At 69.5% G+C, this 47,437-nt stretch carries 47 protein-coding genes, 1 rRNA gene and 1 riboswitch; of the genes, 18 read left to right on the forward strand and 30 right to left on the reverse strand.

Annotated elements, in window-relative coordinates; genetic code table 11:
- The 3 genes from BMY74_RS43320 to BMY74_RS43330 all read right to left on the reverse strand — a co-directional run.
- Window positions 1–176, reverse strand: a 16S ribosomal RNA gene (locus BMY74_RS43320); the annotation flags it as partial.
- 388 nt (window positions 177–564) lie between these two features.
- A complete protein-coding gene (locus BMY74_RS43325) occupies window positions 565–1,911 on the reverse strand; it encodes a polysaccharide lyase 6 family protein (protein ID WP_089928144.1) in 1,347 nt (448 codons plus the stop codon).
- 43 nt (window positions 1,912–1,954) lie between these two features.
- Window positions 1,955–2,389, reverse strand: a complete 435-nt coding sequence (locus BMY74_RS43330; protein WP_089928147.1) for an NUDIX hydrolase — start codon at window positions 2,387–2,389, stop codon at window positions 1,955–1,957.
- 74 nt (window positions 2,390–2,463) lie between these two features.
- Between BMY74_RS43330 and BMY74_RS43335 the strand changes: the two genes are divergently transcribed.
- Both BMY74_RS43335 and BMY74_RS43340 read left to right on the forward strand, forming a co-directional pair.
- Complete coding sequence (locus BMY74_RS43335) at window positions 2,464–3,396, forward strand: SPFH domain-containing protein (RefSeq protein WP_089928150.1); 933 nt, start codon at window positions 2,464–2,466, stop codon at window positions 3,394–3,396.
- Window positions 3,396–3,608, forward strand: coding sequence for a type II toxin-antitoxin system antitoxin (locus BMY74_RS43340; protein ID WP_089928153.1), 213 nt, complete (start codon window positions 3,396–3,398; stop codon window positions 3,606–3,608). Before BMY74_RS43335 ends, BMY74_RS43340 begins: the two co-directional genes overlap by 1 nt.
- Here BMY74_RS43340 and BMY74_RS46560 read toward each other — a convergent pair.
- Window positions 3,605–3,826, reverse strand: coding sequence for a hypothetical protein (locus BMY74_RS46560; RefSeq protein WP_245786726.1), 222 nt, complete (start codon window positions 3,824–3,826; stop codon window positions 3,605–3,607). The genes BMY74_RS43340 and BMY74_RS46560 overlap by 4 nt on opposite strands.
- Before the next feature lie 144 nt (window positions 3,827–3,970).
- Window positions 3,971–4,351: a PIG-L deacetylase family protein gene (locus tag BMY74_RS46565; protein ID WP_245786727.1), complete on the reverse strand. Its 381-nt coding sequence runs from the start codon at window positions 4,349–4,351 to the stop codon at window positions 3,971–3,973.
- Between the two features lie 144 nt (window positions 4,352–4,495).
- On the opposite strand from BMY74_RS46565, the gene BMY74_RS43350 reads away from it, so the two are divergent.
- The 3 genes from BMY74_RS43350 to BMY74_RS43360 all read left to right on the forward strand — a co-directional run bounded on the left by BMY74_RS43350 (window position 4,496) and on the right by BMY74_RS43360 (window position 8,037).
- On the forward strand, window positions 4,496–6,760 hold the full coding sequence (locus tag BMY74_RS43350) for a glycoside hydrolase family 3 N-terminal domain-containing protein (protein WP_177230224.1): 2,265 nt from the start codon (window positions 4,496–4,498) through the stop codon (window positions 6,758–6,760).
- A gap of 125 nt (window positions 6,761–6,885) precedes the next feature.
- Window positions 6,886–7,152, forward strand: coding sequence for a 30S ribosomal protein S20 (rpsT, locus tag BMY74_RS43355; RefSeq protein WP_089928157.1), 267 nt, complete (start codon window positions 6,886–6,888; stop codon window positions 7,150–7,152).
- A gap of 93 nt (window positions 7,153–7,245) precedes the next feature.
- The gene (locus BMY74_RS43360; protein WP_089928161.1) at window positions 7,246–8,037 is read left to right on the forward strand and encodes a hypothetical protein; all 792 of its coding nucleotides are present in this window, start codon (window positions 7,246–7,248) and stop codon (window positions 8,035–8,037) included.
- 1 nt (window position 8,038) lies between these two features.
- Here the strand turns inward: BMY74_RS43360 and holA are convergent, their stop codons facing one another.
- On the reverse strand, window positions 8,039–9,007 hold the full coding sequence (gene holA, locus BMY74_RS43365) for a DNA polymerase III subunit delta (RefSeq protein WP_425434909.1): 969 nt from the start codon (window positions 9,005–9,007) through the stop codon (window positions 8,039–8,041).
- Window positions 9,008–9,094: 87 nt separating this feature from the next.
- Window positions 9,095–9,240: riboswitch (SAM riboswitch) on the forward strand.
- 11 nt (window positions 9,241–9,251) lie between these two features.
- Between holA and thrC the strand changes: the two genes are divergently transcribed.
- Window positions 9,252–10,508: a threonine synthase gene (gene thrC / locus BMY74_RS43370; RefSeq protein ID WP_089928169.1), complete on the forward strand. Its 1,257-nt coding sequence runs from the start codon at window positions 9,252–9,254 to the stop codon at window positions 10,506–10,508.
- A 9-nt stretch (window positions 10,509–10,517) separates the two neighbouring features.
- Here the strand turns inward: thrC and BMY74_RS43375 are convergent, their stop codons facing one another.
- The 10 genes from BMY74_RS43375 to BMY74_RS43420 form a co-directional block, all read right to left on the reverse strand.
- Window positions 10,518–13,322, reverse strand: a complete 2,805-nt coding sequence (locus tag BMY74_RS43375; RefSeq protein ID WP_089928172.1) for a DNA internalization-related competence protein ComEC/Rec2 — start codon at window positions 13,320–13,322, stop codon at window positions 10,518–10,520.
- 833 nt (window positions 13,323–14,155) lie between these two features.
- The gene (locus tag BMY74_RS43380) at window positions 14,156–14,863 is read right to left on the reverse strand and encodes a ComEA family DNA-binding protein (protein WP_089928176.1); all 708 of its coding nucleotides are present in this window, start codon (window positions 14,861–14,863) and stop codon (window positions 14,156–14,158) included.
- Window positions 14,864–14,950: 87 nt separating this feature from the next.
- Window positions 14,951–15,844, reverse strand: coding sequence for a DegV family protein (locus BMY74_RS43385; RefSeq protein WP_089928266.1), 894 nt, complete (start codon window positions 15,842–15,844; stop codon window positions 14,951–14,953).
- Window positions 15,845–15,864: 20 nt separating this feature from the next.
- A complete protein-coding gene (octT, locus tag BMY74_RS43390) occupies window positions 15,865–16,578 on the reverse strand; it encodes a diglucosylglycerate octanoyltransferase (protein ID WP_177230225.1) in 714 nt (237 codons plus the stop codon).
- Entirely contained in the window at window positions 16,575–17,180 is a 606-nt protein-coding gene (locus BMY74_RS43395) for a histidine phosphatase family protein (RefSeq protein WP_089928183.1), read from the reverse strand. The genes octT and BMY74_RS43395 overlap by 4 nt, the downstream gene beginning before the upstream one ends.
- Before the next feature lie 8 nt (window positions 17,181–17,188).
- Window positions 17,189–17,572, reverse strand: coding sequence for a ribosome silencing factor (rsfS, locus tag BMY74_RS43400; protein WP_053735595.1), 384 nt, complete (start codon window positions 17,570–17,572; stop codon window positions 17,189–17,191).
- A 141-nt stretch (window positions 17,573–17,713) separates the two neighbouring features.
- The gene (cspE, locus tag BMY74_RS43405) at window positions 17,714–17,917 is read right to left on the reverse strand and encodes a transcription antiterminator/RNA stability regulator CspE (RefSeq protein WP_030468099.1); all 204 of its coding nucleotides are present in this window, start codon (window positions 17,915–17,917) and stop codon (window positions 17,714–17,716) included.
- A gap of 85 nt (window positions 17,918–18,002) precedes the next feature.
- Entirely contained in the window at window positions 18,003–18,584 is a 582-nt protein-coding gene (gene nadD, locus BMY74_RS43410; RefSeq protein ID WP_089928187.1) for a nicotinate-nucleotide adenylyltransferase, read from the reverse strand.
- A gap of 182 nt (window positions 18,585–18,766) precedes the next feature.
- Window positions 18,767–19,936, reverse strand: coding sequence for a cytochrome P450 (locus BMY74_RS43415; protein ID WP_089928191.1), 1,170 nt, complete (start codon window positions 19,934–19,936; stop codon window positions 18,767–18,769).
- A 17-nt stretch (window positions 19,937–19,953) separates the two neighbouring features.
- A complete protein-coding gene (locus BMY74_RS43420) occupies window positions 19,954–21,252 on the reverse strand; it encodes a glutamate-5-semialdehyde dehydrogenase (RefSeq protein ID WP_218159965.1) in 1,299 nt (432 codons plus the stop codon).
- A gap of 198 nt (window positions 21,253–21,450) precedes the next feature.
- On the opposite strand from BMY74_RS43420, the gene BMY74_RS43425 reads away from it, so the two are divergent.
- Window positions 21,451–23,535, forward strand: coding sequence for a RecQ family ATP-dependent DNA helicase (locus BMY74_RS43425; RefSeq protein ID WP_089928269.1), 2,085 nt, complete (start codon window positions 21,451–21,453; stop codon window positions 23,533–23,535).
- 40 nt (window positions 23,536–23,575) lie between these two features.
- Window positions 23,576–24,760 (forward strand): cytochrome P450, encoded by a 1,185-nt coding sequence (locus tag BMY74_RS43430; protein WP_089928195.1) that lies wholly within the window; start codon window positions 23,576–23,578, stop codon window positions 24,758–24,760.
- On the opposite strand, the gene BMY74_RS43435 is transcribed toward BMY74_RS43430, so the two are convergent.
- Entirely contained in the window at window positions 24,738–25,148 is a 411-nt protein-coding gene (locus tag BMY74_RS43435) for an anthrone oxygenase family protein (protein WP_089928199.1), read from the reverse strand. The genes BMY74_RS43430 and BMY74_RS43435 overlap by 23 nt on opposite strands.
- Before the next feature lie 83 nt (window positions 25,149–25,231).
- On the opposite strand from BMY74_RS43435, the gene BMY74_RS43440 reads away from it, so the two are divergent.
- Entirely contained in the window at window positions 25,232–26,131 is a 900-nt protein-coding gene (locus BMY74_RS43440) for an AraC family transcriptional regulator (RefSeq protein WP_218159963.1), read from the forward strand.
- Here the strand turns inward: BMY74_RS43440 and BMY74_RS43445 are convergent.
- Window positions 26,113–26,496 carry a VOC family protein gene (locus BMY74_RS43445; RefSeq protein ID WP_089928204.1) on the reverse strand — a complete coding sequence of 128 codons (384 nt, stop codon included), beginning with the start codon at window positions 26,494–26,496 and terminating at the stop codon, window positions 26,113–26,115. The genes BMY74_RS43440 and BMY74_RS43445 overlap by 19 nt on opposite strands.
- 38 nt (window positions 26,497–26,534) lie before the next feature.
- Between BMY74_RS43445 and BMY74_RS43450 the strand changes: the two genes are divergently transcribed.
- Window positions 26,535–27,119 (forward strand): alpha/beta fold hydrolase, encoded by a 585-nt coding sequence (locus tag BMY74_RS43450; RefSeq protein ID WP_089928208.1) that lies wholly within the window; start codon window positions 26,535–26,537, stop codon window positions 27,117–27,119.
- 12 nt (window positions 27,120–27,131) lie between these two features.
- Window positions 27,132–28,397, forward strand: coding sequence for an MFS transporter (locus BMY74_RS43455; RefSeq protein WP_089928272.1), 1,266 nt, complete (start codon window positions 27,132–27,134; stop codon window positions 28,395–28,397).
- Here the strand turns inward: BMY74_RS43455 and BMY74_RS43460 are convergent.
- The 7 genes from BMY74_RS43460 to BMY74_RS43490 all read right to left on the reverse strand — a co-directional run bounded on the left by BMY74_RS43460 (window position 28,360) and on the right by BMY74_RS43490 (window position 36,346).
- The gene (locus BMY74_RS43460) at window positions 28,360–28,758 is read right to left on the reverse strand and encodes a VOC family protein (RefSeq protein WP_089928211.1); all 399 of its coding nucleotides are present in this window, start codon (window positions 28,756–28,758) and stop codon (window positions 28,360–28,362) included. The two genes, BMY74_RS43455 and BMY74_RS43460, sit on opposite strands and share 38 nt — an antisense overlap.
- A 9-nt stretch (window positions 28,759–28,767) precedes the next feature.
- On the reverse strand, window positions 28,768–29,895 hold the full coding sequence (proB, locus tag BMY74_RS43465) for a glutamate 5-kinase (RefSeq protein ID WP_089928214.1): 1,128 nt from the start codon (window positions 29,893–29,895) through the stop codon (window positions 28,768–28,770).
- A 4-nt stretch (window positions 29,896–29,899) separates the two neighbouring features.
- Window positions 29,900–31,357, reverse strand: a complete 1,458-nt coding sequence (gene obgE / locus BMY74_RS43470; RefSeq protein ID WP_089928217.1) for a GTPase ObgE — start codon at window positions 31,355–31,357, stop codon at window positions 29,900–29,902.
- Between the two features lie 123 nt (window positions 31,358–31,480).
- Window positions 31,481–31,738, reverse strand: coding sequence for a 50S ribosomal protein L27 (rpmA, locus tag BMY74_RS43475; RefSeq protein WP_053735607.1), 258 nt, complete (start codon window positions 31,736–31,738; stop codon window positions 31,481–31,483).
- Window positions 31,739–31,752: 14 nt separating this feature from the next.
- A complete protein-coding gene (gene rplU / locus BMY74_RS43480; RefSeq protein ID WP_065913850.1) occupies window positions 31,753–32,064 on the reverse strand; it encodes a 50S ribosomal protein L21 in 312 nt (103 codons plus the stop codon).
- Window positions 32,065–32,330: 266 nt separating this feature from the next.
- Entirely contained in the window at window positions 32,331–35,408 is a 3,078-nt protein-coding gene (locus BMY74_RS43485) for a translation initiation factor IF-2 N-terminal domain-containing protein (RefSeq protein ID WP_089928220.1), read from the reverse strand.
- A gap of 212 nt (window positions 35,409–35,620) precedes the next feature.
- On the reverse strand, window positions 35,621–36,346 hold the full coding sequence (locus BMY74_RS43490) for a TIGR03936 family radical SAM-associated protein (RefSeq protein ID WP_089928223.1): 726 nt from the start codon (window positions 36,344–36,346) through the stop codon (window positions 35,621–35,623).
- Between the two features lie 205 nt (window positions 36,347–36,551).
- Between BMY74_RS43490 and BMY74_RS43495 the strand changes: the two genes are divergently transcribed.
- Entirely contained in the window at window positions 36,552–37,979 is a 1,428-nt protein-coding gene (locus tag BMY74_RS43495; protein ID WP_245786729.1) for a S8 family peptidase, read from the forward strand.
- Window positions 37,980–38,211: 232 nt separating this feature from the next.
- Here BMY74_RS43495 and BMY74_RS43500 read toward each other — a convergent pair whose 3' ends face one another.
- From BMY74_RS43500 to BMY74_RS43515, 4 genes are read right to left on the reverse strand one after another with little or no spacing between them, the layout of a single operon-like run.
- Entirely contained in the window at window positions 38,212–40,173 is a 1,962-nt protein-coding gene (locus tag BMY74_RS43500) for a TIGR03960 family B12-binding radical SAM protein (protein ID WP_089928230.1), read from the reverse strand.
- A gap of 42 nt (window positions 40,174–40,215) precedes the next feature.
- Entirely contained in the window at window positions 40,216–41,061 is an 846-nt protein-coding gene (locus BMY74_RS43505; RefSeq protein WP_089928233.1) for an ABC transporter permease, read from the reverse strand.
- A complete protein-coding gene (locus BMY74_RS43510; RefSeq protein ID WP_089928236.1) occupies window positions 41,058–41,831 on the reverse strand; it encodes an ABC transporter permease in 774 nt (257 codons plus the stop codon). The genes BMY74_RS43505 and BMY74_RS43510 overlap by 4 nt, the downstream gene beginning before the upstream one ends.
- Window positions 41,831–42,745 (reverse strand): ABC transporter ATP-binding protein, encoded by a 915-nt coding sequence (locus BMY74_RS43515; protein ID WP_245786730.1) that lies wholly within the window; start codon window positions 42,743–42,745, stop codon window positions 41,831–41,833. The genes BMY74_RS43510 and BMY74_RS43515 overlap by 1 nt, the downstream gene beginning before the upstream one ends.
- Window positions 42,746–42,800: 55 nt before the next feature.
- Here BMY74_RS43515 and BMY74_RS43520 point away from each other — a divergent pair, with 55 nt between their 5' ends.
- A complete protein-coding gene (locus tag BMY74_RS43520; protein WP_089928245.1) occupies window positions 42,801–43,388 on the forward strand; it encodes a GNAT family N-acetyltransferase in 588 nt (195 codons plus the stop codon).
- A 648-nt stretch (window positions 43,389–44,036) separates the two neighbouring features.
- Here BMY74_RS43520 and ndk read toward each other — a convergent pair.
- Window positions 44,037–44,447, reverse strand: coding sequence for a nucleoside-diphosphate kinase (gene ndk, locus BMY74_RS43525; protein WP_089928249.1), 411 nt, complete (start codon window positions 44,445–44,447; stop codon window positions 44,037–44,039).
- A 127-nt stretch (window positions 44,448–44,574) separates the two neighbouring features.
- Between ndk and BMY74_RS43530 the strand changes: the two genes are divergently transcribed.
- The 5 genes from BMY74_RS43530 to BMY74_RS43550 form a co-directional block, all read left to right on the forward strand.
- Window positions 44,575–45,192: a hypothetical protein gene (locus tag BMY74_RS43530; RefSeq protein WP_245786731.1), complete on the forward strand. Its 618-nt coding sequence runs from the start codon at window positions 44,575–44,577 to the stop codon at window positions 45,190–45,192.
- Between the two features lie 291 nt (window positions 45,193–45,483).
- The gene (locus BMY74_RS43535) at window positions 45,484–46,218 is read left to right on the forward strand and encodes a hypothetical protein (protein WP_089928257.1); all 735 of its coding nucleotides are present in this window, start codon (window positions 45,484–45,486) and stop codon (window positions 46,216–46,218) included.
- Window positions 46,215–46,526: a roadblock/LC7 domain-containing protein gene (locus tag BMY74_RS43540; RefSeq protein ID WP_245786732.1), complete on the forward strand. Its 312-nt coding sequence runs from the start codon at window positions 46,215–46,217 to the stop codon at window positions 46,524–46,526. Before BMY74_RS43535 ends, BMY74_RS43540 begins: the two co-directional genes overlap by 4 nt.
- A 146-nt stretch (window positions 46,527–46,672) precedes the next feature.
- Window positions 46,673–47,044, forward strand: a complete 372-nt coding sequence (locus tag BMY74_RS43545; protein WP_177230226.1) for a hypothetical protein — start codon at window positions 46,673–46,675, stop codon at window positions 47,042–47,044.
- A gap of 168 nt (window positions 47,045–47,212) precedes the next feature.
- Window positions 47,213–47,437, forward strand: a 225-nt coding sequence (locus BMY74_RS43550; RefSeq protein ID WP_143091974.1) for a leucine zipper domain-containing protein, incomplete at its 3' end; no start/stop codon positions are given.

The following is a 47,437-nucleotide window of genomic DNA, read 5'->3' on the forward strand; positions in this document are numbered from 1 at the left end:
GTCGTATCCGGTATTAGACCTCGTTTCCAAGGCTTATCCCAGAGTACAGGGCAGGTTACCCACGTGTTACTCACCCGTTCGCCGCTCGTGTACCCCGAAGGGCCTTACCGCTCGACTTGCATGTGTTAAGCACGCCGCCAGCGTTCGTCCTGAGCCAGGATCAAACTCTCCAATAAGGATCGTTGTGATCGCTCCAGACGGAATATGTCTGGCAATCTGGTCTTGCATCTCAAAGGAATACCCCGACGAGGGGTATTCATATTACTGGCTGTGTTTCGGCACGCTGTTGAGTTCTCAAAGAACACGCGCTCACCGGTTCCAGTCTCCGTTTCCGGAGGCTTTCTCTCGGGGCTGTGTTTGAAGCTTATTTGGTGTTGCTTCCCGGTGTCAAATCGGCCTCTCGGAGGCTCTTTGTCTTCCGGTTTTTTGGCCAGGCCCGTTCCGGTCTGTATTTCCGGCCCGCTTCGCTCTGACATGGAGAACATTACACGGGCCTGTTTCGATCTCCAAATCGGGGGGTCCCGGTAGCCGCCACAGGGGCGGCTACCAGGACAAACACGTTCGTCAGGGTGCGGAGACCCCGACATCGGCCTTCGTCAGCGGCTTCCGCACGGCCGCCGAGTTGTACTCATCCGCTCCGACATCGGGCTTGCCGGAGCGCGCCTGCAGGTCGAAGTCGCGCGTCACATAGGAGTAGGTGCCCACCGACGCGTTGATGGCCGGGCTCGTGGAAGACAGCCGCGACAGTCCGTTGGCGTCCTTCACGAGCTTCGGGTCCACGGACCGGTAGCCGGACGACGGCATGCTGCCGCCGGTCCCTCCCCAGATCACGTTGCCCTCGTACTTCACGGTCGAGCCGGCGTGCATGGAGAGGACACCGCCCGACGAGCCGCGGACGACGTTGTTCGCGAACACGCAGTCCTTCGGCTTGAAGTCACCGCCGTCGCTCTCCACCACCGCGCCGGTGCCGATCAGCGTGTTGAAGGCGACGGTCACGCGGTCCGGCCGGTCGTGCAGCTTCGAGTCCGGGCCGCTGTCGGCCTCCTTGCCCGAACCGAACACGATCGCCCGGTCCCCGGAGTTCTGCACAAGGTTGTTGAAGATCTTGTGGTCGTTCCCGTGGAACCGGATGCCGCTGTTGAAGAGCAGGTTGCCCTCGACCGTGGTGCGGTTGCCGTGCCGCAGGACGATGTAGCCCTTGCTGTCGCGGATGGTGTTGAAGCGGACGATGTTGTCCGAGGACTTGACGGAGATGGCCTCGGCGTCGCCGTCCGCCTTCTCGAACAGGTTGTGCTCGACGATCGCGTTCGCCGACTTCGACTGCTTGTGGCTGTAGCCGAGCCGGATCGACTCGCCGCCGTTCGCGCCGGTGAACTGGTGGTTGTAGAAGTAGTTGTGGTGGATCCACGTCCGCTTGGCGATCTCGCTGCCCGGACCGGTGATCTGCAGGTAGACGCCCTCGTTGTTCCGGTTCTGGAACGTGTTGTGGTCGACCTGGACGTCGTCCGCGCTGACGGAGAGCGAGGCGCCGTCCTTGTTCCCGCTGTAGGTGTTGCGGGTGATGCGCGTGGCCTGCGCCTCGGGCGGGACGGACATCGAGCTCGTGCCGTCGAACACGAACCCCTCGATCGTCACGTCGCGGACGGCCCCGAGTTCGAGGCCGCCTCGCGTGAAGACCGTGCGGCCGGCGTGCGCGGCGGCGACGGTGATGCCGGACTTCGTGATCTTGACGGGCTGGTTGGTGGCGTGCACACCGTCCGCCAGGACGATGCGCTGACCAGGTCGTGCGGTGTCGAGTGCGGCCTGCAGGGAGGACACGCTGGAGACGCCGACGACAGCAGCGAAAGCAGGCACGTGAACGAAGGACGACAGCAGGGCGGCCGCGCCGACTGCGGCCAGTGATCGGATCATTCGCCAACTCCGGTGTTGGGTCGTCGGCGGCGGTACGGGGAAGCTACCGCAAAATCCCGGCTGGTGGCGAGGTCCGGTACAGGCCGAGAGCCGTGTCCAGTGACGGCACGCGCTCCAGCTGTCCGATGTCTGCCAGAGGGAACCACTGGGCGAGGTCGGTCGAGCCGCCCACCTCGTTGCGCAGCTCGCCGCCCACGATCCGCACCTCGTACATGATCCGAAGTGCGTGGTAGTCGCGGTCGGGCTCCTCGCGGAACTCGGAGTCGATGCCGAGCAGGCGGACCACCTCGGCGACGTAGCCGGTCTCCTCCTCGACCTCCCGGACGACCCCGTCGTACGGGTGCTCGCCGTGGTCGATGCCCCCTCCGGGGAGGATCCAACGTTTGCCCTTAGGGCCAAGCCAGCGCGCGAGCAGGATCTCGTCGTTCTCGTTGATGCACACCCCGTACGCGGCCACGCGCTGCTTCTTCGCCCTCATGCGACGCAGCGTAACTTGCGATCACCGCGAAAAAAGTGATATCACTTAGCTACTACTTCGCTAGGGGGTCCTGGATGAGTGCATCCATCGAAACGACGGTTCAGATGCCGGCGCCTGTCGTCCGCGAGAAGCGAGCGCGGGAACTGCCCGGTCTCCTCTTGTTCTTCGCTGGGTTGGCGGTGCTGGCTGTGAGCGTGTGGACGTTCATCGAGGGGATCAAGACGACCGACGCCGCCGACGGCGACCCGGCGGTCGGGCTGCTGCTCACCGGGGTGCTGTTGTTCCTGGCTGCCGCTGTGATCTGGAAGGGGCTCTTCACGGTCGCGCCCGGCGAGGTGCGCGTGCTGCAGTTCCTCGGCCGTTACGTGGGCACGGTGCGCACGGACGGTCTGCGGTGGGCGAACCCGCTCACCACGCGGGAGAAGATCTCGGTCCGCATCCGCAACCACGAGACCGCGACGCTGAAGGTCAACGACGCCGACGGCAACCCGATCGAGATCGCCGCGGTGGTCGTGTGGCAGGTCGAGGACACTGCGCGCGCACGGTTCGAGGTCGACGACTTCGTGCGGTTCGTCGGCATCCAGACCGAGACCGCCGTGCGGCACATCGCGAACAGCTACCCGTACGACAACCACGCCGAGACGGGTCTGTCGTTGCGGGAGAACGCGGACGAGATCACCGAGACGCTGGCGATCGAGATCGCGGCGCGCGTGCAGTCCGCCGGCGTGAGGGTGATCGAGTCGCGGCTCACGCACCTCGCGTACGCGCCCGAGATCGCCCACGCCATGTTGCAGCGGCAGCAGGCGGGCGCGGTCGTGGCGGCGCGGACGCGGATCGTCGAAGGCGCCGTCGGCATGGTCGAGCTCGCGCTGGAGCGGCTCGCCGACCACGAGGTCGTCGAGCTCGACGAGGAGCGCAAGGCCGCGATGGTGTCGAACCTGCTCGTGGTCCTGTGCGGTGACCGTTCCACTCAGCCCGTGGTGAACACCGGGTCGCTGTACACCTGATGGCGGATCGCAAAAGCGTTCTGCTCAGGCTCGATCCGGCCGTGCACGACGCGTTGAGCAGGTGGGCGAACGACGAGCTGCGCAGCACCAACGCGCAGATCGAGTTCCTGCTGCGGCGTGCGCTGGCGGACGCGGGCCGGCTGCCGGGCGAGGCGAAGAAGATGCCTCGCCGCGGCAGGCCGCCGAAGAAGCCCGACGGCGACGAGGCCTAGAACTCGGGCGGTGCCTGGAGGTCGTGGGCGCGGAAGAGCACGGCGTGCTCGACGCCCATGGCCTTGCCGCCCATCGCGGCGAACATCGGGATGAGGTCCGCGGGGGCCGGGTGGTCCGGCAGCGCGGCGAGGTAGGCGGCGTGCGCTTCGAGCGAGGCCACGCCCCGGCGCAACGGCTCCCCCGTGACGTCGACCCCGTGCGTGGCGTCGTCGCCCATCGCGACCTGCAGGTACCAGCGCGGCGAGTGCGGTTCGAGGCCCTCCTCGTCGACCTGCTCGGGGAAGATCCAGCGGTTGCCGGCGTCGCGGAGCGCGTCGAGGGTGGCGAGGCCTGCCGCGCGGTGGTCGGCCTGGTCGAAGCCTCACGGCGTCTCGATCTCGTACCCGCTGCCGAACACGACGTCGGGCTTGAACCGGCGGATCTCGCGGCAGATGTCGCGGCGCAGGTCGAGGCCGTGGACGAGAACGCCGTCCGGGTGTTCGAGAACGGTCAGGTGCTCGACGCCGACGACGTCGCACGCGGCCCGTTGCTCGGCGACCCGCAGCCGTGCGGTCTCCTCCGGCGGGTTCGGCATTCCTGCCTCACCCCGGGTCAGCAGGAGGTAGCCGACCTCGATGCCTTTGGCGGTCCAGCGGGCGACCGCCGCGGACGTGCCGTACTCCATGTCGTCGGGGTGCGCGACGACGCAGAGCACCCGTCTGAACGACTCCTCGGGTAGCGCGGGCACTGTCATGGCGGCCATTTTTCCTCCTTTCGGCGCAGGTGGCTGATCAGGCGTTTCACCAGCATGAAAACGCTTGCAACGAGTTCCTCCGTTCGGAGGTGTGCCGGTCGTGCTCCCCCGCGCGATCGTGTGCGGCGGGCGCACCGGGAACGTGGAGGAGTCTTGTCTTTGTTCTCCCGCAAACGCGCCGGTCTCGGCGTGCTGGGCGTCGCTGTGGTGATCGCGTCGATGACACCGGCCGGTGGTCTGGCGGCCGGCAAGGAGCTGTACCTCGACAGCCGGGCGTCGACGGAACGGCGGGTCGAGGACCTGCTGCGACGGATGACGCTCGAGGAGAAGGTCGGGCAGATGGCCCAGATCCGCGTCGGAAAGCTGCGCGGTGACTGCAACAACGTCAACGGGCCGTTGGTGGAGTCTTGCTTGAAGGCCGTTCTCTCGGACGCGCACGTGGGCTCGATCCTGTCCGGCGGCGGTGACTCACCGGTCGAGAACACGCCCAGGGCGTGGGCCGAGATGAACAACGCCATCCAGCGCCACGCGCTGGAGAAGAACCGGTTGAAGATCCCGATCATCTACGGGTCGGACGGCGTGCACGGGCACAACAACGTCATCTCGGCGACGATGTTCCCGCACCAGATCGGACTCGGCGCGACGTGGGATCCCGCGTTGCAGGAGAAGATCGGTGTGTCGGCGTCGAAGGCGTTGCGCGCCACCGGTGTCTTCTGGAACTTCGCGCCTGTTTCCGACATCGCGCGGGACACGCGGTGGGGCCGGTACTACGAGACCTACAGCGAGGACCCGTTCCTGGCGGGGCAGCTGGCGGCGGCGAACGTGCGCGGGCAGCAGTCCAAGGTGGACGACACCGCGCAGCTGACCGCCACCGCGAAGCACTTCGCCGGGTACTCGGCGCCCGCGAACGGGCACGACCGGGCGGCGGCGCAGATCCCGATCCGGCAGTTGCAGGACCTGGTGCTGCCGTCGTTCCAGGCGCAGTTCGACGCGGGCGTGCGCACGGTGATGATCAACTCCGGTTCCGTGAACGGCGTGCCCGTGCACGCGTCGAAGTACATGCTGCAGACGCAGTTGCGAGACCGCATGGGGTTCAAGGGCGTCGCGGTCTCGGACTGGCAGGACATGCGGTACCTGGTCGACCGGCACAAGGTCGCGCCCGACTACAAGACGGCGATCGCGATGAGCGTCAACGCCGGGGTGGACATGGCGATGGAACCGTCGAACGCGGCCGAGTTCACCTCGCTGCTGCTGGCGAACGTGCGGGACGGCTCGGTGTCGCGCGGGCGGATCGACCAGGCCGTGCGGCGGGTGCTGACGCTCAAGTTCGACCTCGGGCTGTTCGAGAAGCCGTACGTGGACCCGGCGAAGGCCGACGGCAACGTGGTGGGCGTGGACCGGGACCTCGCGCGCAAGGCCGCCGCCGAGGGCACCGTGCTGCTGAAGAACGACGGCGTGCTGCCGTTGTCGGTCGGCGCCAAGAAGATCGTCGTGACCGGGGAGACCGCCGACGACGTGCGCCGCCAGCTCGGTGGGTGGACCGTCGACTGGCAGGGCGTGCCGGACGACTCGCCGTTGCCGCCCACCGCGACCGTGCTGACGGGTGTGCGCGAGGCCGTTCCCGGTGCGTCCGTGGTGCACGCCCCGACCCAGGCCGCGGCGGTGTCCGAGGCGGCGGGCGCGGACGCGGTGGTCGTGGTGCTGGGTGAGAAGCCCGGCGCGGAGGGGCCCGCCGACACGGAGAACCCGGTGCTGACGCCGGAGCAGCAGGCGTGGGTGGACGCGGTGCAGGCGACCGGCAAGCCGGTGGTCGTGGTGCTGCTGACCGCGCGGCCGCAGGTGCTGGGGGCCGCTGCCGACGCGAACGCGCTGGTCGCGGGCTGGTTGCCGGGCAGCGAGGGCGGACGGGCGATCGCCGACGTGCTGTTCGGCGCGGTCAACCCGAGCGGCAGGCTGCCGATCTCGTGGCCCCGGACCTTGGGCGACCCGACGCTCACCTACGACCAGCTGCCGGGCGCGAACACCTCGGCCGGCGCGAAGTACGACCCGCTCTACGCGTTCGGGCACGGGCTGTCGTACACGTCGTTCACGACCTCGGGGCCGTCGGTGTCGGTGGACCGTTCGAACGGCGTGGTGAAGTTCACCGTGGCGAACACCGGCGCGCGTGCGGGCACGGCCGTGGTGCCGGTCTACGTCCGTCAGCCGGCCTCCCCGGTGCTGACCCCGGACGCCCGTCTGGTGGGCTTCACCCGCGTGGAACTCGCCGCGGGGCAGTCGAAGCAGGTCGAGGTGCCGTTCGCGCTCTCGCAGCTGGCCCTGACCGTCGGCGACGTGGACGGCGGCGGACGGCGTGAGGTCGCCCGCGGCGGCTACGAGGCCGTGGTGGGTGCCGACAAGGCCACCTTCACGGTGCGCTGAGCTGGCCTGATATCCTTCGTCGTCGTGAACGCGCGGCTCTCCGCCGTGGAGGAGACCCGGCCCTCGTGGCCGGTGCCGACCAAGCGCGTCACGAACCCCGGTTTCGACAAGAAGGGTGATGTCGCATGGCGAACATCAAGTCCCAGCTCAAGCGGATCAAGACCAACGAGAAGGCCCGCCTTCGCAACAAGTCGGTCAAGTCGTCCCTGAAGACGGCCATCCGCAAGTTCCGCGAGGCTGCCGAGGCCGGTGACAAGGCGAAGGCCCTGGAGCTGCTGCAGGACGCGTCCCGCAAGCTCGACAAGGCCGCCAGCAAGGGCGTCATCCACGCCAACCAGGCCGCCAACAAGAAGTCGGCGATGGCGCTGCGCGCGAACTCCCTCGAGGGCTGATCTCGCACGCGGAGCTTCGAGCTTCTGCTGAAAGGGCTCCACCTCCTCCGGGAGGTGGAGCCCTTTCGCATCTCTGGTGTAGGCGTAGAGCCCATGGAATCGCTGCCGCGCCTCGACTTCTTCGAACTGCACGACCTCGACGGCACCCCGCGCGTGCTGCGGACGTTGCACACGGAGTCGATCCTGACCATCTACCGGCTCACGGACGCCGCGCGCGAGTACTCACGTCCGTTGGAGCTGGCCCTGCGGTCGGGCGCGGACCACCGGATCGTCGACCTCTGCTCCGGTTCGGGCGGGCCTGTGCCGTTGATCCAGCGCCGTCTGCACTCCGCCGGAGTCCACACGCAGGTCACGCTGACGGACCTGGTGCCGAACGTCCACGCCTTCGAACGTGTCGCTCGAAACCGCCCGCCCTGTTGCCCGGTGGACCACGTGCCGTCGCCCGTCGACGCCACCGACTGCCGGCTGGAGGGCACGCGGACGATCTACGGCGCCTTCCACCACTTTGCGCCCCCACTGGCCACGCGCATCCTGCAGAACGCCGTCGACACCCGGCAGCCCATCGTCGTGGTGGACACCAAACGGTCGTGGCTCTACGTGCTGGTGTTCCCGTTCTTCCTGATGCTCGCCGTGCTGCTGGCGGCGCCGTTCCAGCGCAATCCCCTGCCCCGCTACCTGCTGCGGCTGGCGCTGACGTACGTCGTGCCGGTGCTGCCGTTCATGATGTTCTTCGACAGCGTGGTGTCGTTCCTGCGCATGTACGGACGCGCGGAGCTGCGGCGGATGGTCGACGCCCTGCGCGACACCTCGACGTTCACGTGGACGATCGGCGTCCAACGCGGCTTCACCGGCGCCCAGTACCTGATCGGGATCCCTCGGCCGTGACCTAGCGGCGGCTGTGCGCCGCCACGATCCGGAGCACCGCGCGCTCCAGCGCGTAGTCGGCGTCGGCCGCCACACCCTTCACGTCGGCGTTGAGCCCCGCGACCACCTGCATCGCGTCGGCGAGCCCCGTCTGGTCCCAGCCGCGGGCCTGGGCCTGCGCCTTCTTGATCTTCCACGGCGGCATGCCGAGCGGCCCGGCCAGGCTGAACGGGTCGGCGCGCCCCACGGCGGACACCCGCGCGACCGTGCGCACCGCGTCCGCCAGCGCGTCCGCGACCAGCACGTGCGGCACACCGAGCTGCATGGCCCAGCGCAACGCCTCCATGGCGCCCGCCCTGTCCCCCACGACGGCCTTCTCCGCGACGGCGAACCCCGTCACCTCGGCCTTGCCCTGGTGGTAGCGGCGGATCTCCTCGACCGTCACCTTGCCGTCGGTGTCGGACACGAGCTGAGAGGCGGCCGCCGCGAGCTCGCGCAGGTTCGTGCCGACGGCGTCGATGAGCGTGGCGACGGCCTCCGGATCGATCTTGCCGCCCGCCTGCCGCACCTCGTTGCGCACGAACGCCTCGCGTTCCGCGGGCTTGGTGACCTTGCCGCACTCGGTGACCGCGGCACCGGCCTTCTTCAGCTGCCCCGGCAGGTCCTTGGCCGCCTTGCTGCGGCCACCGCCCGTGTGCACGACGACGAGCGTGACCCCGTCCGCGGGCGCCTTGACGTAGGAGAGCACCGTGTCGGCGACCTCCTTGCTGATGTCCTGACCGTTCTGCAGGACGATCACACGCCCCTCCGCGAACAGCGACGGACTCACCAGTTCGGCGAGCTCGGGAGGGGTGAGATCAGTCACCTGGACGCGGGTCAGGTCGGCGCTCGGATCGACCTTCCGCGCGGCCTCGAGAGCCGCGCGAACAGCCCGTTCGACCAGCAGCTCCTCTTCGCCGACGACGAGGTGCAGTGACTCCGGTGCGCTCACGACCGGCATCCTCCCACGTCCCGGATCGTGGGCGATTGTGGATCGGCAACCGACACATGCCGTAGGTTGGTGGCCACAACTGAACACCGCTCATCCAGAGGGGCAGAGGGACCGGCCCGAAGAAGCCCCGGCAACCGGCGTCAGCGCTGTGTGCACACACCCGTGCGCGCATCTGAGTGCAGACGATCACGGTGCCAATTCCGACCCGTTCGATTTCGCGGGACAGATGAGGAGATACCTCGCGATGACTGCTGTCAGTGTGCCCACGAGCACCAAGTTCGACCTCGGCCCCGCCCGCGCGCTGCTGTGCCGGGAGTGCGGCAACGAAACCCCTCTCGCTCCTGAATACGCCTGTCTCGAGTGTTTCGGGCCGCTGGAAGTGGCCTACGACTTCGGGAAGATCCGGCGCGAGGACATCGAGGCCGGCCCCAGGTCCATCTGGCGCTACCGCGGCCTCCTCCCCGTTCCGTCCACTGTGGAACAGCACCCGAACACCGACCCCGGCGGCACCCGCCTGGTCGAGGCCCACAACCTCGCCAAGGCTCTCGGCGTCCGCAAGATCTGGGTGAAGGACGACACCGGCAACCCCACCCACTCGTTCAAGGACCGGGTGGTCGGCGTCGCCCTCGCCGCCGCCCGCGAACTCGGCTTCAAGGTGCTGGCCTGCCCGTCCACCGGCAACCTGGCGAACGCCGTCGCCGCGGCCGCGGCCCGCGCCGGCTGGAAGTCCGTCGTCCTCGTGCCCTCCAACCTCGAGCGCGCCAAGATCCTGATGAGCGCCGTCTACGACGGCTCGCTGATCGCCGTCGACGGCAACTACGACGACGTCAACCGCCTCGCCCAGGAGCTCGCCGCGGAGAACGAGGACTGGGCGTTCGTGAACGTCAACGTCCGCCCGTACTACGCGGAAGGCTCCAAGACCCTCGGCTACGAGGTCGCCGAACAGCTCGGCTGGCGCCTGCCCGACCAGATCGTCGTGCCGATCGCCTCCGGCTCGCAGCTCACCAAGGTCGACAAGGCGTTCCGCGAACTCGGCCAGCTCGACCTCGTGGAAGCCTCCCCGTACAAGGTGTTCGGCGCGCAGGCCACCGGCTGCTCCCCGATCTCCGCCGCGTTCAAGGCGGGCCACGACGTCATCCGCCCGGTCCGCCCGGACACGATCGCCCGCTCGCTGGCGATCGGCGCCCCGGCCGACGGCCCGTACGTGCTCGACGCGGTCCGCCGCACCAACGGCGCCATCGAGGACGTCACCGACGAAGAGGTCGTCGAGGGCATCAAGCTCCTCGCCCGCACCGAGGGCATCTTCGCCGAGACCGCCGGCGGCGTGACCGTCGCGACGGCGAAGAAGCTCATCGAGACGGGCCAGCTCGACCCCGACGCCGAGACCGTGCTGCTGATCACCGGCGACGGGCTCAAGACCCTCGACGCGCTGGGCGACACGGTCGGCCCGCGCGCGACGGTCCCGCCGTCGGCCGAGGCCGTCATCAAGGCACTGGGTTAATCACCCGGATCACCTCCTTCCGGCTCGGGGACGCACACGCGTCCCCGAGCCGCTTTGTGACCGCGCGGGATGCCTCACAGCGCGATCGCGTCCGTCTCGAGCCAGCCCGTGCGAGGAAAGCGCAGCAGGCCGTCGACCACGTGCGGCCCGACCTGCTCCACGGTCGCGCGCCACGCCACGATCCGTTGCGGCCACGGGGCTTCCGCCTTCAGCGCGTTGTAGTGGTAGTCGTGCCAGACGTCCGGCGCGATTCGCAGTCCGTCGTCGAACACGTGCTCCGCGACGAGGTCGTACGCCTCTTCCGGCGACTCGGCCTTCGTCGGTGGCAGCACGTGCGTGGTCGTCGCCCGGTACGTGACGGCGCGGGTGCCGTCTTCGAGTGTTTCGCAGATGTAGTAACCGAAATCGGGCTTGAGTTCGTCGTGCGGCCACGGCGTCGCCGTGTAGTTGGTCTGCCACAGCGCCCATGCGAGGCCCGGCGTGCCGCCGGCGATCGGGTAGCGCGCGTTGAACAACCTGACCCAGACCATCTCTTCTCCTTCGTACGATGCGGTTTCCCGGCAGGACCGCCAGGTCTCCGTCCTTGTCCGTGCGCAACACCAACGCGCCTGCCGCCCGCAGCACGTCGATGACGTGTGCGCTCGGGTGCCCGTACCTGTTGCCCGTGCCGACGCTGACCAGCGCCACCCGCGGCCGCACGGCCTCGAGGAACGCGGGCAGCGAGTACCTGCTGCCGTGATGCGGCACTTTGAGCACCTCGGCGTTCAGGTCCCGCTCCCCCAGCAACGCCGCCTGGCCTGCCAGTTCGACATCGCCGGTGAGCAGCACCCGGCCCGCCCTCGTGTATGCCTTGAGCACGAGCGAGTAGTCGTTCACCGTCGTGTTCTCGTCCTCGGCGACCGGCGGCCGCCTGGGTCCCATCACCTCCAACTCCAGTCCTGGCAAGGCGAACCGCTCGCCTGCCCTCGGTTCGACGACCCGCACGTTGTGGGCGCGCGTTCGTCTGCCGACCTCCCGCCACGCCCACGCGGGCTCCTTGAGCGGCCCGACCGCGACCGCCCCCACCGCACGCCCGGTGAGCACGGCGTCAAGGCCGCCGACGTGGTCCGCGTGCAGATGTGTCAGCACCACCAGCGGAATCTTGTTGATTCCCAACGTCTTCAGGCACCGGTCGACCGCGCCGGGGTCCGGCCCGGTGTCGACCAGCACCGCCGTCTCCCGGTCGTCCGTGGCGAGCACCAGCGCGTCACCCTGGCCCACGTCACAACTGACGACCTTCCACCCGTCGGGCGGCCAGACCGGCGCCACCACCCGTAGCGGCACCAGCACCACGAACCCGCCGACGAGCACAGCGACGACCAACGTCCGCGTCTTCTTGAACCGCAACAACAACACGACCGCCACGGTGACCGCCGTGAGCGCGATGGCCCCGCTCCAGCCGTCCGGCCAGCCGACCGCCGCACCGGGCACGGCCGACGCCTGCCGCCCGACCAGAACCAGCCAACTCACCGCCGGCCCGGCCACGTGGGTGACGACCTCAGCGACGTGAGGCGAGAGCGGCGCAACGGCCGCCGCCACCACACCCAGCACCGTCGCCGGCGCCACCACCGGTCCGGCGACCAGGTTGGCCACCACCGACACGAGGCTCACCTGCCCGGACAACCCGGCCACCACCGGAGCCGTGGCGAGGCTCGCGGCCATCGGCACGACGATCGCCTCGGCCACCCCGTTCGGCACACCGCGTTTCTTCAGCGCCCGCGCCCACTTCGGCGCGACGAGCACCAACGCAGCCGTCGCCACCACGGACAACGCGAACCCCGGCTCACCACCCAGCGCCGGATCGTGCAACACCAGCACGAGCACCGCCGTCGCCAGACTCGGCACCGCGGACCGCTGCCGCCCCATCACCAAAGCCAGCAACGCGACGGCTCCCATGACCGCCGCCCTGAGCACACTCGGCTCGGGCCCGGCCAGGACGACGAACCCGACCAGCGCGACGAACGCCGCAGCAGCCGCCGGACGCGGCCCGAGCCGCCTCGTCAGGAGGTAGACAGCACCGCAGATGATCGCCAAGTTCGCGCCGCTCACCGCGAGCAGGTGAGCGAGACCCGCTGTGCGGAACTCCTCGACGATGCGAGGCACCATCCGCTCGGTGTCGCCCACCACCAGTGCGGGCAGCAGTCCAGCTTCTTCGTCGTCCAGGACCGCACTGGCCTGCCTCAGGCCGTCACGGTGCTCGTCGGCCCAGGTCTGCCAGAACGGCGGCGGTCGCACGTCCTGCGGCGGCCCGCGCACTCGGAGCAACGCCGACGCCAGGTCTCCTCCCCTGGGTGGGGCGAGCGAGCCTTTGACCGTCACCTCCTGACCTGGCAACAGATCCCGCCACCCGTCCGCTGGCGCCAGTAGCACCAACTGGGCACCGTTCGCCGTCGCCCGGATCACGACGTTCTCCACGCCGGCCTGCGTCCCGCCGAAGCCCGCGGCCCGGATTCCCTTCGGTCTGGTGGTGAGCTCGACGGTGAGGGTGGTGCCGCGGCCTTCGTTCGCCGCGAGGCGGAGCGGATGGGTGTCGGCTTTGAGCACGTGGCCGCCCACCCAGGCCGCTGCGAGCGGGCCGGAGACCAGGAGGGCGATCGCACAGGTCCTGTTCCACCAGGCCCTGCGCCACGCCGCCAGACCGATCGCTCCTGCTGCCAGACCGGTGATCGCTGCTGCCTGCCAGCTGAGGAAGAGGCCTGCCACGGCTGTGGCCCAGACTGCGGCGGCTGCCGGGACCAGGCGGTAGTCGTGGGCTATCGGGTGCTTGCGGGGCATTGGGGGCTCCCTGTGGCGGTGGGAGGTCTTGGGTCACGGGTGGGGCTGCCTTGGCGGGGTTGGGGCCGGTTCGGGTGGGCGGGGTGGTGGGCGCGGCGGGGTGGCGGGTTCTGCAGGACGTGCGGGCTGCGGGACTTAGGACTGGCGGCCGACAGGTGGTGGCGGGCGGTGTCGCTGCGGGGGTGGCGGGGTGTGGTGGTGATGCGGACGGATGGCATGGCTGGCTCCGATCGGATCGATGAGGGAAGCCGGGGCTTGGGATGAGCGGAGGTCCTGGGCTGTTGGGCTGAGGGTGGGTTGGCTGGGTGAAGTCGGCCGGGTGAGGTGGAACGGCAGGCGCTTCAGGTGGGGGTGGTTGGTGGGGCTGGCCAGGTCGGTCCGGGTGAGGGTGGGCGTGCTGGGGGCGGGTTGGGGCCGGTTGGGTTGGGGCTGGCCGGGTGGGTCCGGGTGAGGTGGGTCGTGGGTTCGGTGGCGCTAGCGGCGGTGGCCGGGGGCGTCGCTTGGGTTCGTTGCCTCGCAGAAGCGGCAGGGGCGCGGTGTGAGGTGCGTCGGTGGTGGGGCTGGGGCGGACGGGGCCGGGGCTGGCAGTGGCGGGAAGGCTGCGGCCAGGAGGTGGTGCAGTGCCCTGGTCAGGGGGCGGCGGCGGGGTTTGGCGGGTCGGGGTTCGGAGCGGTGCAGCGGGAAGGCGAGGGTCAGGGGGCGGGGGAGGTTGTTGTGGTCGGCTGGGATCAGGGTCTGGCGGGTCAGGTGCAGGTACTGGGCCCTGGTGCGGTGGTAGAGGGCCACGGCCGCGGCGGCCTTGCCGGCGGTGGTTCTGGCGGTGCCGGTGGTGGTCATGTGTGGACCAGGTCGGCCAGCTTGGCCAGCTTCGAGTCGCCGATGCCTTCTACGTCGCGGAGTTGGTCCACCGAGGCGAACGGGCCCTTGCGGGTGCGGTGGTCGACTATTCGCTGGGCCGTCACCGGGCCTACGCCGGGGAGGGCGTCGAGTTCGGCCGGGGTGGCGGAGTTCAGGTTCAGCTTCTGCTGGGGCGCGGCTGCCTGGGGTGCACCTGGCTGGCCTGGGGGTGGGGGTGGGATGCCCACGGCTATCTGTTCGCCGTCGGTGAGTTTGCGGGCCAGGTTGAGGTTGTGGAGGTCGGTGCCCGGCTTCATGCCGCCCGCGAGGTGGATGGCGTCGGCCACCCTGGCGCCGGACGTCGTGGTGACGAGGCCGGGTGTGGCCACCTCACCGATCACGTTCACCACCAGGTCGGGTGCCGGGGCCGAGGTGCTGACCAGCGCCAGGTCCGGGGCCGGTCCGGCGGCGGGGCTCTGCCACCAGCTGCCCAGGCCTATGACCGCGCACGCGACGGCCACGCCCAGGGCCAGCAGGCCCCGGCGGGGGAGGTTCGGCAGGCGGAAGCGGCGGCGGAGTGGCGGGCCGTGTTCGTCCGAGTCCTCTGATCGGGCGTAGACCAGGGTCGGGTCGGCTCTCACCTTGTCGGCCAGGGCGGCCAGGCGTTCGGTCGGGAGGGGGTCCGGGTGGGAGCGGGGGAACATGCGAGCGACGTTACGGAGCGGGGTGGGTGGGGAGGCCGGGTCAGCTCCGGGTCTGTGGATTACTCGCGGGTTGTGGACAGGTCGCGATCACTCGTCGCTCTGGGACGGGGAATTGTCGGGGGTGTGTGGGATGCTGTCGGGTCCTCCCGGCAGCACCACGACGCCCAGCACGCCTGGGCCCGTGTGCGCGCCGATCACCGCGCCGACCTCCGAGATCACGCATCCCGTCGAGCCGGGCAGGCGTTCGTCGAGGCGGGTCGCCAGTTCCGCGGCGCGTTCGGGAGCGGCCAGGTGGTGCACGGCCAGTCCGACGGGACCGTCGCCCGCCGCGGCCGCCGCCAGGTCGACCAGGCGGCCCACCGCGCGGCTCATCGTGCGCACCTTCTCCAGCGGCACGATCCGGCCTTCGTCCATGTGCAGCAACGGTTTCACGGCCAGCGCGGTCCCGACCAGCGCCGCCGCCGTGCCGATCCGGCCGCCCCGGCGCAGGTGTTCGAGCGTCTCGAGGCAGAAGAACATCCGCGTCTCGGAGGCGGCCGCCGCGGCAGCCTCCTCCACCTCGGCGGACGAATGGCCGGCGGTCACGGCCGCGCACGCGCGCAGCACCGAGAAGCCGAGGCCCATCCCCGTCGAGCGCGAGTCGACGACGCGGATCCGGGACGGATCGACCTCCTCGGCCGCCAGCCGCGCGGCCTCCCACGTGCCGGACAGCTCGCGGGAGAGGTGCACGGACACGACCTCGTCCGACGTCGACAACGCCTCGCGGTACACGTCGGCCATCTCGCCGGGCGTGGGACGGGACGTGGTCACCCTGCGGTGCTCGGCGAGGGCGGCGGCCAGCTCGGAGGGGCCGAAGTCGACGCCGTCGAGACGTCCGGCACCGTCCACCGCCACGTGCAACGGCACCACGGTGATCGCATGGCGCTTCGCGAACCCCTCGGGCAGGTATGCCGTGGAGTCGGTGACGATGGAGATGCGCACGAGCGACGAGCCTACGTGGCTCACTCCTCCGAGGGACTCAGCGCCACGGAGGAGATGAGTTCGGCCATCGCCTTGCCCACGAGTTCGTGCCCCTCCCAGCCCCAGTGCATCCCGTCCGGGTTCCCGGCACCGGACCGCACGTGTTCCCCGATCACCGCGGGCAGGTCGAGCAACGGCACTCCCGCACCTGAGGCCCACCCGCGCACGGCCGCGACCGCAGCCGCGTGCCCCTGATGCGCGTACGCGTACGTAGCCGCGCGGTGCACCGACGGCACGATCCCGACCGCCGGCATCGTGTACTGGAGGTTGCGAACGGACTGCAGCATGTCCCGCAGGTACCGAGCCGTCAGCGCGGGAGGCAGCGACGCCCGCGTGTAAGGCGCCAACCGAGGCTGCACGGACTGATAGCGCGCACGCACCCAACGCCGCAGCCAGTCCGGACGCACATACCGCAGCCCCTCACGCAGGTACGTGGGCAACGGCGAGGGCAGCGTGTCCATGCTGCCCACCGCGAACACCAGCACGTCCGTGCGGGGCAGCAACGACCAGATCCGCGGATCCCCGGTCAACGCCCACCAGGCGTCCCGCGCCGTCCACCCGAACCCGGCCGCCAGCTCCGCCGAACCCCCCAGAGCGGAGGCGCAGATGTTGTGCCACAGCTGCGGATGATCAGCGGGAAGCGGCCCGGAAGGCCCGAAGAACGACAGCGAGTCCCCGAGGACGAGCAGTCTCAACGCGTGGTGCCCGCGTTGTACGACGACAGCCGCCACCGGTCGTTGCGGCGGGTGAACACCGTCCAGTGGCAGTTCGAGATGCCCCCGAGCTGCGACCAGTTCTCCACCGGCAGGTCGAGCAACCGGCCGGTCAGGGCGCTGATCAGGCCACCGTGCGCGCACAGCAGGACGGTCTCGGAGAACTCCGCGTCGACCTCGTTCACGACCTGGATGGCCCGCTCGGCCACCTCGACGCGCGACTCGCCGTCGGGCGGTGTGTAGGTCGGGTCGGTGCGCCAGACGGCGACGGCACCCGGCCACTCCTGCTCCACCTCGGCGACGGTCAGGCCCTGCCACTTGCCCAGATGGGTCTCGCGCAGCCGCTCGTCGATCCGCAGCGGAACGTCCGCGGACGACGTGAACACGCCGGCGGTGTTGCGCGCGCGTTGCAGGTCGGAGGCCACGACGATCTCCGGTTCGAACCCGGCGAGCACCGGCACGGCGAACCTGGCCTGGTTCAAGCCGGTCTCGGTGAGCGCCGAGTCCAGATGACCCTGCAGACGACCTGTCGCGTTGTAGTCGGTCTCACCGTGCCGCCACAGCACGAGCCGGCTCAGGGCCATCAGCTACCTCATTCAGCCGTGGATTCGGCGGGGACGTCCGCTTCGAACTCGATGCGCGGGCAGTCCTTCCACAGCCGCTCCAGGCCGTAGAAGCTGCGCTCCTCGACGTGCTGCACGTGCACCACGACGTCGACGAAGTCCAGCAGCACCCACCGGCCCTCGCGGGCCCCTTCGCGGCGCACCGGCTTCGTGCCGGCCTCCCGCAGCTTCTCCTCGATGTTGTCGACGATCGCGCCGACCTGCCGCTCGTTGGGAGCGGACGCGATCACGAACACGTCCGTGATCACGAGCTGGTCGGAGACGTCGAGCACCGTCACGTCGTGCGCCTTCTTGTCGGCCGCTGCGTTCGCCGCGACCAGCGCCAGCCGTCGTGCCTCGTCGGTGGCTGCCACGTCACTCCTCTGACTTCCGGCGGGCGTCGATACGCCCACACGAGTTACTGAGGGTACCGGCGAGCGCCAACGGGTACTTCGCGCCCACGCATGACGAAGGCCACCTCAGCGCCCTGAGGTGGCCTTCGCCGGTGCCGAAGCTTAGAGCGGGCGGACCTGCTGGGCCTGCGGCCCCTTCTGGCCCTGGCCGACCTCGAACTCGACCTTCTGGTTCTCCTCGAGCGAACGGAAACCCTTGGACTGGATCTCCGAGTAGTGCACGAAGACGTCTGCCGAGCCGTCGTCGGGCGCGATGAACCCGAAGCCCTTTTCGGCGTTGAACCACTTCACGGTGCCTGTAGCCAAAGTCTTGCCTTCCACGAACCAGCAACAACCCGCTGATTGTTGCTCCCCGCGCGCTCGAATGCACGCAAAATCCACTCGAACGTGGTTACGACTCGGAGTACAGGCCTGTCTTCGCGATGTATTGGACGACTCCGTCGGGCACGAGGTACCAGACCGGCTGACCCGAGGCGGTGCGCGCACGACAGCCGGTCGACGAAATGGCCATGGCCGGGACCTCGACCAACGAGACGGACCCCGGCGGCAGGTGCCGGTCGTTCAGCGTGTAGCCCGGACGGGTGACGCCGATGAAGTGGGCCAGCTCGAACGCGTCCGCGGCGCGCTTCCACGACAGGATCTGCTCCAGCGCGTCGGCGCCGGTGATGAAGAACAGGTCAGCGTCGGGGTACTGCTTCTTGAGGTCCGTGAGCGTGTCCACCGTGTACGTGGGGCCGTCGCGGTCGATGTCGACCCTGCTGACGGAGAACCGGGGGTTGGAGGCCGTGGCGATGACCGTCATCAGGTAGCGGTCCTCGGCGGCGGAGACCTCCCGCGACGCCTTCTGCCAGGGCTGACCCGTCGGCACGAAGATCACGCGGTCCAGGTCGAACCTGGCCTGCACCTCGCTGGCGGCCACGAGGTGGCCGTGGTGGATGGGATCGAACGTGCCACCCATGACGCCGATGCGCATCAAAACAGCGTAGACCGGCGCCGGGCCGCTCCCGAGACCTGACGCCGGTCGTGCTGATCACACCGAACGGCCCAGGGGGAGGGCGGGCCGTGCGGGTCGCGGCTTACCCCGAAGCAAAGCCGCGCGCACTGGAGGAACGCGCGGGCCGCTCCCCCATTACGCGGTTCGCCCAAGATTTTTCTTCACCAGGCCACGACGAGCCTCAAAGGCCCTCTGACCAGCGAACCCTTGCGGAACTCGACGGGTTCGGCGAGCCGCAGACCGGGCATCCTGCGCAGCAGGGTGCCCAGCGCGACCTGCAGTTCCATCCGGGCGAGCTGCGAGCCGAGGCAGAAGTGGATGCCGTGCCCGAACTGCATGTGCTGGCCGACTTCGCGCTCCAGGTCGAGTTCGGCGCCGTTGGCGTACATCGTCTCGTCACGGTTCGCCGACGACGCGACCACCAGCAGGGCGTCACCCCGCTTCACCAGCGCGTTGCCGACCTGGACGTCCTCGGTCGCGATGCGGGGGAACCCGGCGCCGCTGCCCAGCGGGATGTACCGCAACAGCTCCTCGATGGCGTTCGGCAGCTTCTCGGGGTCGTCTTGGAGGCTCTTCATGGCGTCCGGGTGCTCGAACAGCGTGATGACGCTGTTCGCGAGCATGTTCGCCGTCGTCTCGTGGCCTGCAACCAGGAGCGTGATGCCGAACCGGACGAGTTCGTCCTCGGACAGCCTGTCGTCGTTGTCCCGTGCGGCGACGAGTGCGCCCATCAGGTCGTCCGTGGGATGCGCACGGCGCTTCGCGACGAGTTCGACGAAGTAGGCGTGCAGCTTCATCATGCCGTGCATGGCCTCTTCGGGCGTGTGCCCGCCGATCGTGGCCAGCACCTGGTTCGACCACCCCCGGAACTCCTCGCGGTCCTCGAAGGGCACGCCGAGCAGCTCGCAGATGATCGTGATCGGGAAGGGCATGGTGAACCCCTCGACCAGGTCACCGGGGTTGTCCAGGCGATCGAGGAGTTCATCGGTGATCTGCTGGGCGCGTGGCCGCAGCTCCTCGATCCGGCGCACCGTGAACGCCTTCGACACCAGCCGGCGCATGCGCGCGTGGTCGGCGCCGTCGTGCGTGAGGATCGACCCGCCCGGGGCGATGAGGGGCTGCATCCGCGGCACGTCCTGGCCGACCGTGAGCGCACGGCTGAACCTCGGGTCGCCCAGGACGAACTTCGTCTCTTCGTACGACGTGACGAGCCAACCCTCGCCGCCGTACGGGTACGTCACCCGCGAGACGGGCTCATCGCGCCGTAGACGTTCATAGGTCGGATCGAGGGTCAGGCCGTCAGCTTCGGAGAACGGATAGGTGGGAGCCATGTCTCCGAACGTAGGAGCTACGCCTTCGGTCGTGTGTGCCCTTCGCCCCACACGACCCATTTAGAGGACGTGAGCTCGGTTAGGCCCATGGGACCGCGGGCGTGCAGCTTCTGCGTGGAGATGCCGATCTCCGCGCCCATGCCGAACTCCGCACCGTCCGTGAAGGCCGTGGAGGCGTTGACGAACACCGCCGCCGCGTCCACACGGGCCGTGAACCTGCGTGCCGCCGCCACGTCGTTGGTGACGATGGCCTCGCTGTGGCCGGAGCCGTACGTCGCGATGTGCTTCACCGCGTCGTCGAGGGAGTCGACGACCCTCGCCGCGATGTCGAGGCTCAGGTACTCGGTGCCCCAGTCGTCGTCGTTGGCCTGCACGACGTCCGCCTGCTGCGCGAACTGCTCGTCGCCGTGGATCGTCACGCTCTCCTGCTGCAACGCCTTGGTGATGCGCGGGACGAACTCGTCCGCGACGTCCTTGTGCACCAGGAGGGACTCCGCCGCGTTGCACACGCTCGTGCGGCGCGTCTTGGCGTTGAGGACGATCGCCTCGGCCATGTCGAGGTCGGCGTTCGCGTCCACGTAGACGTGGCAGTTGCCGACGCCGGTCTCGATCGTGGGAACGGTGGCCTGCTCGACGACGGCGTTGATGAGACCGGAGCCGCCGCGCGGAATGACCAGGTCGACGAGGCCGCGGGCGGTGATGAGGTGGGTGACGGACGCACGGTCGTGGCACGGCAGGAGCTGCACGCAGTCGGCCGGCAGGTTCACGCTTTCGAGTGCGTCGCGCAGGACCTCGACCAGCTTGGTGTTGGAGTTCTCGGCGGTCGAGGACCCCCGCAGCAGCGCGGCGTTGCCGGACTTCAGCGCGAGACCGGCCGCGTCGACCGTCACGTTCGGACGGCCCTCGTAGACCATGCCGACGACGCCCATCGGGACGCGGACCTGCTTGAGCTCGAGCCCGTTCGGCAGGATGCCGCCGGTGATCACCTGGCCCACCGGGTCGCCCAGTCCCGCAACGGTTTCCAGGCCCACGGCGACGCCTTCGACGCGGTCCTCGTTCAGCTTGAGGCGGTCGAGGATGTTGTCCGGCAGACCTGCTGCCCTGCCGGCGTCGAGGTCCTTCTGGTTGGCCTCGATGATCTCTGGCGCGCGCTTGCGGAGGGCGGCGGCCATCTCGCGGAGCGCGGTGTCCTTGCGCTCGCGGGTGGCGAGGACGAGTTCGTCGGCGGCGACGCGGGCGCGGCGAGCTGCTGCGTGTACCTGGTCGCGCAGGTCATCAGTCACGCCACACAGCTTACGACCTGCGACAATCACAATTGTCAGACCTCCCTGGCAGGCTTGCTGCCACGACCACGACCGACTTCGCGAGTTCGCGTTGGTCGTCCGGCCGCCGGTTCAGGTCAACCGCCGAAGGCGATTCGGCCCGAACCGGCGGCCGGACGACCGACTTCCCGGCGAACTCGCCGCCGCTGCGGAGCAGCGGCCAACAGACACAGGCTGGCAGGCTTGCTCCCCATGGACGACATCGCGTTGCGTGAACTGGCCGAGGAACGGCTCCGGGCACTGGCGGGCCCGCAGGCCGTCCTGCGTGAGGACCAGTGGACCGCGATCCACACGCTCGTGGCCCAGCGCCGCCGGGCTCTCGTCGTCCAGCGCACGGGCTGGGGCAAGTCGGCCGTGTACTTCATCGCGACGGCGTTGCTGCGCCAGCTCGGTGAGGGGCCGACGGTCATCGTGTCGCCGTTGCTCGCGTTGATGCGCAACCAGATCGACGCGGCGGCACGGGCCGGGGTGCACGCGGTGACGATCAACTCGGCCAACCCCGGCGAGTGGGACGCCGTGCAGGAGCAGGTCGCGGCGGGTGAGGTCGACGTGCTCCTGGTGAGTCCGGAGCGGCTGAACAACCCCGACTTCCGCAATTCGGTGCTGCCTTCGCTGACGGCGTCGGCGGGCATGCTCGTCGTCGACGAGGCGCACTGCATCTCGGACTGGGGGCACGACTTCCGGCCCGACTACCGGAGGCTGCGCACGTTGCTGACGGAGCTGCCGCCGGGTGTGCCGGTGCTGGCCACGACGGCGACGGCCAACGACAGGGTGGTCCACGACGTCACCGAGCAGCTGGGGCTCGGGGCCGACGAGGGCACGCTGGTGCTGCGCGGGCCGCTGGACCGCGACAGCCTGCGGTTGTCGGTCGCACTGCTGCCGACCGCGGAGTCGCGGCTCGGGTGGCTTGCCGAGCAGCTCGAACGCCTGCCGGGGTCCGGGATCATCTACACGCTCACGGTCGCGGCGGCGGACGACATCGCGGCGTTCCTCGCCTCGCGCGGCTTCGCGGTGGCCGCGTACTCGGGCAAGACCGAGCCCGCCGAGCGGGAGCGGGCCGAGGAAGACCTGCTCAACAACAAGGTCAAGGCTTTGGTCGCCACCTCCGCGCTGGGCATGGGGTTCGACAAGCCGGACCTGGGGTTCGTCGTGCACGTCGGCGCGCCGTCCTCGCCGATCGCGTACTACCAGCAGATCGGCCGTGCGGGCCGTGGTGTCGAACGCGCCGAGGTGGTGCTGCTGCCGGGTCACGAGGACCGGGACATCTGGGCGTACTTCGCGTCGCTGGCGTTCCCGCCCGAGGTGGTGGTGCGGCAGGTGCTGTCCGCGCTCGACGGCGCCGGCAGGGCTCTGTCGACGGCGGCGCTGGAGCCGATGGTCGAGCTGTCGCGCGGCCGGCTCGAGGTGGTGTTGAAGGTGCTGGACGTCGACGGCGCGGTCCGGCGGGTGAAGGGCGGCTGGGAGTCGACGGGCCGGCCGTGGGAGTACGACGGCGAGCGGTACGCGCGCATCGCGGAGGCGCGCAGGGCCGAGCAGCAGGTGATGATCGAGTACCTGCGCACCGACGTGTGCCGGATGAAGTTCCTCCAGGACCAGCTCGACGACCCGACGTCGCACGAATGCGGCCGTTGCGACAACTGCACCGGCGAGCGGCTGTCGGTCGAGGTGTCGGAGACCGCGGCGAGTGCGGCTCGCGAGCGGTTGCTGCGGCCCGGCCTGGACGTGGCGCCGCGCAAGATGTGGCCGACGGGCATGAACGCGATCGGCGTCCCGCTGTCCGGCAAGATCCCCGCGACCGAGGTGGCCGCCACGGGCAGGGCGCTCGGCCGCCTCACCGACATCGGCTGGGGCAACCGCCTGCGCGACCTGCTCGCCGACGGCGCCGACCGCGAGATCCCGGACGACGTGTTCGCGGCGTGCGTGAAGGTGCTGACGGCGTGGGGCTGGGATGAGCGCCCGGTCGGCGTGGTGACGGTCGGGTCGCGCCGGCGTCCTCAACTGGTCGGCAGCTTCGGTCAGAAGATCGCATCGATCGGGCGGCTGCCGTTCCTCGGCACCGTGTGGCTCGGCGAGTCGACGCACAAGGCCAACTCGGCGCAGCGTCTCGCCGGTCTGGTGCGGGCGGGCGAGACGCCGGACATGTCCGGTGTGGACGGTCCGGTTCTGCTGGTGGACGATCACATCGACACCGGGTGGACGATGACGGTGGCGGCTCGGATGCTCAGGAAGGAGGGCGTGCCGGCCGTGCTGCCGTTCGCGCTGGCGGTGACGAACTGACGGTGCCGGACCGGCCGGGCCGTGTGGCACTGTCAGCGGCATGACTCCGGAGGTCGTGCGGTACCGGCAGGCTGATCTGCTGATCGGGCTGTACCGGCGGTTCGGGCCGGTCGTGCGGATGGGGCCGTACACCTACCTGCTCGGGCCCGAGGCGAACCGGTTCCTCTTCGCCCACTCCGAGTTGTTCGAGGTGGAGCGGGCCTTCCAGTCGCTGGTGCCGGTGGACGGGCCCACGTCGTTGATCGTGAGCGACGGTGAGGACCACAGGCGGCGGCGCCGGTTCGTGCAGCCCGCGTTGGCTCATCGGCAGATCGCGGGTTACGTGCCGGTCATGCGGGCCAACGCCGAGGCGGCGGTGGACTCGTGGCGGGCCGGTGAGGTGGTGGACGCCTACCAGGAGTTCCGGCGGGCCATTCGGCGCAGCACGATCCACGCGTTGTTCGGTGAGGAGCTGGCGAAGGAGTCGGAGTTCTTCGGTGCGCACCTGCAGGTGCTGATCAACCTGATCGACCGCAACCCCGCGGTGGTCACGTTGCTCAGGACGTTGAGGGCGCCTGCCTGGCGCAACGCCATGAGGGCGCGCAGGACCGTGGACGCGAAGGTCTACCGGGCGATCGAGGAGACGCGGCAGGGCGGGGAGGCCGGCGCTGTGCTCGCCTCGCTCGTGCACTCGGACGAGCTGAGCGACCTCGAGGTGCGCGACCAGGTCGTCACGCTGATCGCGGCCGGGTACGAGACGACCAGCGGCGCGATGGCGTGGGCGGTGTTCAACCTGTTGCGGCACAACGGGGTCTGGGAGCGGGCGCAGCAGGACGACGGTTACCTGGCCGACGTCGTCAACGAGACGCTGCGGCTCTACCCACCCGCGGTCGTCTCGGCCCGGGTGGCGGCGGAGGAGTTCGAGTTCGCCGGGAAGAAGATCAAGCAGGGCACGTTCCTGCTGTACAGCCCGTACGTCACGCATCGACTGGCCGAGGTGTTCCCGGACCCGCTGAGGTTCGACCCCGACCGGTGGGAGGCGAAGCCGGCGCCGCACGAGTTCCTGCCGTTCGGTGGCGGGCCGCACCGGTGCGTCGGTGCCGGGCTGGCCACGACCGAGTTGACGGTGATGCTGAAGGTGTTGTTGGAGAAGGAGAAACCGGAGCTTCTGCCTCAGCGCCTCACGCCGACCGGGCTCGCCGCCATGCGGCCGAAGAAGGGGCTCAGAATCCGAGCAGCAGGGTGACGGTCGAGGCGGTGCAGGCAATGGCGCGGACGTGGTTCCAGAGCGTCCACCTGCGCAGGTATTCGGACCAGTAGGCGTCGTCGGTCCGTTCGAGGCGGTTGTTCATCGGCACGTTGACGACCATCGTCAGCACGAAGCAGCCCAGGACGTAGAGCAGGCCGCCGGCGATCCTGCCCTGGAAGACCTCGATGGCACACAGGACCGCGGTGCCGAGGAACAGCAGCAGGAACACCGGGTTCTGGATGCGGGCGTTGATCCGGCGCATGGCGGCGCGGGCGTCTGCGGGCGAGAGGTTCGCGAGGCCCGGCATGACGGCGACGGAGAAGGCGAAGAACACACCGGCCATCAGGCCGGTGGCGGTGACTGCGATCAGCGTGAGTGTCCCCATGAGCGACAACTCTGACTTCCTAATGCCGGACTCTCAATGACAATTCATCGCGCGGGCTTGCTCGTTCGTCCAGAATGAGCGGCATGACGGACGCGTTGGGCGAAGCGCTGCACCTGTTGAGGATGTCCGGCACCTTCTACTGCCGCAACGAGCTCACGGCGCCGTGGGGTGCGGTGATGCCCGACATGGGCGACTGCCTGTGGTTCCACGTCCTCACCAGCGGCCGGTGCGACGTCGAGGTCGACGGGCAGGTGCTCTTGCTCGAGCCCGGCGACGTGCTGCTCGTGCCGGGCGGGCAGCAGCACCGGCTGTTCCACGGCGAGGCGGAGTCGCCGGTCGTCACGACGCTGCCGCACGAGTTCGAAACCGACAACTACGCGATCCTGCGGCACGGGGGCGGCGGCGAGGTGACGCACCTCGTGTGCGGCGCGGTCCGCTTCGACCACCCGGCCGCGAAGCACCTCGTGACCATGTTGCCCAACGTGCTGTACGTGCGGCGCGCCGACGACATGCGGGCCACGATCGACCTGATCGCCGCAGAGTCGCGGGCCGTGCGGCCCGGTGGTGAGGCGGTCATCACGAGGCTCGCGGACGTGCTCGTGATCCAGACGATCCGCTCGTGGCTCGCCAACGACCCGGCCGCGCGCACCGGCTGGCTGGGGGCGTTGCAGGACCAGCAGATCGGGCAGGCTCTCGCGCTGATCCACCGGGATCCCGCGCAGCCCTGGACCGTCGAACGCCTCGCGCACCAGGCGGCCATGTCGCGGTCGGCGTTCGCGGCGCGGTTCACCGAACTCGTCGGTGAACCGGCCATGCGGTACGTCACGCGGTGGCGCATGCACGTCGCGATGAACCGCCTCAAAGACCGTGACAGCACAGTCAGCGAGATCGCCCGTGGTCTCGGCTACGAGTCGGAGGCCGCGTTCAGCAGGGCGTTCAAGCGGATCGTCGGGGTGTCGCCCGGTCAGGCGCGGGCGGGCTGAAGCAGGTCCCAGCGGTTGCCGTAGAGGTCCTCGAACACGGCCACGCGGCCGTAGACCTCGTCGCGTGGCTCTTCGCGGAAGTACACGCCGTACGCGGTCATGCGGGCGTGGTCGCGGTCGAAGTCGTCGGTGTTGAGGAAGAACCCGACCCGGCCACCGGTCTGGTCGCCCACTCGTGCCTGCTGCTGACCTGTGTCAGCCTGTGCCAGCAACAGCGACGTCCCCTCCCCCGCCGACACCACGACCCAGCGCTTGTCGCCCTGCGGAAGGTCCTCGACCAGCGTGAACCCGAGTCCCTCCACGTAGAAGCGGATCGCCTCGTCGTAGTCGCGGACCACCAACGTCACCAAACCAATTGATCGCACGGCGATGAGTATCGACGACGAGAGAGGTCCACACGCACATGGCCGACTCACTTGTGCTCCTGCACCCCGGCGGCGCGGACCCCTCGGCGTTCGGACCGCAGTTCGACGCCCTCGCCGATTTCGCCCTGCACGCACCACACCGGACGAACCAGGCCACTCAGGACCACACCGAGATGGCTCACGAGACCGTCGAGTTCCTGGAACGGACCGGACCCGCCCACCTGCTCGGGTGCAGCGACGGCGCCACCGTGGCACTGCTCACCGCCGTGCTGAGACCTGATCTCGTGCAACGGCTTGTGGTCGTGTGCGGCGTCTACCACCACGACGGCTGGGACCCGGCCACGGAACTCACGCCGATGCACCACCGCTCCCCCGCTCTGACCGGGACGGATCTCGGGACGCTCCAGAACCGCACGCTGGTCATGATCGGCGACGACGACGAGGTGACGCTGGAACACGCCACGGCCATGTACCGGGCGCTGCCGAACGCCGAGCTGGCAGTCGTTCCCGGCACGTCACACGGCCTGCTGCACGAGAAACCCGCGCTCTGCAACGCGATCATCGTCGACTTCCTGACCAACGATCCGGTCGAGACATACGCACCGATTCGTCGCCGTATGTGATTGGGTGCGTCCATGGCGGTTACATCGCAGACGCATCGACTGCCCGTGCGCACGCTGGTCGCTTCATCGGCCGGCAATGCAGTCGAGTGGTACGACTGGGGCATCTACACAGCCTTCAGCATCTACTTCGCCACGCAGATCTTCCCGTCCGGCAACGAGACCGCGGCGCTGCTGAGCACGTTCGCGACGTTCGCGCTGGCCTTCTTCTTCCGCCCTCTCGGCGGTTACCTGCTGGGCCGGTTCGCCGACCTCAAGGGCCGCCGCACCGCGATGCTGCTGACGATCGTGCTGATGTCCGGCGGCAGTGTCGTGATCGGCCTGCTGCCGACGTTCGAGCAGGTCGGCTGGCTGTCACCGGCGTTGCTGGTGCTCGCCCGCATCGCGCAGGGCATGGCGCTGGGCGGCGAGGTGTCGAACGCGTCGGCGTACCTCGCGGAGATCGCGCCCGCCTCCCACCGCGGCCGCTACTCGTCGTTCTTCTACATCTCGACGGGCGCGGCGGTGCTGATCGCGTCGCTGCTCGGCTTCTTCCTGTCCCGCAACCTCGACAAGGCCGCGATGGCCTCCTACGGCTGGCGCGTGCCGTTCCTGATCGGCGGTGTGCTCGGCCTGATCGGGCTGTGGCTGCGTCGCGAGCTCAAGGAGACCGAGCAGTTCGAGGAGAACAAGGCCAAGGCCGAGAGCCTGCGGAATCCGCTGCTGATCACGCTGAAGGAACACCCGAAGGCGGTCGGACAGCTGATCGGCATCACGCTGCTCTCGACGCTGAGCTTCTACACGTTCTTCTCCGCGCTGACGCCGTTCGCCGTGAAGAGCAAGGGCGTCAACGACATCGACGTGTTCCTGGCGCTGTCGATCGGCACCGTCGTGTTCATCGCGCTGCAGTACCCGCTGGGGTGGACGGCCGACCGCTACGGCCGCAAACCGCAGATGCTCGTATGGTCGGCGGCGATGGCCTTGCTGGTCGTGCCACTGTCGTCGCTGGTCCAACCCGGTCTCGTGAACCTCGTGATCGTGTTCGCCGTGGGACTGGGGCTGTACACGGCGATGACGTCGATCGCGCCCGCGATCATGAGCGAGCTGTTCCCGACCGAACTGCGCGGGCTCGGCATCGGCGCCTGGTACAACCTGACCGTCGCGGTGTTCGGCGGCACCGCGCCGCTGGTGATCCAGGCCGTGGGCGGCACGGTGTTCTTCTGGTACGTCGCCGTCGCCGCCGTGATCACGTTCCTGGCGGTGCTCACCCTTCCGGAGACAAAGGGTGTTCGGTTGAGCTGAGGCAGAACTCGTTGCCCTCGGGGTCGGCCAGCACGAACCAGATCCCGTCGCGGCTCACCACCGACGCCCCCAGGGCGACGAGCCGGGCCACCTCGGCTTCGACGTCGTCGCACCACAGGTCGACGTGCACGCGGTTCTTGACGGTCTTCGGCTCCGGCACGCGGTTGAAGAAGAACCGCGGCGACCCGTCGAGCAGCACCGACGGGTCGTCCTCCGGGTCGTCGACGCCCATGGCGCTCAACCGCGCCAGCTCGGCGTCGTCGTATGGAGCGATCTCGTGGTCGTCGAGCGCCTGCGCCCAGAACCGGGCTAACGACGCGGGGTGGGCGCAGTCGATGACGACGTCATGCATCCGGGCCATGCACCGACACTAGCGGTGCAGCGGCACCAGATCGTCCGCGTGCACGACCTCACGGCGGTGTTCCAGAGCCAGGTCGTGGGTCTTGCGGCCGATCAGCGACGGCAGCTCGGCCGCGTCGTACCCGACCACGCCACGGGCCACGACCTCGCCCGCGAGGCTGACCAGCTCCACGACGTCGCCCGCCTCGAAGTCGCCGTCCACGCCGGTGATGCCGGCGGCCAGCAGCGAGCGACGCCTGCCCACGACCGCGGCGACCGCGCCGTCGTCGAGGTGCAGCCGGCCGTTGGCGTCGGTGGCGTACCCGAGCCAGAACCGGCGGGCGGTGAGGCGCGACCCGGTTGCGGCGAAGGCGGTGCCGACGTCCGCGGTGCTCAGCGCGCGGCCCGCTTCGGTGGCACTGGTGAGCAGCACCGGGATGCCCGCGGACGACGCCAGCCGTGCCGCGGCGAGCTTCGAGGCCATGCCCCCGGTGCCGAGGCCGGACGCACCCGCGGTTCCGGCCTGCACACCGTCCACATCGGACGCCGAAGCGACCTCGGAGATGCGCACGGCACCCGGCTTGCGCGGGTCGCCCGAGTAGAGCGCGTCCACGTCGGACAGCAGGAACAACGCGTCCGCGCCGATCAGGTGGGCCACCAGAGCGGCGAGGCGGTCGTTGTCGCCGAAGCGGATCTCCTCGGTGGCAACGGTGTCGTTCTCGTTCACGACCGGCACCGCGCCGAGGGCGAGCAGGCGGTCGAACGTGCGCTGGGCGTTGCGGTAGTGCGCGCGGCGCACCACGTCGTCCGCGGTCAGCAGCACTTGGCCGACCGTCAGCGAGTAGCGGCCGAACGAGTTCGCGTAGGCGTGCGCGAGCGTGAGCTGCCCGACGCTCGCCGCGGCCTGCTGGGTGGCGAGGTCGCGCGGGCGGCGGGAGATCTTCAACGGCGCCAGGCCGGCGGCGATCGCTCCCGAGGACACGAGCACGACCTGACTGCCTGCGGCGGCACGCGCGGCGAGGGCGTCGACCAGCGCGTCGAGACGCGCCGGGTCGAGGCCACCTTCCGCTGTGGTCAAAGAGGAAGACCCGACCTTGACCACGATGCGGTGCGCCGAAGCGACCGCCTGCCGAGCCTGTGAGACCACGGGGGCCGTCACGGTTCTACTCCTCGTCGAAGTCGTCGCCGTACTCGCCGGGCGCGCGGCGGGCCTTCTTCAGGGCCTTGCGCTCGTGGGCGCCGATGCGGTCGTTGCGCTCGAGGCGGGCGTCCGTGCCGCGTCCGGTCGGGGACATCGTCATCGCGATGCCGGCCGGCGTGGTCGGTTCCCAGTCGAAGATCAGGTCGCCGATGGTGACCTGGCAACCGGGAACAGCGCCCATCTTCACGAGCTTGTCCTCGACGCCCAGCCTGTTCAGGCGGTCCGCGAGGTAACCGACGGCTTCGTCGTTGGAGAAGTCGGTCTGGCGGATCCAGCGCTCGGGACGTTCGCCCTTCACGATGAAGCCACCCTCGACCGAGGGGTCCTCGGTCACGGTGAAGCCCTGGTCGTCCACGGCGGTCGGCCGCAGCACGATTCGGGTCGACTCCTTCTTCGGCTGGGCCTCGCGGTACTCGCGCACGACCTCGGCCAGCTTGAACGTCAGCTCCCGCAGGCCCTGGCGGGACACCGTCGACACCTCGAAGACCGGCAGGCCGCGGGCCTCGATCTCGGGGCGGACGATGTCGGCGAGGTCCTGGGCGTCCGGGATGTCGACCTTGTTGAGGATCACCACGCGCGGGCGGTCCTCGAAGTTGCCGCCCAGCGCCGGCGTGTACTCGGAGAGTTCCTTCTCCAGCGCGTCGATGTCCGCGATCGGGTCGCGGCCGGGCTCGTACGTCGCGCAGTCGACGACGTGGGCGAGCACGGCGGTGCGCTCGATGTGGCGCAGGAAGTCGAGGCCGAGGCCCTTGCCCTGCGACGCTCCGGGGATCAGGCCGGGAACGTCCGCCATCGTGAAGATGGTCTCGCCCGCGGTGATCACGCCGAGGTTCGGGACCAGCGTCGTGAACGGGTAGTCGGCGATCTTCGGCTTCGCGGCGGAGAGCACGGAGATCAGCGACGACTTGCCGGCCGACGGGAAGCCGAGCAGGCCGACGTCCGCGACGGACTTGAGCTCCAGCACCAGGTCGCGCGTCTCGCCCGGCTCACCGAGCAACGCGAAACCGGGGGCCTTGCGCGCCTTGGACGCGAGCGAGGCGTTGCCCAGACCACCACGGCCACCGGCGGCGGCGATGAGCTGCGTGCCCTCGCCGACGAGGTCCGCGACGATCTCGCCGTCCTCGGTCAGCACGACGGTGCCGTCCGGGACGCGCAGGACCAGGTCCTCGCCGTTGGCTCCGTCGCGGTTCGCACCGGCACCGGCCTTGCCGTTGGTGGCGGAGGCGTGCGGGCGGAAGTGGAAGTCCAGCAGGGTGTGCACCTGCGAGTCGACGACGAGGATGACGTTGCCGCCACTGCCCCCGTTGCCGCCGTCCGGGCCGCCGAGCGGCTTGAACTTCTCGCGGTGCACTGAAGCACACCCGTTGCCCCCGTTGCCGGCGGCAGCGTGGATCACCACCCGGTCTACGAAGCGGGCCACGGAACTACTTCCCTTCAAGCAACTTGCTTGCGAGCAAGCAAGACGGAGACAAAAAACGAGGGGCGGAGCCGGGTGACCGGTTCCGCCCCTCGCAGAGGTCTAACTACGTCGCGGAGACGGTCCTCAGACCGCGACCGGGACGATGTTGACGGTCTTGCGACCGCGCTTCGTACCGAACTCCACCGCACCCGGCAGCAGGGCGAACAGCGTGTCGTCCTTGCCGATGCCGACGCCGACGCCGGGGTGGAACTTGGTGCCGCGCTGGCGGATCAGGATCTCGCCGGCCTTGACGACCTGACCGCCGAACCGCTTCACACCCAGGTACTGGGGGTTGGAGTCACGGCCGTTGCGGGAACTGGATGCACCCTTTTTGTGTGCCATGAGAAGTCAGGTCCTCACTTACCGGTGATGCCGGTGACCTCGACGCGGGTCAGCTTCTGACGGTGACCCTGTCGCTTGTGGTAGCCGGTCTTGTTCTTGAACTTGTGGATGCGAATCTTCGGGCCCTTGGTGTGCTCGACCAGCTTGCCGGTAACCGAGAACTTCGCCAGGGCGTCCGCGTCAGCGGTGACGTCGGTGCCGTCGACCACGAGCAGCGCCTGGAGGGAGATTTCGGTGCCCGGCTCGCCCTCGAGCTTCTCGACCTCGACGATGTCGCCGACAGCGACCTTGTACTGCTTGCCGCCGGTCTTGACGATCGCGTACATCAGGACGGAAGTCTCCTGCTACTCGATGGTGACGGGCCATGCGCCAACCAATCTGGGAACGGTGTTTCCACCACAGGCACCAGAGGAGGCACACGACAGGACCCGTCGGATGGCGGGCCGTCAACAAGGTTACGGGAGTGGGTGCGCCGGGAGCAAACCGGGGGGCCCGGATCGCGTTCCCGCAGGCTATGCCGTCCCTCACAGCCCTTTGCCGCAAAGCAAAACCGGGGCCGCCTGAGCAGGCGACCCCGGTCTCACTTCTCGCGTCAGTCCTCCTGGACCGGCGGTCCCGCGGGCCGCGACACGGCGCGGCGCCTGCGGGTGGTGGTGACCACCGGTGCGGGCATCTGGACCTCGGGCTGCTTGGGCACCTCCACTACGACCGGGGCGGGTGCCTCGGTCGCGGCGGGGGCACCGGCCGCGCGCTTGGCCGCACGACGCCGCGGGCGGGCCGCGGGGGCCTCCACGGCGGCCGCTGGGGCCTCGGCGACGGGTTCGGGTGCGGTGACCGGCGCGGGAGCGGTGACCGGCTCAGCGGCCTCCACGGGCTCCTGCTCGGGCTCGGCGACCGGTGCGGGCAGCTGCGCGCCGATGCGGCCGGTGACAGCGGGCTGCTGAGCGCCGATGCGACCGGTGACGGCAGGCTGCTGCGCGCCGATGCGGCCCGTCACGACGGGCTGCTCGGGGGCGGGCTCCGGCGAGACCGGCTCGACGAGCTCCTCGGCCGTCTCCTCGATCACCACGGGCTCGGGCTCGGCGACGACGACCGGGTCGACCTCGACCGGGGCCGGGTCCTCGGCGACCTCGTGCGGCACGTGGCCGTTGACGGCCTGCTCCTCGACCACGACCGCGTCGACGACGGCCTGCGGCTCCTTGTCGCGCCCACGGCGACGGCGGCGACGACGGCCGTGGCCCTCGTGCTCCTGGTCGGCCGCGACCGCGTCCTCGGAGGTGTCCTCCGGCTCGCCCGGCTCGATGACGACCTCGGGCTCGGCCGGCGCCTCGGGGGCCTCGACCGACGCCTCGACGACCTCGGTGGTCTCGGCAGACTGCTCGCCGCCGCCCTTGTTGCGGCGCGACTTGCGGCCACCGCCCTGCGCCTGCTGCTGCTGGCCGCCGCCGTTGCCACCGCCGTGCGAGTGCACGGGCTCGGTGGACACGACGACGCCGCGGCCGCGGCAGTGCTCGCACGTCTGGCTGAACGCCTCGAGCAGGCCGGTGCCGACCCGCTTGCGCGTCATCTGCACGAGGCCGAGCGAGGTGACCTCGGCGACCTGGTGGCGCGTGCGGTCGCGGCCGAGGCACTCGGTCAGGCGGCGCAGCACCAGGTCCCGGTTCGACTCGAGCACCATGTCGATGAAGTCGATGACGATGATGCCGCCGATGTCGCGCAGCCGGAGCTGGCGGACGATCTCCTCCGCCGACTCCAGGTTGTTGCGGGTGACGGTCTCCTCGAGGTTGCCGCCCGACCCGGTGAACTTGCCGGTGTTGACGTCGATGACCGTCATCGCCTCGGTGCGGTCGATGATCAGGTAGCCGCCCGAGGGCAGCCAGACCTTCCGGTCGAGCGCCTTCATCAGCTGCTCGTCGATGCGGTACTCGACGAACGCGTCGTTGTTGCCGACGTGCTTCTTCAGGCGGTCCTGCAGGTCCGGCGCCACGTGGCGGACGTAGCCGTCGATGACGTCCCACGCCTCGTCGCCCTGGACGACGAGCTGGGCGAAGTCCTCGGTGAACAGGTCGCGGACGACCTTCACCAGCAGGTCCGGCTCCTCGTAGAGCAGCGTCGGCGCCTTGGTGGAGGTGCTCTCGGACTTCTCCTTGATGACCTTCCACTGGGCCTGCAGACGCGTGACGTCGCGGCCGAGCTCCTCCTCGGAGATGCCCTCCGAGGCGGTGCGGATGATCACGCCGGCGTCCTCGGGGACGACGCGCTTGAGGATGTCCTTGAGGCGCTTGCGCTCGTTGTCGGGCAGCTTGCGGCTGATGCCCGTGGCACCGCCGCCCGGCACGTAGACGAGGAAGCGGCCGGGGAGGCTGATCTGCGTGGTGAGGCGCGCGCCCTTGTGGCCGACCGGGTCCTTGGTGACCTGGACGAGCACCGAGTCGCCGCTCGAGAGCGCCTGCTCGATCTTGCGGGACTTGCCCTCGAGACCGGCGGCGTCCCAGTCGACCTCACCGGCGTAGAGCACGGCGTTGCGGCCGCGGCCGATGTCGATGAACGCGGCCTCCATGCTCGGCAGCACGTTCTGCACGCGGCCGAGGTACACGTTGCCCACGATCGAGCCGGTGCCCGACGACGTGACGAAGTGCTCGACCAGCACGCCGTCTTCCAGCACGCCGATCTGGGTCCGGTCACCGCGCTCGCGGACGACCATCGTGCGGGCCACGGCCTCGCGGCGGGCCAGGAACTCGGCCTCGGTGAGCACCGGGGCGCGGCGGCGGCCGGCCTCGCGACCGTCGCGGCGGCGCTGGCGCTTGGCCTCCAGGCGCGTGGAGCCGCGGATGCTGCGCACCTCGCTCTGCGCGGCCTCGGAGTCGGCCTTGTCGTCGCGCGCGTCGCGGGACTCGCGGACGTGCACGACCGTGTTCGGCGGGTCGTCCTCGGACGTCACCTCGTCGTCGGCGCCCGTCTTGCGACGGCGACGGCGGCGGCGACGGCGGGTCGAGCTCTCCTCGCCGTCGTCCTCGGCCTCGGCGGCGTCGTCGGACTCGGTGCTCTCGGAGGACTCCTCGGCCTGGGCCTCGTCGGTCTCCTCGCCGGTCTCGGCGTCGGTGCCCTTGCCGCGGCCGCGGCCACGACGGCCCCGGCGGCGGCGACGGCGGCTGTCGCCCTCGTCGTCACCGTCGACGTCGGCGTCCGCGTCCTGCTCGGCCTCGGCGGCGTCGAGCTCGTCCGCGGCGATCTCACCGACGGACTTCTCCTCGGCGACCGGCTCCTCCTCGACCACGAACGGCGAGACGGGCGCCTTCGGGCGCTCGACCGGCGTCGGCGGCAGGAAGACCGCGCTCGGCGCGGCGAAGACCGGCGCGAGCGCCGGTGCCTCGAACGCCGGGATCGCGGGGGCCTCGTAGTCCTCGGTGACCTCACCGGTGACCACGTCGTCCCACTCGACCAGCGTCTCGGCGACCTTCAGCGCCACGTCGCGGCTCACGCTCGACTGCGCGCTGCGGGCGACCTCACCGAGGTCGGCCAGCGCCGTCATCACGTCCTTGCTGCTGACGGACAGCAGCTTCGCCAGTGCGTGGACCCGCAGCTTGTCCGGCAGGTCCGCCAGTTCAGGGCGCGCGGCAACGACACCCTGCCCGCCGGTCCCACCGGCAGGCTGTTCCTTGTTCGACATGCAGCTCCTCCACCCCCGGGCGCGTCCCGTGAGGACGCGGCCGCGCAGGGGCCTCTCTTTTGTCTCTCCACCGCTGCTCGCGGCGGGAATCCTTGCCTCGCGCGCAGTGGCGTGGCGCCTCACCGGGCGCACGCTTGCGCAGGTCCCACGACGACGCCGCTGTCAGCGCCGCTCCTCCTGTTTGCCTCGCGGACGTGACGTCCCGTCGCTCGTCAGGACTCCTTGTCCTGCTGGAGCGGGTCCACCAGTCCGCCATCGCCGTCGAGCCTTCCCTGCGCCATCCGGGTTGCTCTCGCAGGTACCGGCGGCACGAGATCGGCCACGACGCGAAGCGCATTCAGCACGTCGTCGGGTCGGACGGTAGGCGTTACCTGCCGCACGACCGTCATGAGTATCCCACACGGTTGTGACAAAGCGGTGTCATCGTGTCGGGCGTCGCTCGAACGGGGTTCGACCAGCGCCGACACGACGGCGGGCCGCACGTCCAGCATCTTCGTGCCGTTCTTGGTGAGGCGTTCGACCTCGACGGACTCGGCGGCGAGGAAGACCTCCACCGCCTTCGCGAGCTCGGCGGGCTCCACCCCGTCGAGCTCGATCCGCCACTCGCTCGCGTCGATGCGCTCGGTGAGGTTGCCCCCGCGCGCCTGGACGATGTCGACGACGTCGATGCCGGGCGGCAACGCCTCGTCGAGCGCGGCCCTGAGCGCCACCGGGTCCACCTGCTCGACCACGGACACCTCGACGTACTCCGCCTCGCTGGCGACGCCGGTCGGCGCGGCGCCGACCCACGACACCTTCGGGTGAGGGCTGAACCCCTGGGAGTAGGCCATGGGTACGCCTGCCCGGCGCAGCGCGCGTTCGAACGTGCGAGCGATGTCGCGGTGCGAAGTGAATCGCAGCCTCCCCCGCTTGGTGTAGCGCAGGCGCAGTTTCTGCACCGCGGCGGCGGAGGGGTTGTTGGGCAGGTTGCGGCTCAGTGGTGCTCCCGAGTGGTGTTCCGACGGGTGAGCGGTCCCATCGGCGCAGGCTGTTCGTCCATGAGGACGGTACCGTGAACCTGATTCAGAACGTTCAGCTTGTCTAGATCGTTGCGCGTGGCTACGGTCCGGCTGACTGGACGCCCTGCCTACCTGGAGGTCCCTGGTGCCTCTGCTCCACCGCGCTCGAGCGGCGGCGATGACCGCACTGCTCGCGGCCGGGTGCTTGGCGGCGTCCCTGCCCGCAGCCGCGCAGCCGTGGGTCTCCCCGGTGACCCCGGAGTGCATCCAGCCCGGTCCGCTGCTGCGCTACCTGGTGGTGTTCTCGCAGCTCACGACCCCTGCGATGGCGGACGCGGAGATCACAGAGGCCTGCGGCACGACGACGGTCTACTACCCCGAGATCTCGGTCGCCGTGGCGACCTCGCCGGACCCGTCGTTCCTCAAGCTGATCGGCCCGCAGCGCGCGTACAGCGCCCAGGCCGAGAGCGTGAAGCGCTCCCCGAAGCGCAAGAAGGACGACACGGAACTGCTCCGCCCGTCCGGCGTGCGTTCCGGCGAGCAGTGGGACATGGATCTCATCAAGGCCCCCGCCGCCCACGAGGTCACGACGGGGTCCAAGTCCGTCGTCGTGGGCGTGCTGGACTCGGGCGTCGACGCCCGCCACCCGGACCTGGCGGACGCGCTGGCCCCGGAACTCTCCGCCGGTTGCCTGACCGGCAAGCCCGACACGACGCCGTCCGCGTGGGCCCCGACGACCTCGCCCCACGGCACGCACGTCGCCGGCACCATCGCCGCGGCGGACGACGGCCGCGGTGTCGTGGGCGTCGCGCCCGGCGTGCGCATCGCGTCCGTGAAGGTCGTCGACGACGAGGGCTTCATCTACCCCGAGTACGCGGTGTGCGGCTTCATGTGGGCCGCCGCGCAGGGCATGACGATCACCAACAACAGCTACTTCATCGACCCGTACCTCTTCACCTGCCAGAGCGAGCCGGGCCAGCGCGTCATCTACGAGGCCGTACGCCGCGCCGTCGACTACGCCACCTCGCAGAACGTCCTGACGGTCGCCGCCGCCGGCAACGCCGCCGCGGACCTGTCCCGTCCCGGCCGCGACTCGATGTCGCCGACCAACGGCGACGCGCAGACCAGGCCGGTCGACTCGACGTGCGTGGTGCTGCCGGCGCAGCTCAAGAACGTGGTCGGCGTGTCGGCGGTGGAGTCGACCAAGACCAAGGCGGGGTACAGCTCGTACGGGCTGGGCGCGATCGACGTGACGGCTCCCGGTGGTGACGTGCGCTCGCCCAACGGATGTGTGTTGTCGACCGTGCCTTCCGGCTACGACTACTCGTGTGGCACGTCGATGGCGGCACCGCACGCGGCCGGGGTGGCGGCTTTGATCGCGTCCACGCACCCCGAGGCGGATGCGGTGTCGTTGGGGCGGATGTTGAACGTCCAGGCCGAGACGCTGGCTTGCCCGGCGGACTACGACTTGAACGGGACCGGGGTGCAGGACGCCTTTTGCACCGGGTACTCGGAGTACAACTCGTTCTACGGGCACGGGCTGGTGGACGCTTTGGCCGCGGTGACGAAGTAGCCGCTCTGGGTTCTGGGCTGTGCGGGGCTCTGACGGTGGGGTGCGCGCGCGTCGAGCGCGAGTGGTGGTGTGCGCGCGTTGGGTGACAGTGCTTGACGCCTAGCGTCCGTGAGCGACGTTGTGTGGGCGGCGCGCCCGCCCAGAGGACATGCCCACGCCGTGTGGCCGACAACGCGAAACAGGGCCCGCTTGCGCAGGCCCTGTCCCTCGGCTGGTGTCCCCTACCCGCGCCTCACGGCGTGAGGGCCGGGTTCTTCACCGGTGAGCCGACGCCGACCGGTGAGATCGGCAGCAGCTTGCGGCCCGTCGGGCCGACCTCGATGTCCGTGCCCATGGCCGGGCAGACGCCGCAGTCGAAGCACGGGGTCCAGCGGCAGTCGTCCTGCTCGCGCTCGTCGAGGGCGTCCTGCCAGTCGGCCCAGAGCCATTCCTTGTCGAGGCCCGAGTCGAGGTGGTCCCAGGGCAGGACCTCCAGCTCCTCGCGCTCGCGGGTCGTGTACCAGGCGAGGTCGACGCCGAGCGGTTCGAGCTGCTCCGCGGCCTTGGCGGTCCAGCGGTCGTAGCTGAAGTGCTCGCTCCAGCCGTCGAACCGGCCGCCGTCGCGCCACACGGCCTCGATGACCTTGCCGATGCGGCGGTCACCTCGGCTGAGCAGGCCTTCGATGAGGCTCGGCTTGCCGTCGTGGTAGCGCATGCCGATGTTGCGGCCGAGGCTGCGGTCGGCGTTGACGGCCTCGCGCAACTTCCTCAGCCTGTCGTCGACCGTGTCCGGGTCGCACTGCGGGGCCCACTGGAACGGCGTGTGCGGCTTGGGCACGAAGCCGCCGATCGAGATGGTGCAGCGGACGTCGTTGCGGCCGCTGGCCTGGCGGCCGGCTCGGATGACGTTCTTCGCCATCTCCGCGATCTGCAGGACGTCCTCGTCCTCCTCGGTCGGGAGGCCGCACATGAAGTAGAGCTTCACCTGCCGCCAGCCGTTGGAGAACGCGGCCGACACCGTCCTGATGAGGTCCTCTTCGGACACCATCTTGTTGATGACGCGGCGCATCCGCTCGCTGCCGCCCTCGGGCGCGAAGGTGAGGCCCGAGCGGCGCCCGTTGCGGGAGAGCTCGTTCGCGAGGTCGATGTTGAACGCGTCCACGCGGGTGCTCGGCAGGCTCAGGCCCGTGTTCGTGCCCTCGTAGCGGTCGGCGAGGCCCTTGGTGATCTCGGCGATCTCGCTGTGGTCGGCGCTCGACAACGAAAGCAGGCCGACCTCTTCGAAGCCCGTGGCCTCCAGACCCTTCTGGACCATGGCGCCGATGCCCTCGATGGACCGCTCGCGCACCGGGCGGGTGATCATGCCCGCCTGGCAGAAGCGGCAGCCTCGGGTGCAGCCGCGGAAGATCTCGACGCTCATCCGCTCGTGCACGCTCTCGGCGAGCGGCACCAGCGGCTGCTTCGGGTACGGCCACGCGTCCAGGTCCATCGTGGTGCGCTTGAAGACGCGGTACGGGACCCGGTCGCGGTTCGGCACGACGCGCTGGATGCGGCCGTCGGGCAGGTACTCCACGTCGTAGAAGCGCGGGACGTACACGCCGCCGGTCTCGGCGAGGCGCGTCAGCACCTCGTCGCGGCCGCCGGGGCAGCCCTCGGCCTTCCACGTCTTCACAATCTCGGTGATCTCGAGGACGGCCTCTTCGCCGTCGCCGAGCACCGCCGCGTCCACGAAGTCCGCGATCGGTTCCGGGTTGAACGCCGCGTGCCCTCCGGCGACCACGATCGGGTCTGCCTCGGTGCGGTCGGCGGCGTGCAGCGGGATGCCGGCGAGGTCCAGCGCCGTCAGCATGTTCGTGTAGCCCAGCTCCGTCGCGAAGCTGATGCCCATCAGGTCGAACGCCTTCAGCGGGCGGTGCCCGTCGACCGTGAACTGCGGGACGTCGTGCTCGCGCATGAGCTTCTCGAGGTCCGGCCACACGGCGTACGTGCGCTCGGCGAGCACGTCCGGCAGCTCGTTGAGGATCTCGTAGAGGATCATGACGCCCTGGTTGGGCAGGCCGACCTCGTACGCGTCGGGGTACATCAAAGCCCAGCGCACGGACGCCGCGTCCCAGTCCTTGACGGTCGCGTTGAGCTCCCCGCCGACGTACTGCACCGGCTTGGAGATCCGCGGCAGCAGAGGCTCCAACCTGGGGAAAACAGACTCGACACTCACACGACCAGAGTAACGGCCCCGTGGCGGCGGGGCCGAACGCGGTCAGTCCAGCAACAACTTGCCCAGCCGGCGCGCCGCCACGACCGTCCCGAAGGCCGCCAGGACGGCGAAGTACGCGAGGTGGCCGAGCATGCCCCAGCCGACCACGCCCAGCGTGAGGCCGCGCATGAGCTCGATGGCGTGGTAGAGCGGCGTCCACGTCACGACGGTCTGCAGCCAGCCCGGGTAGACCGACAGCGGGTAGAACGTCGTCGAGAACAGGAACAGCGGCAGCACCGCCAGTTGCACCAGGTCGAAGTCCTGCCACGAGCGCATGAACGTCGTCGCCGCCATGCCCACCGCCGCGAACGCGAACGCCACCAGCAGCGCCGCGGGCAGGGCCAGCAACGCCCACGGCGAGGCGATGAGCCCCATCGCGAGCATCACGCCGAGGAACCCAGCTGAGTACAGGCCGCCGCGCAGCAACGCCCACGAGATCTCGCCGATCGCGATGTCCATCGGCCCCATCGGCGTCGTGAGCATCGCGTCGTAGAGCTTCGCGTACTTGAACTTGAAGAACACGTTGAACGTCGCGTCGTACACGGCACCGTTCATCGCGCTCGCCGCCAGCAGCGCGGGCGCCACGAACGCCGCGTAGCTGATCGGCCGCCCGTCCGGCCCGGCTACCGCCGTCACCATCTGCCCGAACCCGAGCCCCAGCGACCACAGGAACAGCATCGGCTCGAACGCCCCGCCGACCAGCACGAACCACGCCCGCCTGTTCACTACCGCGGACCGTTCGACGAGCATGCTCGCCCTGCGCCCGTAGAGCCCCGGCGGGATCACGCGCCACAGCAGCCCCACGCTCGCGGGCTTGGCCTGGTCGGCTCGGTCGAGGGTCTGCGTCATACCGCCAGCCTCCGGTGGAAGAACTTCACGCCGAGCGCGACGCCGACAGCGACCAACGCGCCGAGGTACGCGGTGTGCCCCAACGCCGGTAAGAGGTCCAACGTGCCGAACGTGGCACCGCGTGCGAGCTCGATGCCGTGCCACGCCGGCGTCAGCCACACGAGCGGCAGCAACCAGTCCGGCAGCTGGCTGACCGGGAAGAACGCGCCGGTGAACAACGTCATCGGCATCAGCACGAACCGGAAGATGTTGTTGAACGCCTCGGGTTTCTCCAGCGTCGCGCTGTAGGCCACCAGGGGCGCGCTGAACGCCAGCCCCGCGAGCGTCGCGACCGGGATCGCCAGCAGGATGCCGGGCCCGGCCGCCGCACCGAGGGCGGCGGCGATGCCGACGAACACGACCGACCGCAGCAACAACTGCGACCCGATCCACATCACCTGCGAGTAGAGCACCTGCGCCGGCGTGATCGGGGTGGCCACCATGGCGATGAACGACTTCTGCCACATGAACTGCGACATGACCGGGAACGTCGACTCGAACGTCGCCCCCTGCACCGCCGTGACCACGACCAGCGCGGGCGCGAGGTACTGCAGGTACGGCACGCCGCCGATCAACGCCGTCGACTGCACCTGCGACCCGAACCCCAGTCCGAGCGCCAGCAGGAACAGCACCGGCGTCAAGAAGCTCGACACCGCCGTGGCCCGCCAGTTGCGCCGGTACCACGTCCAGGTCTTCTCGAACCCGAACCAGGAAGCCCTCAACGTCTCCATCAGTCCACCAGCGTCCGGCCGGTGAGCCTCAGGAACACGTCCTCCAGCGAACTGCGCCGCACCAGGCTCTGCACCGGCTGCACCCCGTGGGCGTGCACCTCGCTCAGCGCGTGCTCACCGTCCTGCGTGTAAAGCAGCAACCTGTCCGGCAAGACCTCGACCCGTTCGGCGAACCGCGCGAGGTCGGGCTTCTCGGCCCCGGGCTGGAACCGCAGCTCCAGCACCTCGCGGGTCGAGTACCGGTTGATCAGCTCGCTGGGCGACCCCTCGGCCGCGATCCGCCCGCCGTCCATGACCACGAGCCGGTCGCAGAGCTGCTCCGCCTCGTCCATGTAGTGCGTCGTGATGATGAGCGTGACACCGTCCTGCTTGAGCCGGAACAGCCTGTCCCACAACAGATGTCGCGCCTGCGGGTCGAGCCCCGTCGTCGGCTCGTCGAGCAGCAGCAGCTCCGGGTCGTTGACGAGCGACCGCGCGATCGTGAGCCGCCGCTTCATCCCGCCGCTGAGCGGCTCGACCTCGTGGTCGGCCCGGTCCGAGAGCTGCGCGAACTCCAGCAACTCCTCGGCCTTCGCGCGACACTTCGCCCGCGACATCCCGAAGTACCGCCCGTAGATCTGCAGGTTCTGCCGGACCGTCAACTCGGTGTCGAGGTTGTCGAGCTGCGGCACCACCCCGAGCCGCGCGCGGATCTGCGGCCCCTGCGTGGCCGGGTCCATGCCGAGGACCTTCAGATCCCCGCCCGTGCGCCCGGACACGCACGAGATCATCCGCATGGTCGACGACTTCCCGGCCCCGTTGGGCCCGAGGAACCCGAACGCCTCCCCCCGCCGCACCTCGACGTCGATGCCGCGCACGGCCTCGAACGATCCGAAGTGCTTGGTGAGGGCCTTGGCCTCAACGAGGTTGTCCACCCACCCGACGTTAACGAAGGGGTCTGACAATTCTCGACGCAATTACGATCAGCGCATGTCGAGGACGCTGCACTGGCTCTCGGAAGCCGACGACCACCTCCGCGCCGAGATCCACGAGGTGGTGCACGACGTGGTGGCGGCAGGCGGCGCGGTCGGCTACCACTCGCCGCCCTCCTTCGAGCGCATCTCCTCGTGGCTGGACACCGTGCTGAAGCTGGTGAGGGACGGCGACGCGGCCTTCGCGGTGGCGCGCGTGGACGGCGTGGTGCGGGCCGTGGGGCTGTGGCGGCGCGGCTCGACCGCCGTCTTCCAACACCGTGCGGAGATCCAGCAGATCATGGCGCACCCTTCGTCGCGCGGGCTGGGGCTCGGGCGGCTGGTGGTGGAGGGGCTGGTGGAGAACGCGCGTGCGGCCGGTCTCGAGATCCTTTCGCTTGGCGTGCGCGGGAACAACCACGGGGCGATCGAACTGTATGAGGCTCTCGGGTTCCGGGAGTGCGGGCGGATGCCCAATGCGATCGCAGTGGGGGGTGAGCGGTGGGATGACGTGTGGATGTACCTGCCGCTCGGATATCCGGAGGGGACGGTTTTGAACGGGGCCGCGGCGGGTGGGTTGGGGAGCAGCCCGCGGCGGGCGGGCTGAGCGCGCGAGGCTGGGTGGGGCTTGGGTGGGGCCGGGGCTGGCTGGGCCGGGATGCGGGACGCGCCGAAGCGGTGGTGGTGGAGCGGGCTGAGGCGGGCTGTGTCGCGCCGGGCAGGCCAGGGCCGGGCGGAGCCGGGCTGGGCGGAGCCGGGCTGGGCGGGGCGAAGCCGGAGGCGAGCAGTCAGAGCATGCGCTCGTGGCCAGCGCCTGATCAGCCGCGACGCCGCAGGCGAGCCGTCTCTACCAAGATGCCCGGGTGGGGTGGCTTCGTCACGAGTCGTGCCACTGCACTTGCTGCATGCCAGTAGGGGTGTCAACTCGACACGCTCTTCGTCGAGTTGACACCCCTACTGGCATGTGGCCCGCTCTGGTACGACTCGTGACGAAGCCACCCCACGAAAACGCAACCCACCAACGCAACGCGCAGCCGCCCAAAGCACCAGGCGTGCCATCAACCCGCGAGCGGCGCCGGCCCGGCTTTTGATCAGATTGGCGGGGTCTGGGGCGGAGCCCCAGGAATCAGCCGCCAGATCCCAAAGCAACCCGACCACCTACGGACAACAACCGCGCAGCGCGCCAACGAAACAGGGGGACGACCCGCGGAAGCTGCGCGCCCCCACAAGCCGTCCCCCCGAAAACCCAGAACCCTCAGAGGTTCGGGAACCAGATCTTGATCTCGCGCTCCGCCGACTCGGCCGAGTCCGACCCGTGGACCAGGTTGTACTGGACCTCGGTGCCGAAGTCGCCGCGGATCGTGCCGGGCGTGGCCTTCTCGACGGGGTCGGTGCCGCCGGCGAGCTGGCGGAAGGCCGGGATGGCCCGGACGCCCTCGACGACCAGCGCGACCAGCGGGCCGCCGGTGATGAAGTCGACCAGGTCGCCGTAGAACGGCTTGCCGTCGTGCTCCGCGTAGTGCTGCTCGGCGGTGGCGCGGTCGGCGGTGCGCAGCTCGAGGGCGGCGAGCTTCAGGCCCTTGCGCTCGATGCGGGCGATCACCTCGCCAACGAGACCACGGGCGACGCCATCGGGCTTAACGAGAACCAGGGTGCGCTCGGACACGACGGTGTGACTCCTCGAAAACAGGTACGGGATGTGCGGACAAGGGTAACCGCGCACGTCCGGACCACTGTGACCCGGGATACGCCAACGCAGCTGCATCGGTGGCCGATGCGACATAGTGCTGCGCGTGAGTGCAAAGCACACGGGTTCCGCGCTGACCGGCGCCGCCGTCCTCTTCGTCCTCCTGCGCCTCCTCGCCGTCTCCCACTACGACTGGCACACGGCGTTCGCGCTCCTGCACACGCTCGAGCTGGACGACGCGCCCGGCCTGTTCCTCGGCACGTTCATGGCCGACGACCGCATCAGCACGGTGCTGCTGATGATCGTCACGCCCGCGACGTTCTTCTTCTACCTGCGCACGCGCAAGGATCCCGAGCGGGCGAACACGACGGCGTTGCTCACGTTGATCGTGCTCATCGCGTTGATGGTGTCGCACACGCTGACGTACCACCGGTGGTGGCTGGCGGCCGGGGCCGTGGTGATCGGGGCGGCGATGGTGCTGGCCATCCGGAACGCGCGGTGGTTGCTTAAGTGGTTCGCGTGGCTGCTGGCCGGGTCCGCGCTCGCGGTGGCCGCCGTCGTCAGCACGCCGTGGATGCCGAAGGAACGGATCAACGACGACCGCGAGGTCTACGTGTTCGAGACGAGCCCGGGCTTCCTGAAAGTGCTCGGCGCGCACGACCGGAAGTTCGCCATCCTGCGGACCGACGAGGTGCGCAAGCGCGAAGAACTCGCCGACCACTGAAAAGCCCATAGAAGTCGAATAAATACTTTTCGAAAATGTTGCCACGCGATCTGGAATCATTCACTCGATCGTGTAGTTACCCGCACGCTTTTGCGATACCGACAGGTAAGAAGTAACGGCGTCGGTCACTCCTTCGATGAGCCAGAAGTGCCCGATTGGGCGGTTATTCGACACGATTCCGCTCGGTTAGATCGAATTGACTCGGAGTGACCTCTGTTACGCGACCATCGAGCCGCATTCGACGCCCTCGAATGTGCCTTGACGCAATCCCACGACCGCCGTGTCACGGGGGTGTTGCGTGTCTCCGGCAATGCCGGTGGGGTGTTCCACCTGCACGAAGGCGTGGTGGTCGCCGTGGAGAGCGCCGGTTCCCCGGGAGTGGAGACGCTGCTGGTGAGCTCGGGCGTGATCAGCGCGCAGGAGTGGTACGCGGCGCTCGTGGAGAGCGTCGCCGCCGGGTCTCTCCGGGACGCGCTCGTCGCGCGCGGGTCCGTCGGGCCCGCCGAGGTGGAGGCGGTCGCCCTGGCCGCCCTGCACGACGGAGCGTTCGCCACCGCCGCCGGTGACGTGGAGGAATGCGTCATCGACACCGAATCCACCGACGTGCCGTTGCTGCCCGCGAACGGCATCGCGCCGGCTCTCCTGCTCGAGAAGGTGGCAGGGCTGCTCGACGCGCTGACGGTCCCGTTCTCCCCCTACCGGGACCGGCTGGTGCCGGGCAGGAGGACACCGTCGTCCGAGGAACGACGGGAGATCGTCGCGCACGCCACGGGAAGGCGCAGTGCGCGGGACATCGCCTTCGCGACCGGCAGGAGCCTCCACCCGGTCACCGCCGAGATCTCCCGAATGCTCGGTGAAGAACTGCTGGACATCGCCCCGCCGGCGACGGCCTTCAGTTTTTCGCACTGGGGTCTGCCCTCCCTGCGCCCTCGGGCTCCGGGGCCGGGCAGCGGAAAGGAACTGGATTGGACTACGACGCCCTGGCCGCCGAACTGCGGAAAGTCAGAGAGAACGTCGCCGGAGTGACGGACACGGTGATCGCCGCGTCCGACGGGATCCCGATTCTCACCGACGTCGCGAAGAACGTCGAACCCTCGCACATCTCGGCGCTCGCGGCCGCCGATCTCGGCATCGCGCGCCAGGCGGCCGAGGTGGTCGGTCTGGGCGCGCTCCGCCAGACCGTGGTGTTCGGCAGCGAAGGCTACATGGCCGTGTACTCCATCAGCCGGACCGCGCTGATGGTCGTGCTCGGCGACAAGGGCCTGAACCTCGGGCGCCTCCTGCACGAGACGCGACCGGCGATCGAACGGATCGGTTCGATCATGACCCCCTGACGCACCATCCACCGAAAAAATGGTCGTAGCACATGTCCGCATTCGGTTCATTGCTCTCATCGATGTGGAGACGTGTCCGCACGCGATCGGGGAGCGAGCCGGCCACGTTGCCTCGATCACCAGTTGACACAGAAAAGTGGAGTTTGATGAACATCGACACCGCACTAAAAGAGGCCATGTCCATCTCCGGCGCCGTCGGCGTCGCGCTGGTCGACTACGACAGCGGGATGTCGCTCGGCACGAGCGGCGGCGGCGACTGGCTGAACCTGGAGATCGCGGCCGCCGGCAACACCGAGGTCGTCCGGTCGAAACTCCGGGTGATCCAGACACTGGGTCTCAGCGACACCATCGAGGACATCCTGATCACCCTGCACCGCCAGTACCACCTCATCCGGTTGATGGGCGGCGTGAAGGCCAGGGGCTCGCTGTTCCTCTACCTGGTCCTGGAGAGGGACGTCTCGAACCTCGCCCTGGCGCGGCACCAGCTCAAGCGCATCGAGACCGAGCTGCAGATCTGATCGAACGGGCGGAGGGCGCACGGCTCGTGCGCCCTCCCCTCGCCTAGTTGTGATGTCCGGGGACGTTGTTCCGGTTTGGGCGGGTGACGGCCTGTCGTGAAGACAGGTGAAGGCCTCTGGATGTGAAGTGGAGTTGTCTAGGAACCGCTTCACCACCCGGAGGCCTTCGTGTCCCACCCTAACGCGGCGCTGACGCCGCGTGCCCGGCTGCGCCTGGCGCGTCTGGTCGTCGAGCAGAACTGGCGTCCCGCCGAGGCCGCGAGAATGTTCATGACCTCGGTCAGAACAGCACGTAAATGGGCTGAGCGCTACCGGCTCGAGGGCGAAGCCGGGATGGCCGACCGCAGCTCGCGGCCGCACCACAGCCCGGCCAAGACGCCCGATCCCCTGGTG

The organism is Lentzea albida (genome assembly GCF_900111005.1).
Taxonomy (GTDB): Bacteria; Actinomycetota; Actinomycetes; order Mycobacteriales; family Pseudonocardiaceae; genus Lentzea; species Lentzea albida.

Bases quoted from the DNA above. Each gene is read 5' to 3' on its own strand.
- BMY74_RS43325 (WP_089928144.1), bottom strand. From the start codon at position 1,911: ATGATCCGATCACTGGCCGCAGTCGGCGCGGCCGCCCTGCTGTCGTCC.
- BMY74_RS43330 (WP_089928147.1), bottom strand. From the start codon at position 2,389: ATGAGGGCGAAGAAGCAGCGCGTGGCCGCGTACGGGGTGTGCATCAAC.
- BMY74_RS43335 (WP_089928150.1), top strand. From the start codon at position 2,464: ATGAGTGCATCCATCGAAACGACGGTTCAGATGCCGGCGCCTGTCGTC.
- BMY74_RS43340 (WP_089928153.1), top strand. From the start codon at position 3,396: ATGGCGGATCGCAAAAGCGTTCTGCTCAGGCTCGATCCGGCCGTGCAC.
- BMY74_RS46560 (WP_245786726.1), bottom strand. From the start codon at position 3,826: ATGGGCGACGACGCCACGCACGGGGTCGACGTCACGGGGGAGCCGTTG.
- BMY74_RS46565 (WP_245786727.1), bottom strand. From the start codon at position 4,351: ATGGCCGCCATGACAGTGCCCGCGCTACCCGAGGAGTCGTTCAGACGG.
- rpsT (WP_089928157.1), top strand. From the start codon at position 6,886: ATGGCGAACATCAAGTCCCAGCTCAAGCGGATCAAGACCAACGAGAAG.
- BMY74_RS43360 (WP_089928161.1), top strand. From the start codon at position 7,246: ATGGAATCGCTGCCGCGCCTCGACTTCTTCGAACTGCACGACCTCGAC.
- thrC (WP_089928169.1), top strand. From the start codon at position 9,252: ATGACTGCTGTCAGTGTGCCCACGAGCACCAAGTTCGACCTCGGCCCC.
- BMY74_RS43375 (WP_089928172.1), bottom strand. From the start codon at position 13,322: ATGCCCCGCAAGCACCCGATAGCCCACGACTACCGCCTGGTCCCGGCA.
- BMY74_RS43380 (WP_089928176.1), bottom strand. From the start codon at position 14,863: ATGTTCCCCCGCTCCCACCCGGACCCCCTCCCGACCGAACGCCTGGCC.
- BMY74_RS43395 (WP_089928183.1), bottom strand. From the start codon at position 17,180: ATGGCCCTGAGCCGGCTCGTGCTGTGGCGGCACGGTGAGACCGACTAC.
- nadD (WP_089928187.1), bottom strand. From the start codon at position 18,584: ATGCGCATCGGCGTCATGGGTGGCACGTTCGATCCCATCCACCACGGC.
- BMY74_RS43415 (WP_089928191.1), bottom strand. From the start codon at position 19,936: ATGGCTCCCACCTATCCGTTCTCCGAAGCTGACGGCCTGACCCTCGAT.
- BMY74_RS43425 (WP_089928269.1), top strand. From the start codon at position 21,451: ATGGACGACATCGCGTTGCGTGAACTGGCCGAGGAACGGCTCCGGGCA.
- BMY74_RS43430 (WP_089928195.1), top strand. From the start codon at position 23,576: ATGACTCCGGAGGTCGTGCGGTACCGGCAGGCTGATCTGCTGATCGGG.
- BMY74_RS43435 (WP_089928199.1), bottom strand. From the start codon at position 25,148: ATGGGGACACTCACGCTGATCGCAGTCACCGCCACCGGCCTGATGGCC.
- BMY74_RS43440 (WP_218159963.1), top strand. From the start codon at position 25,232: ATGACGGACGCGTTGGGCGAAGCGCTGCACCTGTTGAGGATGTCCGGC.
- BMY74_RS43450 (WP_089928208.1), top strand. From the start codon at position 26,535: ATGGCCGACTCACTTGTGCTCCTGCACCCCGGCGGCGCGGACCCCTCG.
- BMY74_RS43455 (WP_089928272.1), top strand. From the start codon at position 27,132: ATGGCGGTTACATCGCAGACGCATCGACTGCCCGTGCGCACGCTGGTC.
- BMY74_RS43460 (WP_089928211.1), bottom strand. From the start codon at position 28,758: ATGGCCCGGATGCATGACGTCGTCATCGACTGCGCCCACCCCGCGTCG.
- rpmA (WP_053735607.1), bottom strand. From the start codon at position 31,738: ATGGCACACAAAAAGGGTGCATCCAGTTCCCGCAACGGCCGTGACTCC.
- rplU (WP_065913850.1), bottom strand. From the start codon at position 32,064: ATGTACGCGATCGTCAAGACCGGCGGCAAGCAGTACAAGGTCGCTGTC.
- BMY74_RS43485 (WP_089928220.1), bottom strand. From the start codon at position 35,408: ATGTCGAACAAGGAACAGCCTGCCGGTGGGACCGGCGGGCAGGGTGTC.
- BMY74_RS43505 (WP_089928233.1), bottom strand. From the start codon at position 41,061: ATGACGCAGACCCTCGACCGAGCCGACCAGGCCAAGCCCGCGAGCGTG.
- BMY74_RS43510 (WP_089928236.1), bottom strand. From the start codon at position 41,831: ATGGAGACGTTGAGGGCTTCCTGGTTCGGGTTCGAGAAGACCTGGACG.
- BMY74_RS43520 (WP_089928245.1), top strand. From the start codon at position 42,801: ATGTCGAGGACGCTGCACTGGCTCTCGGAAGCCGACGACCACCTCCGC.
- BMY74_RS43545 (WP_177230226.1), top strand. From the start codon at position 46,673: ATGAACATCGACACCGCACTAAAAGAGGCCATGTCCATCTCCGGCGCC.